Source organism: Amycolatopsis sp. NPDC039088 (assembly GCF_055598845.1).
This window is the reverse complement of sequence record NZ_JBVKAE010000011.1, coordinates 1-57,502: the sequence shown is the minus strand read 5'-3', so window position 1 is coordinate 57,502 and position 57,502 is coordinate 1. Positions and strand designations below refer to the sequence as shown.

Here is a 57,502-nt window from a genome sequence, read left to right as displayed (position 1 = left end):
TTTCCCCCGAACAGGCCGAAGGACTCGTCACCGCGCTCGCCGCTGCAGACGACATGGACCAGGAACCTGCCGATGACTTTCGAAATGTTCCACCCGAGCCCGACAAGCTGCCGGAGACTATTGAATCCGGTGAGCTTGCCGCTCGCGTTGAAGCTGACTCCAGACCCGAGCCAGCCGTCGGCCCCGAGCTTCGCCTTCTCGGCCCCGTCGGTCTGTACAATCTCGACTCGACGAAGGTCGAAGGCAAGAAGATCAACCGCTTGACTGAGCTCGCGGCTTTTCTTCTTCTCCATCCGGGCGCTACCGCGGACGAGATCTCCCGCCAGCTCGGAACTGACACTCAAGCTTGGTCCGCTTCTACTCGACAAGGATACATCTCGCGTCTGCGGACTTGGCTCGGCCGCGATCAGAATGGCGACCTCTATCTGCCGAACGTCGAAGCCAATGGTGGCGGCTACCGGCTCTCGAACTCGATGAGCAGTGACTGGCGCCGGTTTCAGCAACTCGCCGAGCTGGGGCTCAACGATGAGCCGGCTGCGCGCCGACACCACTTGGACGCGGCCCTCGATCTCGTCACAGGCATGCCCTTCAGCAACATCACTCAAGGCAGGTACGCCTGGAACTCTTGGTTCCAGCGCGAAATGATCGACTCCATCGTCGATGTAGCCCATGCACTAGTCGACACCTGCCAGAAGACAGACGACCTCTCCGGTGCGCGCCGAGCGGTGCTTCGTGGTCTGATCGCCGAACCGGTCAGCGAACTCTTGTACCGCGACCTACTGCGCGTGGAGTACCGGGCAGGCAACCTCGGTGCCGTGAAGGACACCGTGGACAAACTGGCAGAGCTCGCCACCGCGCTGGACGTCGAACTCGACGACGAAACCACCGCCCTCGTGAGTCAAGTGCTCAATCGCAAGGCCGCCCGACAGTAGGTGCGTACCTTAGGCGCGCGCTGGGGGCGAAGTAGCGCCCGGTCGCAGCGTGTATCTGGCTCTGAAGCTCCGCATCTGTCGACCTGCTTCCAGTCTTCTTACTCACGGGTTCGAATCGCTGGTCCGCTGATGCGGACAAATGACGCCTTAGCTGCCGTCTCAGGACTATCGAACGGGTTAATTGTCCCAGGTGAGGACAGGCTTACCGGTGTTCTACCTTGCCCTCACTGGAAAGCGCTGCGATAGGCATGGGTCTGTCCTCGTTCGAGGGTAAGAGCTCAAAGGAGAGAACATGTCATCCTCTGCAAAGATCCGCGCCTCACTGCTTGTGTGTGCCACGGTGTTGATGCTCGAAGTTGGTGTGAGTGGTACCAGCGTCGCTGCTGCCAGTAATAAGGAAGTGGCTGTCTCCGCCAAGTCGAGTCCTGAGCTGAGAGATCCGTGCGGCTACTTTCCCATGGGAATGTATCGCCACTGTGACGGTGGAACCGGATCGACGATCATGCTCGACGTCCAAGACTTCTGGGGAACAATCTTCCATGTCTGCGTGGGCCCAGGAGTCTCCGACCTGCAGTTCGGAATCCGCTGGCGCGTCGTCGACGCATGGTGGAACGGCGGCGTGGGCTGTATCCCAGGCTTCTACGGCGAAGCCTGAATCTGTCGCGTGGCGGGCGCTTGTCGCCCGCCACGTTTGGTAAGTATCAGCCTGCGAACCTCGATGTTATTCATTGCGGTGGGGCGAGCTCTCAACGTTGCTGGCCAACGTGGCCCCGGTTCTTCCGCGGAGGGGCGAACGAGCTGCCGCCGGACGATCGCAGCATCCCTGAGCTCCGACTCTCGGGCCTCGAATGACCGGTCCTGGAGGCCTCCAGCTCGCGCGGCAGAGGATCGAGTGTGGCTAGGCAGCTACGGTGGCGAGCTACGAGGAGGAGGTGACGTTCCCTCCGGCGTGCGGAGTGCCCACCAGTGTGAGGTCGCGGGGCCGGTAGCCGTCGAAGTAGGGCATCGGCAGGTGAGTGAGGACCAGCAGGATCGCAGCCAGCGCACCGAACCGCGGCAGGTCGAGTTCCCGCTTGTCCAAACGGAGCCACAGCACGAGTACGAAGTTGGTGATGAGCAGGAATCCCCAGCGTGCCTCGTCCCATCCGCCGAAGGCGAGCAGCATGGGTGCCACCACCGCGGTGAGTGGTACCAGAGTCGCCGCCGAAGGCCGGTGCAGCATCAGGAAACCGGCCACCACCACCAGCAGGATCGGCAGCAGGTAGAGCAGGACGTCGGTGATCGAGTAGAGCTGCCAGCTCTGCGCCTGGGTACGGTCGAACAGTTCGAGCGCGTCTTCGCGGTACGAGAAACCCGCGTTCGCCAGTACTTGCTGGAATCTCTGCACCGCACCTGCTTCGGCAGGCGGCACCGCCAGCACCACCAGTCCGGCGGCCGCGGACGGCGCGAGAACCGCGCAGGCTTTCCGGAACGGGAGCTTCCGCAGGACCATGAACCCGAAAACTGGAACCACCGTGAGCAGCGCGATTTCGTGTGTCAGCACGGAAGCCACCATCAGGGCACCGGCGAGTACCGGCCGGTTGCGGTGCAGTGCCCACAAAGCAGCGAACAGCAACAGGTACACCACCTGGTCGAGGTAGCCGACCTCGTGGAACAGGTAACCGCCGGTCGGCAGCAGCAGCCAGCCGATGACGAGAAATCGCCTGCTCACCGAAGAAGTCCGGAAGAACGCGACTACCAGTGCCGTCAGCATCATCCCCAGCACGGCGAAGGCGGCGACGGCGTACAACACGTAGTGGTACCCGAACAGCGACGCGAACGGCCGCAGCACGGTGCCGACGAGGAACCGGCGGTGAAACCCGTCGGTCAGCGAAACGGATTCGAGTGTGACAGCCCAGTCCGAAGGCAATCGGAATCCGGTGTAGCCCGCGAGCAGCAACACAACCACGAACATCATCGTGGCCACTCGTCGTGGCCAGTTTGCGAACGGGACCAGGCTGTTCCGGCGGTTTCCCGCCTGTGATCGTGGTATGTCGACTGGCTGTAATCGGGCGTGAGAGGGCGCGACAGGAATGGCGTCCATAAGAACAAAATCCTCGCGTGAGAAGGAAAAGATATCGAGAAGGCTCAGCGATTCACGACGGTCCGGCGGTAGTCACGGATTCCGGTGACGGCCAGGGCCGCTACAACCAGCCCGGCCAGGCTGACTTGGACGATCGCAAGCATGTCGAAAGTGATGATCCAGCGCTTCAGCATCAGAGTTTGGGTCACCACCAGCGCGATACACAGGGCCAGCGCCAGTGTCCACGCCGCCGTGCGCTGTTCGATGTGGCGCCGTAGAAGCAGGTATCCGGCACCAGCGATCGTGCACAGCCAGACGAGGGGGGACAGCCCGGCATGCCCGCTGAGGTCGCTCGCGAAGACGTACCCGGCTGTCACGGCGGCGACCAGACTTCCGCCGATGGCCCACCACCACGGGCGCGCCGGCGGCAGCGGGGCATCGGCATGGAACGCCAGCAGCAACAGCACCAGCGGAAGCCACTGCGGGGCGTAGTTCACGACGAGGTCCGGGCCGAGGCTGAGCGAGTACCTGGTCAGGCCCCAGAGCGCCCCGGCGGCCAGTATCGCCCCGGCGGCGATCCGCGCCGCGCGGCGCCACCCGTCCACCAGCAGTGCGAGCGGGACCAGGGCGGCCGCCAGCAGGATGAGGTCCCTGATCAGATCGGAACTCAGCGCGGCGTGCAGGACCGGGGGCAGGCCCACGCCAGGACGCGCGATCATGGGCCAGAGGTCGTTGCCGGCGTGGCCCGCGGATTTGAGCACGCCCCAGAGCAGGCCGAAGAGTACACCCGCCCGCACCAGGTCACCCACCGCGACCGTGCGGGAGGGCGCCGCCCGGCCCGCGAGCCGCGTCCGCACACCCAGTGCCAGCAGGGCCCACAGTTCGCTCCACAGTGCCGAGCGGGCCCGTTCGTCGTGCAGGTCGAGCAGGGTGCCGACCATCTCGTCGCCGCGTTCGGCGCGATACCAGACCGGGAGTACCCGCACCAGCGCGCGATACTGGGTCTCGGCGCCGATCATGCCCGCATCTCCGCCGCCTGGGGCCATTGGCCGCGGGCTCGCAACACCGTGCTGGCAGCGTCGACGTTCGCGGCCAGCCTGCGGGTCTGCTCGGCCAGTGCCGCGTTGCCTGCCCCGGTCAACCGGTAGTAGCGCCGGAGCCTGCCCTGGTGGATCTCCTCTCGGTCGTGCTCGGCCCAGCCGTCGGCGACCAGCCGGTCCAGCACGCCGTAGAGCGTGCCGACCCGCAGGCGCACCCGCCCCTCGGACAGCTCGTGCACCCGCTGGACGACTCCATAGCCATGCCGCGGCTCCTCTGCCAGCACGATCAGCATCAGGAACGTCTGCTCGGACATACCTCGCTCCGCCATGAGTCCATATATATCATGAACCGATATATAGCGGTGGGCGTTGCTTCGCTGCTCGCTGCCACTCTTGACCGAGACGCTGTACGAGCAGGTGCAACGCATCGTTCACGGTGGATCATCGAGCGAAGGACGACAGCGCGCACTCGAACGTGTGATTCGACTTGAGTGTGCCCTTGGGACACGGTGTTCACTGCATTCGGCGCGCACCATCGTCCGCTGTGGACGGTGCGATGGCGTCACCCCGAGGAGGAGCACTCAATGCGAAGTTCTGTCGTTGCCGTTCTCGCCGCCGCCCTGGTGGCGCCCCTCGCCCTGCCGGGCTTGGCTGCGGACGCGGCACCGGACCCGCCGGGCACTGTGACCTGGGGGAAGTGCCCCAGTGGCACACCTTTGGGGCCGCTGGAGTGTGGGACGCTGAAGGTTCCGCTGGATTACAACGACCGCGGTGGCAAGACGATCGACATCGCGATCTCGCGGATGGCCAGTGTCAAACCGGAGAAGCGTCGCGGTGTACTGCTGCTCAATTCCGGCGGACCGGGCGCCCCGGCGATGAACTACTCGATGATCTTGACCTATCTCGGGTTGCCGCAGAGCGTGCGGGACAGCTACGACGTGGTCGGCATGGATCCGCGTGGCGTCGGCTACAGCACCCCGGTGACCTGCGACATGCCGCCGGGGACGTCACAGACCGCCAACATCCCGGAATACGCGCTGGATTCGGCCGATGTCGCGAACCGCGCGAAGAGGATGGCCGAGACCGCCAAGAGATGCGGCTCCTCTTCGACGGCGTCGATCCTGCCGTATATGACCACCGCGAACACCGCACGTGACATCGACAAGGTCCGCGAGGCACTGGGTGAGCGGAAGCTCTCGTATCTCGGTGTCTCCTACGGCACTTACCTCGGCGCGGTTTACGCCACGATGTTCCCGAACCGCGGTGACCGGATCGTGCTCGACAGCTCGATGAGCGACGAAGGCAGCGGTCCCGAGGCCTCGCGCGGGTTCGGTCAGGGTGTCGAAGACAGGTTCCCGGATCTGGCGAAGTTCATCGCCGCTCACCCGGAGTACGGCCTTGGCGCCACGGCAGAACAGGCGAAGCTGAAGTACTACGAACTGGCCGCCCGGTTGGACGCGAAACCGATGGCGGACGGCTTCGACGGCAAGCAGTTCCGCAAGGGCACGTTCGAGCGGATGTACACCGACGCGGGCCTGCCCCAGGCGGCCGAGATGTGGCGTGCCGTCAACACCGGCAAGCCCGTGGAACCGCTGCCGGGAACGCCGCCGGCGCCGGACCAGCCTGCGGACAACGCCGCCGCCGCCCAGTTGGCGGTGCTCTGTAACGACCGGAACTGGCCGGAGTCGGTGGAGTTCTACCAACGTCAGGTCGAAACCGACCGGTTCCGGCACCCGATGTGGGGTGCGGGTGCGTCCAACATCTGGCCGTGTGCGTTCTGGCCGACCGAGCCGATCGAGCTCCCGGTGGAGATCACCGGCCGCGGGCCGTCGAACGTGCTCATCGTGCAGAACCTCCGAGACCCGTCCACCCCGTTGTCCGGTGCCGAGAAGATGCGTGCGGCCCTCGGTGACCGCGCCCGGATGATCACCGCCGACCAGGGCGGGCACGGTGCCTACCTCTACCAGAAGAACAAATGCCTCAACGACGCCACGACCGAGTACCTCGTCACCGGAAAGCGTCCGCCGAAGGATCTCGCGTGCGCGGCCGAGGGAACGTCTTGACGAAGGTGGCAGCAGGTAGTGTTCCGCTCGCCCGCTACGATGACAGCCGCAGCCGCCTCACGGTTTCCTTGCGTCACAACATGATCACCGCGGGGCGGCTGCCCTCGTCATCAGACTTCATCCGGATGAGTCAGCCGCTCCTCGGCCGCGCCCCGGGGTGCCAGAAGTTCCCGAGTGCTCCGGTAATCCGCAGTTCCTCGTTGTCGCCGAGTTCCGCGGGCCAGAGCTGAATCAATGCTTCCGCCGCCGCGCCGCGCCCGTTTATGGGCTCCGCGGCTTCCTGGGATGAGACCCGCACATGATAGCGAAGTCGATAGTCACCCGGTAGCAGATCCAGCGGGCTGGCCAGCGTCCTCGACCAGTCCAGTACCGCGGCCAGCCCGGTCGCGGACCGGTAGCCGAATTCGATGACGTCGTCGAATTCCTTGATCTTGTCATCCGGCTCGACGGGTTCGACCTCGATGGAGACCCGCGCCTGCTTCGCGGTCCACGGCACCTTCAGTTGCAGCTTTCCACCCGACGCGGTGGCCATCCCGGTCCAACTGGGGATCGCGAGGTTGATCAACGTGGTGTTCTCGCTGAGATAGAAGTACGGGTACTGCGTATCGAGAACGCAGTCGACCCGATCAGGGTCCGCTGCTGGGACATCGCTGGCTGACATGTTCCCAGATATACGGCGTGCCACTATTTCACACGGGGTACCGGAAACAATTCGGCACTTCTGTCAGCGAGTTCTGGCCGAATGCACACCTCGCTTGGCTTCCTGCCAACAACTTCAGGTTTCGGGGATGCGGATCTCGCGTTCGCGTAGGCCGCGGTCGATGCAGGCGGGATTGACCCTTTCGTCACGCGAGCCGAGGTAGGGCAGGCCCGATTCTGGACGCCGGAGAGGTTTCACTGTCCACAAGGGACACCACCGGGCGATTGGGCGTCCGGTTGATGCCGCTGTATACGTTTCTGTGCGGGGTCGTGAGTGATAATGAGGGTTATAATAGAACGACCCAAATCACTCACGACCCCCTCTCGAAACCGGGCACAGTTGACTCGAAAAGCGTCCCTTATAGACGGTCAGAAGCAGGGTGAGGCCTTTTGCGTGAGCCCGCTCCCGCCGGGGCCACCACGACACGTTCGCCCTGTCCCGCTCCAGCGGCGGAGCCGACCAGCAGTTATGCGACTTTGCCGGGACCCTGGCCGGGGAGGGAGGAATGGGTCAGTCCAGTCCGGAGATATCCGCACGCCTGGTCGAGACCTTGATGTCGTCGTACCAGGCGTAGCTGTCGTTCCGCGGGGCGAACTTCGTGGTGGCGCCGCCCGCGAAGCTGTCGAAGTACGCCTTGTCCACTTGGTCGTCGTTGGTGACGAAGCGCAGGCCGGTCACTTCCGCGGCCCGCTCGCCGTTGTAGAAGACCTCGATCTCGCCGTCGCGGTTGGCCTGGCCATCCGTGACACTGTTGACCCTGACCCGCTGTACGATGTGGACCCACTCGCCCTTCGGCCAGTGAACGATCGAGTCGTTCCTCTTCAGTGAGACGTAGTCGCCGTACTGATCCTGCTTGTCCATGTGGTAGTAGTACAACGCCGCCTCACCGCTCGCGGTCCGCCAGATGAAGCGGGAGCTGAAGCCGTTGGTGCCGTCACAGGTCTGGCCGCCGGAGCACGACGCCCCGCCCGCGAGTCCGATCCCGACCTTGCCCGCGTATTCCGTGGTCCCCCAACTGAAGCCCTTGTCGAATCTGACCCACATGGACACGTAGTACTCGCGCGACTTCTCCAGTTCGAAGGGCGCTTGCGCGCCGGATTCCTCCGGTCCGATCTTCCCCTTGGGGTACTTGACCCGCAGGGACTTTTCGCCACTGTGCGCCGGGACGGTGTCGTCGATCAGGGTCCGCTCATCCATGCCAAGAGACCAGGGTGCGGTCCAGCCGTCCTTGCTCCAGTTTCCGAGCGAGTACGGTTTACCCACCGGTGGGCGCTCGAAAGTGTTCTCCAAGTAGGCATTGGCTTTGGCCGGTTCAGGGGAGGAGCCCAGGTCGAGGTGGCCGACCACTGGGATCAGCGTGAGCGCGGCCGTGGCACTGGTGATGACCGCCATCCATTTCAACGTCGTTCCTCGCTTCGGGTCTTGTTCGATCGGATCGCTGGCCCAGGGAGGCGTGACCTCGGGCAGCGCGCGGAGCAGGCAGGTGCGGGGCCGGTGTTCCCGAACAGCTAGGAACGCTGGCTCCACCTCAGGGAAGCCGGCACTCGGAGTCGTTCGCGGCGTTCGCTACCCACCTGATATTGCGAAATGTGGCGTCGAAAGAACCGGTCGAATTCAGCAGGAACGGAACTTCGACGAGATTGGGGTTCAGGCCGTTGTTGACGAAGCAGCTCAACGGAATGACGACCGTTCGATGTTCACCCGCGCGAAGGTTCTTGAATATCGGGGTCGTGTCGACCTTGCCCTCGCACGGAAGCCCACACTGCGCACTCACAGCCGTCGAACCGTCCGGCGGTTGGTGCACCTGCATGTCGAACACCAGCGCCCCACGCTGATCAGTGTAGGACGACAGGTCCACGAATTGCTTCACCGACTGCAGGTAAACCTGCCCTGAGGAGCCGCCCTGCCACGTCACGTGCAACCCGTCCTCGATGCGCGCCTTGATCACCGGATCCGCTGCTTCACCGAGAATTTCTTTGCTGCGCCTTTTGCCCTCGTCCGAGTGGATGAATCCGCGGTAGGGCTTGACGAGTGCGTCGCTCAAGAACACCCGTGGTTCGGTGGGGGATGTGACGTTGCTCGATGAGCCGTCTGTCGCACCTGCTTGCGGAGAGCTCGTAGGCGAATCACGAAAGCCGGGGTAGTACACCGTCAGGGCGATGACGCCGACCAGGGCGAGCACCGCGCCTACCGCCGTCACGATGGTGCCCGACCTGCGTAGCTTGCGCTTTGCCGACTTCGGCTCTCGTTCGAGTGCGTTGGTTACCGATACCCGTTCGGACGTCGGTTTCTCCGCGACCGGGCTCGAGTGGAGTTGGGCGGCCGCCGCGGCTGCGCCGAGCGCCACTGTGAACTTCGGGTGTTGCGCCACTCGAACCGGCTTGCCGAAGGCCTCTGAGATCAGCTGGGCCACCAGCGGGATCCGCGATGAACCACCCGCGAGCAAGACAGCGGACAGGTCGTCGCCGCTCAAGCCCGCGGACGCAACCGTCCGCCGCAATGCGCTGACGCTCAGTTCCACCGAGGGCCGGATCACCGTGTTGAACTCCCGACGGGTGATCGTCAGCTCCCGTGGCCCCGACGGCAGAGGCACGGTCACTGTCGCGTCGGGCTCGATCGACAGCTTGATCTTGGTGCGCACGCAAAGCCCGCGAATCGCGTCCAGCGCTTGGGCGGAAGACGGGTCGGCCGGATCGAGATGAGTGATCGCGCCGTCGAGTCGCGCGTCGAAGTGGGACAGCAGGGCGTCGTCGAAGTCGATGCCACCCATGTGCTCGATGCCTTCGGGTGTGCCGAGTATCTCCATGTCGTCGGCGCGCATGCGCAGCACGGTGGTGTCGAGTGTGCCGCCGCCGAGGTCGTAGACGGCGACGACCTCGCCGTCGCCGAGGGTGCGTTCGCGGCTGTAGTGCGTGGCCGCTGCCTCGGGCTCGGTGATCAGGTGTGCGTTCTGGAGGCCGGCCAGTCTGGGTACCTCGGCGAATTGCTCGCGCCGGTAGGGCCCCCACACTGCCGGGTAGGTCAGTGCGACCGATGTGGGCGCGCTACCCATCGATCGGGTGATCTGGTCGAGCACGTCACGGAGCTGGGCGGCCATCAGTGCGGTCGGTGAGTAGGCCGAGCCGCCGAGCAGTAGCGGTGTCGGGTCGCCGATCCGCCGCTTGAAACCGCGTCCGATCCGGTCCGGGCTGATGGCGGCCTGCTCGGCGGCCGCGCCGGTCAGCAGTGTCCCGTCCAGCGCGTGGTAGACCATTGAGGGCACGACGATGGCCGGGGACAGCGGCACCATTCTCGTACCTGCGTCGTCGCTGATGGCGGCCGAGGTGAACGTGGTGCCCAGGTCTACGCCCAGCGCGTACGGCACGACACCTCCAGCGCTTGTTTCGATGCTCGCTTTGCTGGCCCAGGCCCGAGAAACGCCTGGTGCCGCGGCAATCGGAAACCGCCGTGGCCGATCGTCGATCTGGCGGGTCTCCGCGCCATGAAGTCCTCCTCGCGAAACCGGGCCGACCGAAGCCGACTGTGCCTCGACGGAACACCATGCCCCTACGGCACAGTCAACTATCGCAACCTCAAGACTGGCCTAAGTGGTCACCACCGGAAGTCCTTCGGGGTCTCGACGGCCCAGCTTCCCGCTGGACGCACGGCCGCGAGGCCCGAGTACAACCCGGTACGAGGACCTCGCGGCCGCACGCCCAGCGGAAACCTGGATCCGCCGAATACCCCCGAAGGACTTCCGATGGCAACCACTAAGCGAGCTGCGTGATAGTAAGGGAAAGTCTCGACGTTCGACGTCGGCGGAGGCATTTCATGTCTCTTGGGACAGCAGACTCTGGCCGATCGTCACCAACCGCAAGCTCCGGGAGTTCATCGGTCGGGGCCCGGCGGTGCGGTGACTTGCCGCAAGGCCGACGAAGCGCGCTCTTTGGCCGGAAACTCTTCCCGCAACAGCCAACCTGGCTACGCCGCCCGCCTTTGTCCACCCTTGATGACGGCGTCAGCGATGGAGCGCTCCTCTTTCGATCGCGGTGACGATCTGCCGGGCGAGTAACAGGAACACGCAGATCACCGGAAGTACGGCGAGGGTCGCTCCGGTCAGCATCAGGGCGTAGTCGGTGAAGTATCCGCTCGCCAGGTGTGCGAGAGCGACCTGGACGGTCGGATTCTCGTTGGGGTCCAGCACGATCAGTGGCCAGAAGAAGTCGTTCCAGGCCGTCATGAACGTGAGCATGCCGAGTACGGCGGCCTGAGGCCGGATCGCGGGTACCGCGACCTGCCAGAACATGCGCGGGAGGGAGCAGCCGTCGATCCTGGCCGCGTCGACGAGTTCGGTGGAGATGGATTCCTCGCAGGCCTGCCGCATCCAGAACACACTGAACGCGCTCACCAGACCGGGCACGATCACCGCCTCGAGCCTGCCATACCAGCCGAGCTCGCCGACCACCAGGTACAGCGGGATGACGCCGAGCTGTGCCGGCACGAGCATCGTGCCGACGACGACCGGGAACAGCGTGTTCCGCCCGGGAAACCGCAGGTGCGCGAAGGCGAACCCGGCCAGGCTGGACAGGACCACATTGGACACCATCACGGTGACCGACACGATGAGCGAGTTCTGGATGGCCAGCCAGAAGTCGACCGTGTCGAAGACCGCGCGGATGTTCTCGACCAGGTGGCCGCCGGGCACGAGCGGCGGCGAACTCTCGCCGATCGCCGCGTTTCCCCGCGAGGCCACTACGAACGACCAGTACAGCGGAAACACCGACGCGGCCAGCACCGCGACGAGCATCCCGTAACCGAGGAACCCCGGCCGCTTCTCGCGCGCTGTCATGGCTGCCCGATGAAGCGCCCGACGAGCCGGAAGTTCACCATCGCGAAGGCTCCACACAGCACGAACAACAGCCACGCGACCGCGGCGGCGTAGCCCGCGTCGAGCCTGCCGAAGCCCTGCTCGTACAGGTACATGACCAAAGTCTGGAACTGCCGGTCGTTGCCTCCAGTGCCGGACAGGCCCGACGAGTCGAACAGCTGCGGCTCCGTGAACAGCTGAAGGCCGCCGATCGTCGAGGCGATCACGGTGAACACGATCGTCGGCCGGATTCCGGGAACGGTCACCGACCAGAACGTCCGCCAGCGCGAGGCACCGTCGAGCTCGGCGGCTTCGTACAGCGCCTTCGGCACGGCACGCATCGCGGCCAGGTAGATGAGCGCGTTGTATCCGCACCAGCGCCACATGACCATGGATGCGATGGCGAGGTGGGACGACCAGGTATGCGACGACCACTGCACAGGGTCGATTCCGACCAGGCCGAGCAGCCAGTTGACGACGCCGTAGTCGTGGGCGAACAGCTGCGTGAACACGAGCGCCACGGCCACGACCGAGACGACGTGGGGCAGCAGCACACCCGCCCGCCACCCTGTGCCGGCCCGCAACGGCCGGTCCAGTAGCGCGGCGACGCCGAGTGCGCCGAACAGTTGGGGCACGGTGGCGAGCACGAAGATGCTGACGGTGTTGAACAGCGCGTTGTAGAAGTCCGGGTCACTCAGCAGCGTCGTGAAGTTGGTGATCCATACGAACCCTTCGTCGCCGTTGACGAGATGCCAATCGTGCAGCGAAATCCACGCTGTGTAGCCGATCGGGAACAGGCCGAAGACGCCGAAGATCACGAAGAAGGGTGCCACGAACAGGAGTGGCGAGCCCCTTCCGTCCCAGCGTCGCGGCCTTTTCCTGGTCATTTCGACAGTACGCCTCGCGCGCCGGCGACCGCTTGATCCCATGCCTGCGGGACGGTTTGCTTCTTGTCCTCGACCCTGCCGAGCGCCTTGCCGAACTCGGGACGTACCTCCGCGTCCCGCAGCCCGCGATAGTTGGGCCGTAGTTCGTCGGCCGCCGCCGCGAACAGCCTGCCGACCGGTGCATCGCTGAAGTACGGGTCCGTGTTGTCGAGCACCTCCGGCGCCTGGTAGGCCTGCGGCTCGCTGGGCAGGATCCCGGCCTCGAGGAACAGCCTCTTCTGCTGCTCGGGCGCGGTCAGCCACTGGGCGAGTTCATAGGCCCGCTCGGCGTGCTCGTTCTGCGCCGGCACGGTCAGGAACGAGCCGCCCTGGCTGCCCCCTTGTCCCGGCACCCTCGCGACGTCCCACTTGCCCGAGTTCTCCGGACCGCCCGCCTCCTCTATCATCGTCAGCATCCACGACGGGCAGGCGATCGTCGCGAACGAGCCCTGCTTGATCGCCACGTTCCACTCCTGCGTGTACGTGGTGACACCGGCGGTCTGGCCCTTGTCCGCGATGGCGCCGGACACGTCGAACGCCCGCTTCACGCTCGGGTTGGTGTCGGCGATGAACGAGTCGTCCTTGACGGAGAAGTAATTCTCCGTCGACTGGTTCAGCATGGCCGTGTAGACCGTGCCCGCCGAATCGGTGAACTTGACATCGGCCATCGCGGCACTGAATCGGTCGCCGGTCTTCGCGAAGTCCTCCCACGTGGGCCACAGCTTGCCGACCTCGTCACGGTTGGTCGGCAGCCCGGCCCGCTCGAAGTGGTCACGGCGGTAGCACATGGCGAGGCTGCCCATGTCCGTGCCGAGCCCGAGGACGAAGTTGCCGTTGTCCGTGACCGCCTGCTGCCACTTCCACGGGGACCACCGGCCCGCGAGGTCCTTGGCACCGTGGTCCGCGAGGTTGACGAACTTGTCCTTCGACTGCAGGAACTGGGGGATGTACTGTTCTTCGATCGCGACGATGTCCGCGGCTCCCCGGTCGGTGGCCAGCTGCGTGATCAGTCCTTTGTGGTGCGAGTCGAAGTCCGCGACCCTGCTCTCGATCCGCACGTCCGGGTGCAGCTTCTCGTACTGCTCGAACAACGGCCCGTAGCCGAACTCGCCGAAGGTCGCCACCGTCAGCGTGGTCTTGCCGTCCTCGGCGCTGCTCGCGCATCCGGTCAGCACCAGCGATGCCGCCGCCATGAGGGCCAGGGCTCGCTTCCGCCTGAGTGTGAACACGATTCCTCTTCTCCGTCGCGTACCGCTTGCCTGAAGCGGTCCCGTGTCTCCGGTGCTCGCTGGTTCACCGGCGCCGGTGACAATGCCCGAACGCACCCGGGAATCTGAACAAAAGGGCACAGATTTGTTCAGGACACTGGATGGTGCCGGTGCGCAAGGTGTAGGCGACGGTATGCGACCGGTTGCGCAGGTGCAGCCTGGTCGTCATCCCGTACCACGGCACCGGCCACCTCCGCGAGCCGATCGCCCGTCGCCGCGGCCTTCGGCACGACGGCGGCCACCCGCAGCCCACGCAGCGGCTCGAGGTGCTCCGCGCGAACCTGGTTGGTGACCAGAACCCGGTGAGACGCCTGGTGGTCTGTTCGATGGGGACTATGCGGAGCGACCGCCTGCCAGGCATGTTAGCGGCCAGGCGGTCCCTGGGCTTCCGGCGTCGCGATCGACAATGTCAAGTCAGATCCCCATGACCCTGCCCTTCCGCGCCTCGACTTGACCACCTTCGCGAGTGGCGGCACCACGATGCGAAGTCCGCGGACCACGTACCGATCGGCCATATCGCCGAAATGCGGAAGCAATTAAAGTGTGCCCGATATTCGAACCGTTCTGACCGAAAGTCTCTAGCGGGCGAAGTCGTGATCTGAGATAGTGTGAAAATCACTGACACGTACTATCAAGCCTTGCCATCGCGATGAATAAGAAAGACTGTTCGGGTATGTACATCGATCGATAGTTGATGAACTTCAATTTATTGCTACTCGCTACTCGGGGGTTCGCGAATTGAGCCGTGTCGTTCACCAATTGTCCTTGAACGAGAATCACTGGCCGATGTTGCCTGGAGTGCGGGAGGCATTGGCGAAGTCGCTGCCCTCGGTCAACCTGACCGGTGACGCCCTCGCTGCACGACTGGAGTCACGGCTGGCCGACGAACTCGGCACCGAGCCCGGCCGGGTCGTCGCCGGCGCCGGGTCCGGTGCGTTGCTGCAGCAGTTCCTCGCCGCGCACTGCGAACCCGACAGCGCGGTAGTGCACACTTGGCCGTCGTTCGAACTGTACCCGCTCTTGATCCGCAACGCGGGAGCCGAGCCCATCGCGGTACCCGGTGATGCCGACGACCGTCAGAATCTGGACGCCGTCGTCGAGGCCGTCTCCGACCGGACTCGAGTCGTTCTGCTGTGCAACCCGAACAACCCGACAGGCGAGGTGCTCGATTCCCGCCAGCTGACCACCTTGCTCGATGCCTTGCCACCGCACGTGCTCGTACTCGTCGACGAGGCTTATCGGGAATTCGCCGATCCCGGTTCCATCGCAGATGCGACAACGTTGAGCGAAGACGACCAGAGGATCGCGGTGGTGCGCACGTTCTCAAAATCACACGGTCTCATCGGATTACGTGTCGGCTACGTCGTGGGTGCCGAGGAGGTGGTGGGCCCGTTGCGCCGGACGACACCGTTTCATCGCGTGTCCACTCCCGCCCAGGCAGCCGCCTTGGCCGCGCTCGACGCGGGCGAACGCATGCGTGACCAGTGTCGTGAAGTGGCCGCCGAACGCGACCGGGTCCTTTTCGGACTGCGCGACCTCGGTTTCGACGTTCCCGCGAGCGGGGGAAACTACCTCTGGGTCCGGCTCGGTGCGCGTAACCAGGACTTCGTCGCCCACCTGGCCGCATGTGGGGTAGCGGTCCGGGAGATCGCCGGAGCAGGGGTGCGCGTGAGCACAGGCGTTCCGGAGGCCAACGACATCGTGATCGAGGCTGCTCGCCGTTTCGCCGCGGAGACGGTTCGATGACCGGCACGACACGCGAGGCGGCAGGAGAGCATTTCGCCACGATCCGCGATGCGCTCGTCCGTCGCCGCGATCGATCCGACGACCGCTTCGAGGAACTGACCTGGTATGCCATGTCGGCACCGGGGAAACTGTTGCGCCCGTTGACGCTCATAGCCGCCGCGGAAGCGGTCGGCGGCACCGCCGACGCCGTGCTTCCGGCCGCCGTGTCGCTCGAGCACCTGCACGTGGCGTCGCTGGTACACGACGACATCATCGACGGTGACGACCTGCGGCGTGGCCGCCCTTCGGTTCATGCGCGCTATGGCGTGGCCGACGCCATAGTGGCCGGTGATGCCCTGCTCTTCGACGTTTTCGCGGCTGTCACCGAATGTTCCGCGCCGTCCGGCACGGTGGCGTCCGTCGTCGCCGAATTCGCTCGCGCCGGCACTGATCTATGTCGTGGTCAGGCACTCGAGTCGGCCTTGGTCTCGCCGGCCGCCGACCTGACGGACTACCTCGAAGTCGCCGAGTTGAAGACCGGCGCGTTGTTCCGAGCCGCGGGCAGGGCGGGCGCGCTGCTCGGTGGTGGAACCGCCGAGCAGATCGACCTGCTCGGTGATTACGGCCGGGACATCGGCGTGGCCTTCCAGATGCACGACGACTGCCTGCCCTACCTGGATTCTCCCGATCGCGCGGGAAAACCCGCGGTCAGTGACGCCGCCAATCTCCGGCCGACCTGGCCGGTGCTGATCGCGTATCGCGACGGCGGTCCGGAGCACCGCCAGGCCGTCGAGACCGCGCTGTCGGGAACCCTTGCCCCCGAAGAAACGCTCAAGTTGCTGCGTACTTCCGTACTGGGAAGCGGCGCGTTGCGGACCGCGTACGAGGGCGCCCGGGAGCGGACCCGCGGCGCGGTCGCGCGGTTGAGCGAGCTGCCGCGGACAGCCGCGATGGCGCGGCTGGTCGAGATCGCCGAAATCGCCGTCGATCGTGACAGCTGAGGTGCCGGTGCCGCAGCGAGTCCGCGAACAGGTGACGGCCCATTGGCAGACCTGGCGGCCGTACACGACGCCCTACCCGGCGTTGCTCGGGCTCGCGGGCACGCTGGTCGCAGGCGGACGCGAGCCCGTCGAACTCCTGGTAGCGGTGCTCGCCCCGGTTCTGGGGTGGCTCTCCGGGCATTACCTCGGCGACCATTTCGACCGGCACCTGGACGCGATCGCGAAACCGCAGCGGCCGATCCCGTCCGGCCGGATGTCGCCCGCCGTGGCACTGGTCTGCGGGATCGGCTGCGCTGCCGCGTCACTGGCGATCGCGGTCGCGGTCAACTGGCGCATTCTGCCGGTCTTCGTACTGGCGATGGCCGGCATCATCGCCTACAGCGCGTTGTTCAAAAGAATGGGGCTCGCCGGGAATCTGAGCCGCGGGATGCTGTCAGCGCTCGCGGTGGCAATCGGTGCGATGACCGCGACGCCTTGGCCGCCGTGGGCGCTCGCCCCGGTGGCACTGGGATTTCTGTTGCACGACACCGCTTCCAACTTGATCGGCACGATCCGTGACGTCGACGGTGACCGGGCGGGCGGCTACCGGTCGGTGCCCGTCCGGCACGGCGTGGTGGTGGCGGTGCGGCTCGCGACCGGGTTATGGGTCGCGGGGATGGTCTCCGTGGGCGCGGGGGCGTTCGTCGCGGAATCGCCGAACGCGTATCTCGTATCGCTCGCTGTCGCTGCCGTGCTCGGCGTCCGCGCTTTCGTTGTCGCGAGCCCGATCGCGCTCACGCCGAGGCGGGCGCTGCGGTCACACGAGTTGCTGGTCGTCGAGCGGCTCGTGCTCGCGGGGGCGGTTATCGCCGGCGCGGCCGGTCTTTCCGCCGCCCTCCTCTCTCTGGTGCCGGCGCTCGCCTTCTCGATTATCACGCAGGCCCGGATGAGGGCCCGTCACGAGTTCCCCGCCGGGAACGGAAAGGACAAGCCGTGACCTCGGTCCACACCGGAACCGGACGGAACGAGGCGGAGCTTTCGGCCGCCATCACAGAGGGCGCGGAACAACTGTTGCGGGCGCAACGGCCGGACGGGGTCTTCGACTACGGCGCGAGCACCCTCCGGTCCACGCTCGCGACAGCGGGGGCGATTACCGCGCTGCACTTCGCGGACCCGCGCGGCAATGCCGATCTGATCGAGGCTGGTGCCGACCGGCTCCGCCGCACCCAGGGCGACGACGGTGGCTGGGCGATGGTGCCCGGCCTGGACAGCGAACCCGGCCCGACCGCGGTGTCGGCGGCCGCGCTGCATCTCGTAGACCAAGACGGCAGCGCCGAGCAGGTGGCCGCGGGACGCCGGTGGATGACCGAGTACGGGGGTTTGGAGGCGATCCCGCATCCGGAGGTCGTCTTGTGGTGCCGCCAGTTCTACGGCATGGCGGGCTGGCTGGCGCAGCGGGACATGCGGCGCTTCCCGCTGGAGCTGGCGTTATTGCCGGGGTTGTACCGGCGTCTGTTCGACCTGCGGCTGCCGATGGCGTCGGCACTCGGTCTCGCGCAGACCCGGCACCGTCCACAGTCCCGCGGGCACCGCCTGCTGACCCGGTTGGCCGAGCCGAACGCGCTCAAGGGAATTCGCCAGGCGTTCGAGCACGAAGGTTCGGCCGGATCGTGGTCGGAGGACGCCTGGGTGACCGGTCTCGTCTGTATCGGATTGGCACGGGCGGGACTGGGCCAGGACATGGTCGACGCGGCCGTCGGCTGGCTGCGGCGCACCATGCGTCCCGACGGTTCGTGGACGACGACCCCGTTGGACGCGGCTTGGACGATGTACGCCGTCCGAGGACTGGTGGAGGCTGGCTATCGCGACGATCCCCGGCTCGCGGTGTCTCGAGACCTGCTGGTGAGTCTTCAACAGGACCGGCCTTTTCAAGCGTTCGGCTGTCCTCCGGGGTTCTGGGGCTGGTCCGGTGCCCACGGCTGGCCCGCGGTGCTGGAAACCGGCGAAATCGTCTCCGCGCTGACCCGGTTGCCCGGTACCGGACAGGCCGAGGCCGTCCGTCGGGGCGTCACCTGGCTCAGCGGCCGCCAGGACAGCCGCGGTTCCTGGGGCCTCTGCGTCCGCAACACCAAAGTCGCCAACAGCGGCCCCTGCCCGATGACGACCGCACAGGCCGTAGACGCCATGCTCGACGCCGGAGTTCCCGTCGGCGACCGTCGGATCCGCCGGGCGCTGCGCTGGCTGGGCCGGGCGCAATTGCCGGACGGGAGCTACGAATCCGTCTGGTACCGCGAACACACGATGGGTACCGCCGCGGTGCTGGAGACCTTCGCCCGGTGCGGGCGGGCCGGCGGTGACCCCGCGGTGCGGGCGCGGGCGTGGCTGATCTCGGCCCGCAACGCCGACGGGTCCTGGGGCGACGGCCACGGGACTCCCGGGTCTGTCGAAGAGACGGGCTGGGCGGTGTCGTCGTTGCTGGCCGCGGGCGCGGAGCCCGCCTCGGTGGCGGACGGTGTGCGCTGGCTCCTCGACACGCGCCTGCCCGACGGCGGATGGCAGCCGCAGCCGGTGCACGAGTACGTCCGCCGGGTCAGCCGCTACGCCAACCCCGGCTTCACCCAAGGAATGGCGCTGCGTGCTTTGGGCAGGTACCGGGAGGCGGGTCGATGAGCGGATATGACGTCGTCGTCTGCGGCGCGGGAGTGGCGGGACTCGCCGCCGCGTGCGCGCTGGGCGGGCTCGGGCATCGCGTTCTCGTGCTCGAGAAACGGCTCGTGCCCCCGCCTGTCGCCAAAGGGGAGGTTCTGCAGCCGGGTTCGCTGGCGATCCTGCGGAAGTGGGGGGTGACCGATCGACTCGACCGGGCGGGCGCGTTACGGCTGTCGAAGCTGGTCGCTCGCGCGGCCGATGGACGGCCGCGAATGACTCTCGACTACAGCCGGCTTCCGGCCGGCCAGCCGTGGTTGCTGGCCCACGACTACCCGGTGATCCTCGAAGCACTGGCCGACGCGCTCCCGTCCGGTGTCGAAGTGCGCCGCGGGGTGGTGTTCGGCGAACCGCTGTGGACAGCGGGCAGGGTGACCGGAGTGCGGAGCGACGAAGGCGACGTATCCGCCCCGCTGGTTGTCGCGGCCGACGGGATCTCTTCGCGCCTGCGCACGGCGGCGGGGCTCAGCGTCGAACGCCGCGACTACCCACACCGTATGGCGGCGTTCGAACTCTACGACGTCGACACCGTGGAACGGGATTTCTCGGCCTATGTCACCGAAGGCGGGCTGCGGCTGCACTACCCGCTGCCCGGCAGGCGTGTCCGGCTCTACGTCCAGGTCGGGCCGGACGAACTGCGGGGTCTCGACAAGGACGGGTTGGGCAGGTGGGCCGAGCAGGTAGTCGGCGGCTGTCCCGGCCTGACCCCGATCGCCGCGGCATTCCGCGCCGCTCTGGCGCGGAAACAAGTACTGCCCGTGTCCCGATCGCTGGCCGAATCCTTGGTGGCGCCCGGAATCGCCTTGGTGGGCGAGAGTGGGCATTCGGTGCATCCGATGGCCGCGCAAGGGATGAACAGCGCGATCGCCGACGCTCACGAACTGGCCACGATGCTGCGCCAGGGTGGTTCGCTGACCGCCGAGGTCCTCGACCACGCACTGCGCCGCTACGACAGCGCCCGCCGGGTCGACCTCGGCCACATCGGGCGCACCAGCCATAACGCGGCCCGGATGATCACCAGCCGGAGTTGGCTCGGTCAGCGCGCGTTGACCGGGACGGGCGGCAACGATCGCATTCGCCACGAAGTGATGCACACGATGTCCGGACTCGGGGTGCGACGACTGACTCCACTCGACCGGCTGCACCAGATCGGGCTGCCCGATCCGCGTTCTGCCCGGCTGCCCACCTGGGTCCGGACTGATCCCGCCTCCTCGGAACACGACGGCGCCGAGGAGGCGGTGTGATCAGCTCAGCTCCGCGCGTACTCCAGAATCACCAGGCCGTTCGCGCCGTCCAGACGTTCGCGCCGCACCAGCCCGGCCCCGGCGGCCAGCTTGTCGAAGTCCTCCGGCCGCCGTTCCCGGCCGCCCAGCAGGGCCAGCGACTGCAGGTCGAACGAGGAGTTGTTCTTGGCGTGCTCTTCACCGGCGAGGACCTCGACCGCCAGAACCCGTCCGTCGTCACCGATCGCTTCCGCACAGCGGCCCAGTATCCGGCGGGCGTCCACATCGGACCAGTCGGTGAGCACCCGCGACACGATCACGACGTCGTAGCCGGTCGGCAGCGGGTCGAAGAAACTTCCGCCGACGAACTCGGCCCGGCCACCGAGTCCGCTGCCGTGGAGGAATTCCTCGGCCTCGGGCCGGACTTCGGGCAGATCCAGTACCGCCCCGGTCAGTCGTGGATGCGCCGTCAGTATCGCCGCCAGCAACGCCCCGGTGCCGCCGCCGACGTCGAGAACACTCGACACCGTGCTCCAGTCCCGGCTGCCGGCGACCTCCGGACCGGTCTGCCAGGCGAAGCCGGCCATAGTGGCGCCGAAGAACAACCGCAGCCGTTCGTCGGCACGGTAGTCCGACCAGAAATCCGTGCCGTGTACGGCTCCGTAAGCCGACGCCCCGGTGCGGACGGAATGCAGCATCCCGCTGTAGGCCAGATCCATTTTCTGCCCCGGGCCCTCCGCGTCGAGCCACGAGCGCAGCAGGGCGTTGCGGTCATCCAGCAGTGCCCGCGATACCGGCGTGAGCACGTGCTCGCCCGGCGAGGACTCGCTGAACACCCCAACCGCCACGAGGTGCCGGAGCAACCGGGCGAGCGCCGCCGGGTCGGCTCCGGACGCCTGTGCCAGTTCCGCCGTCGTGGTGCGCCCGTCACGGACGTGTTCGGGCAACCTCAGTGCGACCGAGGCCCGCACCGCGAACGGCGTGACCAGGTCGATGAGAGCGGCGAGAGCGGCGGTGCCGTCCGCGTGATCTGTGTGCTGAGCGGTCACGTCGGTCCTTTCAGGAATTTGGGATTTCCTTGGAGAATGCACTTGTAGAACAGAATCTGCAAGTGCTGGAAAACGCCGTTCCGTCGCGCGGAATGGTCATCGATAATGCGCTGAAGGAAGAAGAGAATGGATTCCATCGAGGTACGGCCACTGACCGGTGCACTGGGAGCGGAAGTCCGGGGCGTCACACTCGCAGACGTCGACGATATCTCTTTCGGTAGGATAAAAGGGCTGCTGCTGGAGCATCTCGTACTGTTCTTTCCTGATGCCGCCGGACTCGCACCGGCCGAACACAAGGCGTTCGGCCGCCGTTTCGGCGACCTGGAGGTCCATCAATTCCTGCCGAAGCTGCCCGAACACGACGAAATCGTCGTGCTCGATTCCGATCTGGGTGCCAAGGCCGACGTCTGGCACACCGACGTCACCTATTCGCCGTCCCCGCCCATCGCCTCGATCCTGCAGATCGTGCGGTCGCCCGAAGTCGGCGGGGACACGATGTGGAGCAATCAGTACCTGGCCTACGAGGCGCTGTCCGAGCCGATCCGGGAGCTCGCCGACGGTCTCACCGCGCTCCACGTCTTCGAACATCCCAACGGGTCCTACCGCAGCGAGGCAGAGCATCCGGTCGTCCGGGTGCACCCGGAGACCGGCAGGCGATCTCTGTACGTCAACCGGATGTTCACCCGCCGCATCCCTCAGCTGACCCCTGCGGAGAGCGCAAGTCTGCTGGCTCATCTGTTCACCGTGTCGGAAAGTCCACAGCGAACGTGCCGGTACCGATGGACCGAGGGCGCTGTGGCGGTCTGGGACAACCGGGCCACCCAGCACTACGCCGTGAACGACTACACCGAACGCCGGGTCGGCCAACGGGTCACCGTGCTCGGCGACGAGCCCAAGGGGGACGGCGCGCGCTGGCCGCATCATCGGGTCACCGGGATGAGCGCGACGGCGGTCAAGGACTGAAACCGCCGCATTCCCGGAAAGGAACGGAGAACCACATGCGCGACGAGGACTTCACGGAGTGGTACTGGCGCGACCCGCACAGCGCTCTGGCGCACGCTCGCGAACACGCCCCTGTCCGCGAGGTGACTTTCGAGACCGGAACGACCTGGCTGGTCACCCGCTACGCCGATGTCCGCGCCGGACTGACCGATCCTCGGCTGGCGAAGGACTGGCGCGCGTCGTTGCCCGCCGAAGATCGCGCGGCTGCCCCGCCGGGGCTGCCCGCGCCGCTTTCGCACATGCTCACGTCGCTCGACCCGCCCGATCACACACGGCTGCGCAAACTGGTCAACCATGCGTTCACCACGCGTCGGGTGGCCAGGCTGCGCCCGAGAATCGAGTCACTCACCAACGCCCTGCTGTCCGAGCTGCCCACGGACGAGCCGGTCGATTTCGTGGCGCGCTTCGCGATCCCGTTGCCGATGGAGATCATTTGCGAACTGCTCGGCGTACCCGAACTCGATCAGGAGGATTTCGCCCACTGGTCGATGGTGCTGATGGACGAATGCCCCGAACCGCTGCTGCTGGAGGCTTCGACCCGGCTGGCGGAGTACCTGGAGAAGCTTGTCGCGGCCCGCCGGGACGAACCCGACGACGCCCTGCTCTCCGGGCTCATCGCCGCTTCGGAAGACGGCGACCGGATGTCCGACGTCGAGATCGTGGCGATGGCGATGGCGCTCCTGATCGCCGGCCACGAGACCAGTGCGGTGTTCATCACGAACAGCGTGCGCGCCCTGCTCGCCGACCCGGCGGCGCGGTCACGGCTGGCTTCGCCCGCGACCGCCGTACCCTTGATCGAGGAACTGCTGCGGTGGGTTTCGCCCGCCATCAACACCTCCCTGCGATTCGCCACCGAAGATCTCGACATCGGCGGCATCTCGATCCCGCGCGGCGCTTCCGTCACACTCTCGGTCGGCGCCGGGAACCGGGATCCGGACCGCTTTCCCGAACCGGAGCGACTCCGGCCGGACCGCGACACCACCGGGCATCTCGCCTTTGGGCACGGCATCCATCGGTGCCTCGGTTCGGCGCTCGTACGGCTTCAGGCCGAAGTCGTGCTGGCGGCGTTGTTCACCCGTTTTCCGCACGTCCGCGCCGCAACCGGCGAAGATGAGCTGACCTTTCGGCGAAGTGTGCATGTCCACGCGCCACTGACGTTCCCGGTGGTACTCGGGCCGCAGGATGGCGCAGGCCGACGATGAAGGAATTGGGACGTTGACTGTCCCGATTCCTTCACGGACGCGGGGGCACACCCTCCCCGCTCGACCCTCGCGGGCACGGCCGACCAGTGTCCCGCACCTTGAGACGAGAGCCGGCCACAGTGGGGTTAACCCTACGAGGAACGCGGGCTAGCACACCGACCGAGAGGGACAGACCCAGCGACTTCCCCGTCGCGCGGCGAGAAGCTTTGTCCACAAAGGGCAACGCGAGACGGGCGAGGTCAGCAAATGGTCACCATCGAGGACATCGTGCACACGCACGGCGCCGCTCTGCACTCCTACGCCACCCGCCTCACCGGTGGCGACCGGCACGCGGCAGAGGATGTCGTCCAAGAAACCTGGGTGCGGGCGTGGCGCAAGCTCGACCGCCTCACCGAGGACCGCGGCTCGGTACGCGGCTGGCTGATGCGGGTCGCGCACAACGTGGCCATGGACCAGCACCGCGCTCGTCGCGCCCGGCCCCGCGAGGTCAGCCTGCCGGAAGGGGGACTTGAGTCCACCGCCGTTCTGCGGTCGACCGACGAGGTCGAGGTGCGCATGATCGTCGGCAACATGCTCGACGAGCTGCTGCCACCGACGCACCGGGACACGCTCGTCGAAGTCTACTACGCCGATCAGACCGCCAAGTCCGCCGCCAAGGTGCTGGGGATTCCAGCCGGGACAGTGAAAAGCAGGCTGCACACCGCGCTGCGCACACTGCGGTCAACCGTTCCCGGCCAGTTGGAAGCGGCTTGAACCGTTCGGTCGAAAGGCGCCGGCTCGTGGAGGGGAACACCATGCGGGGGATATCCCTAAGCGCGGCGAGGGTCACCCCCCTTGTCCAGGACCAGCCGCAGGACAACGCTGGCATGATGCGCCGCCTCGCCCTCTGGTTGCACCGCCGACACGGCAGCTCGTTGCCCGGGGCGGTCCGGCCTCCCGACCACGCCACCGCGGTGCTGCGCTACGGCCTCGAGCAGGTTCTGCATGACGGCGCGGTCGTCGAGATCTCCACGCTCGCGCTGGATCTCGGGATGATCTCGGCCGCCGCGAGCGGCACCGGCCTGGAGCCGCGGCTCGCCGCCGCGCAGCGCCGGATCACGGACATCCTGGAGGCGCTGCGAGAGGTCGGGTCGGCGATCTACCCGCCGGTGCTGGCCAGCTCCGGTCTCGGCCCAGGACTGCACGCGGTCGCCGAGGCGAAAGGGCTGCGGCTGCGGCTCGACCTGCCGAGGTCCGAACTCGGTGCCGAGGCGAGGGCGAGGGCCGGCCTGCTCGTCGCCGACCACATCCACACGCTGCGACCCGGTAGCATCCTGCGTGTGCGTGTGCGAGGACGACGGCTCGTCCGGGTGACGATCATCGACCAGCCGCCAGGCGGCACGAAGTGGCACGGGCGCCGAGCGGTGCTGCGATGCGCGTAGCGGTCGGCGAGGACGGCGCGTTGTTCCGGGAAGGCCTTGTACTGCTGTTGCAGGCCGCGGGCCATGAGGTCACCGGCTTTTTCGACAACGGAGACGCGCTGGTCGCCGCGGTCGCCACCGACCCCGTCGACATCGTGATCTTGGACATCCGCATGCCACCCGGGCCCGACGGCGGACTGACCACCGCGGAGCGGGTGCGGACCCTGCACCCGGACACGGGCATCCTGATGCTGTCGCACTACGCGGAGACCCACTACCTCATGCGGGTACTTGAAATCGGATACGAGCGGATCGGTTATCGGCTCAAGGATCGCGTCGCGGGCGTGCAGGTGCTCGGTGACACGCTGGACAGGATCGCGGCCGGCGAGATCGTCATCGAGCCGGTACTCGCGCGGCGGCTGGTTCGCGGCGGCGCGAGCCAGGACGGCAGCCCGCTCGCCGCACTCTCCGAGCGCGAGGGTGAGGTGCTGCGGTTGATGGCGGAGGGCCGCGCGAACAACTCCATCGCCGGCGAGCTGTTCATCTCGGCCAAGGCCGTGGAAAAGAACGTCGCCGCGATCTTCACCAAGCTCGGCCTGCCCGGCGACGCGACCATGCACCACCGCCGCGTGCTCGCCGTACTGGCCTACCTGCAGGCTAGGCGGATCGACGGTTCGGGTAGCTGAGGGATGCGCGCGTTTCGCAGGCGGGCATCGAGGAGCAAACCGCCTTATCAGGTAGCCGCCGAGCATCCCCCGGCGCGATTGGCAGGTGCGCTGATCCGCAACCTCGCCGAGTATGTCGGCGGTCAAGTCGCCTATGTGGGACCCGGCGACCGCACCTTCGCGGTGATCGAGTCGTGGCCGCCGGGAGTCACCGTTGTCGCGGGCGCGATCGGTGTCGCGCAGGTACGCGCCGGCGGATCTGTCCATGTCATCTCGCCGGACCGCTGGGACGACGAGGCCCGTCGCCGGCATCGCGACACGGCGGCCTGGCTGAGCATGACCGTGCGAATGGCCCGCCTCCAGACCGAGCACGAGGTGGCGGATCTGCGGGCGCGCAGGCTGGGCAAGGAGCTCGACACCGCCCGCGACCGGCTGGCCGCGGTGCGAGACCTGGAACGCCATCGGCTGGCCAGCGCGGTCACCATGTCGACCTTGCGGGACCTCGGCGAGGTGCGGGGGTTGCTCCAGGTGGCCGCCGAGACGGGTGGCGGGCTGGCGAAGGCCGAGGACGCGCTCAACGAGCTGATCGACGACTTCCGCGTGGTCGTCCGGGGGGTGTTTCCCGCGATGCTGCCCGATTCGGGCCCGAGAGCCGCGTTGGAGGAGCTGGCCGCGACGTTACCGCGCGCGGTGTCCTTCACCGGTGAGCTGGGCATGCGAACCGGATGGCAGCTGGAGTCCGGCTTCTATCACGCCGTCGCCGCCACCCTGAGTCTCCTGGCGGGTGTGGACTCCGCTCGGCCGGTGACCGTGGCCTTCGGCCGAGACGAGGCGCTGCGGGCCAACCTCACCGCGCCCGGCGCACCGGACGTGAGCACCCTGCGGGCGGCGCTGGGCCAGGATATCGAACGCATCGCGGTGCTGGGCGGTGAGCTGACCTGCACGGTCGTGGACGGTGTCGCGCAGGTGACCGTGCGGCTGCCGGAGCGCAGCGAGCCGCTGATGTCGTTGCAGGCCGACCCGGTGGAACTGGAACGCTGTGCGACCTACCGGCAGGTGCGCGAGCTGGTCCGGCTGGGGCAGGAGGCCACCGAGGGCACAGCGGCCCGCGCGGCGTGGGACGCGGTGGCCGAGCGGTTGACCTTGGCGCCCAGGCTCGCCGTGGTCGGGCAGGTCCCTGACGTGGGAGAGGTAGCCGGTGCCGCCGTGCTGGTCGTCGACGCGCAACCAGACCGTGCGCTCGCGGAGGAGCTCGTAGCCGATGACCGGCTCGGGGGTGGCGTCGACGGCGTGCTGTGCGCCGTCGCGCCGACACCGGAGTTCCGCGCGGTGCTGCGGAACGCGAAGAACCGGGTGGTGCTGGCGGAGGTGGGGCCGTCGACGGTCACGTCGATGGCCGCGGTGCTCTCCGCCCGCGGTCCGGTGATCGCGGCGAGACGGGCGGTGGTGGCGATCTCCGAGCTGGTGGGGAGCCTGCCTGCCGGCCACCGGCTGCGGTGGGCGGTGGACCGGATGGCCGTCGACACGCACGAGTTCGCCGAGCTGGATCTGCTCGACGCCGTTCAGGGTGGTGGGCTGCTCCGCTGGGCGGCGGCCGAGGCCGCCCGCCTGCTGGGCGCGGACGGCGTCGGCGCCCGGAGCAGGCTGGGTATGCCCGCCGACGCCACGGACGCGACAGTCGCGGAGGCGGCCAGAGCCGCGGTCGGCCGCTGGCGAGCACACGCGGAACACCCGGCGGTCGGTGCCCGCGACCGGGCGGCCTGTGAACTCCTGATCCGGACGGCCGAACGCCTGATCACGTGAGCCGGTGTCCCCAGTGGCATTGGGGACGCTCAACGTGACCACTTAGTGTCCTGAGTTGGAAGTTTCGCGCTTCCACAGAGAACGGCCGGTGCTGCTGTGGTGCGTGCGACTGGAGACCAGGCTGAGGCTGGCTCACCGAAGTCGCCTACGTGGCCTAAGTGTCCATAAAGGACTCAGAACTTGGCCACATGTCCGCTTGTTCCGCGAGCGTCCGGTTTTGTAACGCTGTGAAGGCCTCCTTCCCTACCCTCAAGGTAGGGTCCCGGCAAAGTCGCAGAGTTGCTGGTCGGCGCTGTTCTTGGTGGTCCGGATGTGGCATCGCTGATGCCTGTGGGGTGCGAGTGTGGAGGGTTTGGGACGGTGAACGTCCCAAATCCTCCACACTCGAGGTACATCAGGTTCAGGGGCATGCCCCTGAAGTTCTGTTGATCAAGCTTCGCAACCGGGTGCGACCCTGTGTCTATGAAGGAATTGGGACATTCAACGTCCTAATTCCTTCATAGACGTCGGCCTGCGCCATGACGAAGAGGTCCCCGACCTGCACGATCCCGACTTTGCCGGGGCCCTGCCCTCAAGGTCAGGGTCCCGGCAAAGTCGCATAACTGCTGTTCGGCTCCATTGCTAGCGCGGGTCAAGGCGAACGTGTCGTGGCGTACCCGGCGGGAGCGGGTTCACGCAAAAGGGGCCTCACCTGGCTCCCGACTGTCCATGAGGGACACTTCTCGGGACCAATGTGCCCGATTTGGGCGAGTTGCGGGGTTTCGTGAGCGGGTCGTGAGTGATTTGGGTCGTTCTAATACTGCAACGGCAGTTTGGTGAGTGGGTAGCCGCGTCGTTTGTAGTGGCTGAGGCGGGCTTGGTGTTGTCGTCGGCGGCGGAAGTGTGACCAGTGCCAGATGTGTTCGGCGGTGTCGGTGACACGCAGGATGAGTTTGGCGAGCAGGCGTCGGATCTCCGGTAGCGTGAATCCGATCATGCCTGGTTCGCCGACACCGATTCCCCTTTTATGGCAAGGGATCGGGAGACGGCGAGCCAGGCGTGGGCGAGCATCGAGAGTGTGATGTGGGCATACCACGCGCGCCAGGTCCGGACCTGGTAGTGATCCAGCCCGGCCTCGTTTTTGGCTTGCTGGAAGCATTCCTCGATCCGCCACCGGGTGCCGGCGATCCAGGCCAGGTCCAGCAGGCCCGAGCGGCGGGGCCCGTAGCAGACGTAGTAGGCGATCTCGGTCGGGTCGCTGATCGAGCGCCGCGCGAGCAGCCAGTGCCCGCGACCTGCCCGCCAGCCGACCCGGATCGGGATCCGCGCCCAGTCGTACTCGCGTGGGCCGTGCGCGCCGGCCCCGACCGACAAACGTCGCCACGACCGGGCGGGCAGGTCCGCGATCAGCTCGTCCGCCCGGGCCTCGGCGCCGTCGGTGGTGCTCAGCAGGTCGTTGACCTTGGTGGCCAGCACATGCGCGGCGTCGTGTTCTTCCAGCCACGCCCGCAGGTACTTGACCTGCCCGTAGGCCTCGTCAGCGGTGATCCACGCGAACGGCACCTTCGCTTCGAACGCCCGTGTCAGCATCCCCATCGCCTGCCGCGGTTTCGTCTCGAACTCGGTTCCGTCCGGGATTCCGGCCCGCCGGGCGCGGTCCCGGTCGGCGATCCACGGCTCGGGCAGATACAGCGCCCGGTCGATCAACGCATGCCCACGATCGGAGGCATACGCCAGGAACGTGCCGATCTGACAGTTCTCGATCCGGCCCGCCGTCCCGGAGTACTGCCGCTGCACCCCCGCCGACCGGACACCTTTCTTCAGGAACCCGGTGTCGTCCACGATCAGCACACCATCCGGCTCGCCGAGATGCTCGATCACGTAATCGCGCACGTCGTCGCGGACTCCGTCGATGTCCCAGTCCGCCCAGCGCAAGAGCCGTTGCATGCCGTCCGGGGACATTTCGCCGGCTTGCTCGGCCAGCGTCCAGCCGTTCTTCCGCTCCAAGCCCGCGACCAGGCCCGACACATACTCCCGCGCCCTCGCCCGCGGCTCCGACCGCGTGAACCGACCCGCGATCCGATCATGCACCCGACCCAGCTGATCCATCACCACATCGACCACCACCACGATGATCTACCACACACCACCCAAGTGCCGTTGCAGTACTAACCCTCGTTAACACTCACGACCCCGCGCGGAAACGTATTTAGCGGCATCACTCGGACAGTCGATCGGCTGGCGGTGTCCCTTGTGGACACTGAAGCCCGACTGGCATCCAGAATCAGGCCTGCCCTACCCCGGCTCGACCTTGATCAACGGAAGATCGGGGACCTTGAGTGTCCCTGATCTTCCGTTGATCAAGCTCCGCCACTGGTGCGCGGCCCGTGACAGTGCAGGAATAGTCGCCTGACCTGCAAGATCGCGACTTTGCCGGGACCCTGCCCTCAAGGTAGGGCCCCGGCAAAGTCGCATAACTGCTGGTCCGTATCGCTCTTGGCGATCCGAAGGTCGTGCGTGGGCTGGCCGGCCGCACCCTGAGCGTCCACAAGGGACACCACTGCCGGACGCGATACCCGATGTGCGCACTTCGCGTGGGGGTCGTGTGTGTTTTGTGTCGTTAGAACGACACAAAACACTCACGACCCCGATCGACGAGTGCCGGAATCACCACCTTCAACCCACCTGACCAGCGATTACGCGACTTTGCCGGGCCCCTGCCCTCACAGTAAGGAAGGAGTCCTTCACGGACTTGACGACCACTCGGGAGGGACGCCCCTGACCTGTCCAAGAACTTAAGGCGCGAATTTCCAGTCCAGGACATTAGAGCGGCACGATTCCGTCGACCGTCGTTCCCGCGCCCGGGGTCGAGCGGACCTCGACCGTTCCGCCGACCGACGCCGCCCGAGCGGTCAGGCTCGGCAGGCCTGCCTTCGGGGTCGTCACCACGAAGCCGGGGCCGTTATCGGCGACCGTGAACTCCAGGCCCTGGTAGCTGTCCCGCACCGCCACCATCACCCTGGCGCCGGGCGCGTGCTTGCGAGCGTTGTTCACCGCTTCCAGTACGACGAAGTACACCGCGGACTCGACAGGTGCCGGGTAACGGCGGATCGAGCTCGCGCAGTCGAGCGTGACATTGTCGTACCGCGCCAACTGGGTGCGCAACGCCACTACCAGCCCGTCGGTCACCAGTGCGCCGGGCAGGATTCCGGCGGCGGTCTCCATCAGCACCCGTTCCGCGTTCTCCAGCTGCGCCACCAGCTCCCCGATCCGTGCCCGGCCCTGCCCCTCGCCGATCGCGTGCTCCGCCACCGCCAGCGACATGCGAAGCGCCACCAGATGGTGTTGCGCACCGTCGTGCAGATCGCGCTCCAGGCTCCGCCGTTCCTGCTCCATCTCAGCCGCCGCGCGCCAGCGCTCGTCCACGAGTTCACGGGCCGCCGCGTCCCCCTCTCGACGTAGCCGGTCGGTCTCCTCCCGCAGGTGCAACGCCGCCACCAGGGCTCCCAACATGGCCGACACCGCCGTCAGCGGGCCCGCTGACGGCGGTGTCAGCGCGAGAACGCCGCGTAGCTGTCCGTCGTAGGAAACCTCGTGTTCCAGCCAAGGACCGTCACCTCCACCCCACTGGAAGCGACGTTCCCCCATGACCAGCGCGCACCCCGTCGCACCCGCTGTTTCACCGATCACCCGGACCAGCTCGAAGGGGTCCGGTTCCTGTCCGTCTCGAGCGAGGAGACCGGTGATCGCCTCGGCGACGAGCTGCTCTCGAGTGCGCACGCCGGGACGTTAACCCGACCGCTGCCGGTTCCTCCAGCTGGGGCGCGGCACTGCCCGCCGGTGCCGGCTAGATCAGTCCGGCCCGGAGTGCGTGTGCGACCGCGTGCTGACGGCTGCGGAAGTTCGCTCGGGTGGTCAGCTGGTGAATGACGTTCTTGACCGTGCGTTCGGAGTAGCTGAGCGTGGTGGCGATGTCGGCGGTGAGCAGGCCGTCGGCCATCAGCTGCAACACGCGGATCTCTCTGGGGGTGAACTCCTGGGCCGCGCTCCGGGGGCTTGCCGGTTTCGGGCACACCCGGTCGGCCGGAATGCTGAACTCCGGCCGACCGGCTGCGCCGTCTGCCGCAGCCAGGATCGCCGAGACCAGCCGGGCCGTGCTCACCTCGGCCCGGGTCAGCAGCGCCGCGACCCCGGCCAGCTCACGAAGGTTCGTGCCGCTCACCGAGTCGGTCACCAAGATCTTGGGTATCCGCGGATTCACCGCACGCTTACGGCGGTGTCGCCCGTCGGCGGGACAGCACCGGTCGATCGCGACGACGAGGACCCCCTGGTCGTCCAGTTCGTCCGTCGAGACGAGGTGTATGTCGCTTCTGGACTCCAGTCTGCTGGTGAGTCCTGCTTCGGTGAACGCGTCCGTCGCGTCGATCGCGACCGAGACCGGTGTCATGGTGCTCCTGTTCAGATGGCGCCGGTTCGCATGGCGAAGGCCACGGCGTGTGCCCGGGTGGTGAGGCTGTGTCGTTTCATCACGGCGTAGAGCACGCTTTTGACGGTGCTGGCCGAATAGGCGAGTCGCTGGCCGATCTCGTCGGTGTTGTATCCCTCGGCCAGGAGCCGGAGCACGTCTCGTTCCTTGGCCGACAGGCCGGACAGGGTGAACCCATGGGGCTCGAGCACGTTCCGGGAGATCTGGTCCAGATGGGCCAGTAGCCTGCCCTGGATCCGGGGTGGCAGGTACGCCGCGCCCTCGTTCACCGCCAGCACCGTGCGCATCACGTCCTCACCATCGACACTGCCTCGCGGCAACATCGCGGCCATCCCGCTCTCGATCGCCGAGATCAGCAGCCCCGACCCCAACTGGTCGGTGACCAGCACACACCGCGGCGGCGACTCCGCCCCCGACCCGGCCCGCAGCTGCCGCACCAATCCCAGGACCTTTTCGTCGACACGCTCCTCCACCACCACGATCACCTCGGCCTGATCGGCCTCCTCCTCGTCCAGCAGGCGCACCCGCCCATCGCCAGCCAGCATGCTCGACGCCCCGCATGCCACCAGCGGATCCGACGCACACACCACCACCCGCACCGGCCCACCACGATCCTCGGCCCCAGCCACCGACATGTTCATCCCTCGCTCACGACGTCCAACACGACCCGAGTCCACGGTGATGCCTTGGTGGGCCCGCCGACGGGTGGCTGTCGTGGGCGGCACCGGCACAACCGGGGGATTCCGGAGCCGCCCGCTCGAGTTGCCGGGACTCCGGGGCGTTGCCATAACGCTCATAGCCTCCATGACCTTGCCACGGTTGGTCAGCCGTATCGGGTTCACTGGGCGCCGTAACGCGATCGGCGGGGGCGGGTCGTTGCCGAGGTGGCCGACCGTTGGAGCGCGGCGCTGACGATCTGGTGGATGTCCGTCAACTGCTGCGTGTCGCGCTCCAGGGAACGCAGCGTCTGTGTGACCACCCCGATCGCCAACCCGGAATGGGCCGCCCACAAAGGGGAATGTCGCTGGTTGAGGAACTCTTGTTTTGCCGGTGGTGCGCCCGGTTCACCGGACCGGGCGCACCCGCGTTGTGCTCTTTAACGCATAGTGGGCGCGTTCGAGTGCGTGCTATCGGTTGACTCACCGGTGGGCCATTCTGCCGGGCAGTGTGTGCCGGGGGCCGGTGTTCGGACGGTGAGCAGGTAGGCATCGATCGCTGCCCGGGCGCAGGTACTCAACAGGTAGGTGCCGTGTCCGGTGCCGTCGTAGGTGAGCAGGGTGGCGGTGGGCAGTTGGCTGGCGACATTCTGCGCCCACTGGTAGGGCGTGGCGACGTCACGCAGGCTGTTGGCCATCAGGATCGGCGGGGCGTGCGGCACGCGCAGCGGACGTTGCGGATTGTTCACCGCGCCGGACCAGCCGAGGCAGGCGAGGATATCACCATAGAATGGGGTCAACCGGGTGTGTGGTGCGACGGCTTCGGCTTGTGCCCGGTAAGTGCTCAGTGCCGCGTAGCTGTCGGCCTCGCTCCATTGCCAGTCACTGCACCAGATCGGCTGCGTGGTTTTGGCCAGGTCATCGTCCGGATTCGCCGACTGGGCCGACAGCGTCGTCGGGGTGCCCTCCGCGGCCGACTTGAGGAACTCTGCCAGGCCGGGCCACCTGACTGGGGTGTACATCGCCCATGAGGCCTCCTCGCGGAGGTGGCTGGGCGTGATCCAGCCCAGTTTGCCCGCGGTGGCCTTGGCATAGAGGTCGTCCCAGAAGACCAGCACGTCCCGGTCGTGCAAGACGCAGGACGTGGTGCGCTGACACCAGGCCGCGAAATCGGTGAAGGACTGCTCCAAGGCGAGGTTCTCCGGCACGAGGGTGTCCGCGACTCCCGCGCTGTGGTCCATAGTGGAGTCGAGGACCAGGGCACGCAGATGCGGACCGAACAATTCGGCGTACTGCTGGCCGACCTGGGTCCCGTAGGACTTGCCGTAGTAACTGATCGTATTCTCGCCGAGCAACTCGCGCAGCGCGTCCATGTCCCGCACCACACTGGTGGTGTCGACATGGTTGGCCAGTGCACCGTTGTGCTGTATACAACTCTGGGCGACCCTGTCATTGTGCGCGAGCACCTCACCGAAGTCCTTTTCGGACTGCGGTTGCCATGGCCACGTCTCGTTGAGCACACCGTCGTCGCATTTGAGCTGTGCACTGCGGGAAACGCCGCGCGGGTCGAAACCGATGATGTCGAAGTTGTCCGACAACGTCTGGGACAGCTCATGCCTTTCCGCGATGGCGAACGCGTAATCGACCCCGGACCCCCCTGGCCCGCCGGGATTGACCATGAGCACGCCCTTGCGCTGCTCGGGTTTCGCCGCCTTCGCACGAGCGACCGCGATCGGTACGGTCTGCCCGGCCGGATTCGCCCAGTCGATCGGCATGTGCACGGTCGCGCAGTCCAGGGCCGGGTGCTCGCCGCAGGGTCGCCAGTCGATTGACGATACCGGGCGGGCCACGCTCGACAACCCCGCGCCAGTGGCGCCCGCGCTACTGGTCCCGGCGAGAACAACCGTCAGCGCGCAGACCAGCGCTGTTGTGCCACGTAACAGCCTCATTGAATCATCTCCATCTGTCGGTGCCCGGTCTATCGGTACATCAATTCCTCGTGCCCGCGGATGGACCCGCCCCGCCCATCGAGGCTTGTTACGGTTATGAGAGCCGTTTTCGCGCGAGCTCGGCCGAGAAACATACAGAAATCAGTTTCCTGGTGGGACGGTCCCGATCTGGTCGGCGATAGCGGTGTGAACAGAGCTGGAGGAGGTCACGGTGCCGGGCTTGAGGCCCGCCCTGGTGAAATCCGCGCCGTCCGGTTTGAGCTGAGTCTGGCGTTCCCCGATGAATTCGCCGGTGGCGGGGTCGACGATGATTTCCATGCGGAAGGTGCCGTCAACGGGATCCACGCCCAGGGCGACGCCCGCGCGGCCGTCGAGGTTGGCCACCTGCTCGGTCACCTTGAGGCCGGGGATCTTGGCCACCGCGCGATAGATCGACTCCTTGAGATCGGCGGGCACGGTACCGGTCTTGAGCAGCTGTGACGCGAGGCCCAATACCCCGCCGAGCTTGGGTTTGTTCACCACCGAGAGATCGGCCGCCATGAGGTCGTACAGCTTCTGCGGGTCACGCGGTAACTCGGCCAGCTGCTGCTTGGTGGGTGCACCCCATTCGTCGTCGTACCGGGCGACGATGGCCATGGCCTTGCCGGGAAACTTTCCGCTCTTGGCGCGCCACTCACCGCTCGGCCAGAATGCGTTCAGATCAACACTTTGACCTCCGAGGAGCTGCTCGGTGCCGGTCTTGAGCGTTTGCTCGCTACCGACGAGCCATTTCTTGTTGCCCGTCGGCGCGGTTCTGAGCAACCATTGCCCACCGAAGTCGTTGGGTTGCCAGGTCTGGGTCAGCCTTTCCCCGTAGTAGGTGACCGGGATCCTGCTGTCGTTCCACAGCAGCCAGCTGCGGGTCGCGATATAGCGGAACTTGCCTGCGGGAATGGGAGTCTCGCCGGTGACATGGATCTTGTCGGCGGCGATGTTCAGAGCCTGCTGCACCGACACGAACTTCACCTCCGGCACGGACGCGGACGACTGGGCCGAGGGGTCACCGTGATCGGCTCCGGTGATCGCCACGGTCGCGCCGGCGGCGACGACCACTGCCGCGGTGGCCGCCACAAGCCATGTCCTGTGCTTGGCTCGCGGCGGATCGATCGCGACGGCAGGCTCGGTGCGCCACATGGTCGGTCCAGTCGAACCGGTGCCGCCTGTCCTGCCCATGGCTGCCAACAACCGCGTCCGGTTCACGTGGAAAGACTCCTCCGTCATCGGAGGCACCTCGGGCATGACGTGCCGGTCGATCGCCTCGTCCTCTACGGGCCGGGGCCCGCCCTGCTTACGCATCGTTGTTCTCCTCACGGTTGGGTCGCTGGCAGGGGTCAGTCATGCGTTCGCGGACTTTCGCCCTGGCCCTGTGCAACCGGGAACGCACCGTGGCTGCGGGAATACCCAGCACTTCAGCGATTTCGGTGGGGTGCAGGTCGGCCCACGCGACGAGGAGCAGGACATCCCGCTCCTCGTCGCGCAGCCCTGCGACAGTGGTGGCCAACTCCTTGGCCACCACCTGCGCGTCGACCATGACCGCGGTGCGGTCACCGATGTCCTCTGTCAAGGACCGTTGCCCGTGATCGCGTGCCCAGGCCCCTAACCGGCGGACCTCGTTCCGGGCGTGCCTGCGCAGCAGGTTCGTGGCGATGCCATACAGCCAGGCCTTGGCAACCGCCCGCTCCGGATCGAAGGACGCCCTCTGTTCCCACAGGACCAGAAACGCCTCACCGACCAAGTCGTCGGCCGTCTGTGGACCCGCCCTGCGGGCCAGATACCGATGCAGGTCGCGGGCATGGGAGTCATACAGCTCTATCAGAGCATCCTCGCCGAGCAGGCTGCTCACCTCCGGCGCAGTATCGGTTTGCACGGCGCTACTTGCCCGCAACCGTCTTCAGCGTTCCGCCGTGAAGGTCGACACGTAGGCGTCAGTGTCGAACGTCACTGGCCGGCAGTACCTCGGTCGATATATCAGCCACCGCTGCCGGTGTCTGGTGGACGGCCGCACTGTTTGCTGGGGTCGCATCTCTGGGTGGTCCTGGCTGGGAAGCGGCATGATTCGCTCGCGTTGAGCGGCGTGGGATCCGCGCGACCATTCCGGAACCTGCTGACCAGATCCGTCATCGGCAGGCGCGCGGGAAGGCGGGTGGGTGTCCACCCGCCTTCGATCGTGAACGGGACAAGCAGCGCAATGTCGTGGAGCGCTGCGACAACAAGCTCAAGAGTTCCGCGCGGTCGCCACCCGCTACGACAAACGCGAGTACATGTTCCAGGCCACCGTCGATGTCGCCTCGATCCGCATCTGGCTCAAAGACCCAAACCAAGATTCACCAGACACGCCCTGGTCGTTTCAGAACTTGACCCACAGTTGGGTCGTATTGCCCGCGACCCGGCAATCGACGGGTTTGCCGGGGTAGCTTTGCCGGCCTTCCGATTCGCAGACGAGCCTGACGTACCTGTTGGTTCCCTGGTACCACTTGATGTAGACCCAAGTTGCCTGGGTGGACACTTCGTGTGTGCCGGTGTCGGCCGATGCGGTCAGCCCGGGTGCCAGAGCTACTGCTCCGGACAGCGCGATGGCAATACCGAAGCTGGTCACAAGTTTGCGAAGCATTTCGGGTTCCTCGATTCTTGAGCGTGCGCGAAATTCGTGCTGCGCGCGCACGCTAACAAGCTGAGCCGTGGAGCAGGGCGATCCAGGTCCGATCGGTCGACAATCTCGGCCGTCAAGGCAAGAGTCGTCAGCGATGGAATGCTCCTCTTTCGATCGCGGTGACGATCTGCCGGAACATGCGCGGGAGGAGCAGCCGTCGATCCTGGCCACGTCGACGAGTTCGGTGAGTTGCCGCGGCGAGTGGCCGATCGTCGCCCTGAGGTGGCCGATCGACCGGTTGGCCCGGACTCGGCGGTCTGCCACCATGAGCCGCATGTCGATCAAGAAACTCGCCGGGCCGGTACTTGTCGGCCTGCTGCTCGTACCGCTATTGCCGGGAACAGCAACGGCTGCGGACGGCCTGTCTTGGCAGCCATGCCGAACCATCGCGGACGGTTGGCCCGCGGAGGACCAGCGCACCGAATGCGCCATGATCACGGTGCCGGTCGACTACGCGAAACCGGACGGGCGCACATTCGAGCTGGCGGTGAGCCGGATCAAGGCCACCGGCAGCCGGGACGGGGTCATCCTGGTCAACCCGGGCGGCCCCGGCGTGTACGGCATGAGCATGCCGCGGGAACTGCTGGCCACGAAGGCCGCGGGTCTCGGCGCGCACCACGACATCATCGGCTTCGCCCCGCGCGGAGTCGGCTACAGCGCCGGGCTGTCCTGCCCGCAGGACAGCACGCCGCCGGATCCTTCCTTGTCCGACAAGGAAAAAGCCCGCTTCGAGTCCGAACGCGACGCCCGGCACTACCAGGATTGCGTGGCGCGGGACCCGGAGTTCATGGCGAATCTGACCACCGCGAACGTCGCCCGCGACATGGACCGGATCCGGCAGGCGCTCGGCGAGGACAAGATCGGCTACTACGGGGTTTCCTGGGGCTCCGCGCTGGGCGCCCAATACCGCACGCTATTCGACGACCGCGTCGCCGCGATGCTGCTCGACTCCGTCGTGCCGTCCACCTTCGACCTCACCGCGGTCGACCACGACCAGATGACGGCGCAGGAGAACTCGTTCCATGACTTCGCCGGCTGGCTGGCAGCCAACGACCGCGTCTACCACTTCGGCGCCACGAAGGAGGCGGTCATCAAGGCCCTGCTGGACCTGCGGGCGCAGGCCCCCGACCGGAACACGGTCGACAGCCTGCTCCTCGGAGCCCGCCGCAAATGGCCGAACTCGGCCCAGCAACTGGTGAAACTCCGCTCCGGCGGCAACGTGCCCAGTGCGGCTGGGCCCGCCCGCACCGGCTTCGACTGGCACGATCCGAACCCGACGTTCAACGTGGACCAGCAGAATGCGTTGATCTGCAACGAATCGAGCGGCACCCGCGACTTCGAAACGCGCTGGCGCAACCACCTCGCGTTGTCCGCCGAACTCCCGGTCGCGGGAAGCCACGGCTCCTACGACGGCCACTGCGCCGGCTGGCCGTTCCCCGCCACCACGTGGCAATTCAAGCCGGGTAAGAGCCCACTGCAGCTCGTGGGTCACGCCTACGAGTCGGTCACGCCGCTGTCGTGGGCCCACGACATGCGTGCCCGCATCGGCGGCTCGCTCCTCACCGTCGAGGACGACATGCACGGCTCACTGTCAATCCTGCCGTGCGCCTCGAAAGCAGTCGAGTTCTTCGACACGGGCAAGACCTCCGACGCCATCTGCCCAGGTGTTCCGATCCCCCCGGCGTCCTAGCTAGCCCGTCAGGGGAAGATGCGAGCTATGTCGAGCCATTTCCGCGCGTCCTCGCCGACACGATCGACACCATGCTCGACCGCCTGCGCACGAGTTTCCAAGCGCAGCAACGCTTCGCCGCCAACGCGTCGCACGAGTTGCGCACCCCGCTGACGACCATGCGCACCATGCTGCAGGTTGTTCAGGCAGCTCGATTCGCAGATCTGGTGGTGAATCGCGACCTGGATCCGCGGCAAGCACAATCGCATCAGCTGGAAGGACCTTCGGCGCCGGTTTTGGGATCGGGGGTTGGAGATTCGCCTGCAACGGGGTTGTGTTCACTGGCGCTGCCAGTGTTTCGGTGACCCGTTATCGCTGTCGCAGTCACGCTATCCGGACCCATTGGACCCCGACGCTGGCAACTCAGGTGAGCTGACCAGCGGGAAACAGCACGTGGAGAGCCCGTTGCGGGGCCAACTCGCACGGCGGCTTATTTTGAGAGGTAAGTCAAACGTGGCGTGATCGGCTCGCTGCCCGTGAAGGCCTCTTCCCTACCTCAAGGTCAGGGCCCCGGCAAAGTCGGGGAGCTGCTGTTCAGTGCTGCTCTTGACGTGTCGGTGCGGCTCTGTCGCGGGTCCGGTGTCTCCACTGTGGCATCGGAGACGTTGAGTGATGCTGTTGGTTTATTCGGGTTCGGGCGGTTTCGCGTGATCAGACGGAGGACACGCGTGATCAGACGGAGGACACGCGTGTCTGGACGGACGGCACGCGTGCAGCCGGGTTCCGCCGCGTGTCGTCTGTCTGGACACAGGTGTCCTCCGTCTGATCACGCGTGTCGTCCCTTCAAGCACACGAGATCGCCATCCGATCACGCAGGTCCTCCCTCAGAGCACGCGACGACCAGGGGATCCTGCGCTCAACACGAATAAACCAACAGCATCACTGCCCCCACACCCTTTGAACCTCAGTGCCGTCGTGGTATCGATTTCGGAATTACTCGTCTAGGCCTGTCCGCGCAGGACCTCGGCGAGGTCGGTGCGGGCATATGCGTCGAGCTTGCCGAGCACGCGGGTGACATGGGCCTGCACGGTGCGCCGTGGCAGGGACAGCTCGGCCGCGATGTCCGGGTTGGACCGTCCCTGCGCGACGAGCATCGTGACCCGCCGCTCCACGGCGGACAGCGAGTCCCAGCCCGCGCCAGGGCGGGAGGCGACCTGGGCGGCCGTCACACCGAGCGGCCGGAGCCGCTCGGTGGCGCGGTGGATGTCCCAGTGTGCGACCAGCTCGGTGAAGATACCGATCGCCTCGCCCAGCGCCGCCTCGGCCTCGCCGGCGCGGCCCGCGCGGGCGAGCAGTACCGCGGCGTCCTCGAGCGCCTCGGCGCGTTCGACGACGCGGCCGACGTCGGCGTAGTGCCCCGCGGCCTCGATCGCGGGGCCGGGCTCACCGGTCAGCAGCGCCTGGCAGCGCAGCAGTGCGGCGTAGGCCCTCGCGGGTACGGTCTCCTTGGCCGCCTCCTCTTTGCACACGGCGAGTGCCTGGCCGGCCCTGTCCTGGTCTCCCACATCGAGTGCGAGGCGGGTGAACCCCGGCAGCCACTGGTGTCGCAGCATCATCGCGGCGTAGGTGGGGTTGAGGATGGGCGCGAACAGCTCCAGCGCCTGCTCGGGTTCGCCGCGCTGCTCGGCGGCGAGCGCCTGAGCGGCGAGCAGGAAGTCGACGCTCTCCCGTTCCGCTCCCGTCACGGGCGCGTGCGCCTCCGCGGCGTCGAGGTGGCCCGCCGCCTCGCCGCGGTCGTTCCTGCGCCCCGCGATCAGCGCCGCGACGCCGTGCATCAGCAGCGTCCCCGGCCCGATCTCGCGCAGGCCGAAGAACGTGATGGCGGGACCGTCCTCGGTCACCGTGTCCAGTTCGGCGAGCGACTCGTCCCAGCCGCCGTCCCAGTAGTGGTGCACGGCGGTCGGCACCTGGAGTCCGCCGGGTAGGGAGAACCGCGCCGCGACGTCGTGTGCCTCGTGCAGGGTCTTCTCCGCGTCGCGGAGCCGGTCGAGGTTTTGCAGCGTGAACATCCGGTTGTCGAGCAGGTCGACGCGCAGGTCCGCGAACGCGGCGTGGTCACCGATGACGGCGATCGCCTCGTCGATGTGCTCCAGCGCCGAGTCGTGCCGCCGCCGGATGGAGTCCAGCAGCCACCGGGTTTGCAGGGCGTGCGCCACCGAATACGGCTCTCCGTCGGCGAGCTCGCGCGCCCGCCGCGCCGCCGCCTCCGCGGTGTCGAGGTCGGACAGGTCCCCCCGGCGGAAGTTCGCGAGCAGATGCTTGTGACGGACCCGCCAGATCTCGGGGACGTCGGGGTCGTCGTCGGCGGTGGCGATCGTCGCGATCCCCTGATCGTTCCGGCCGAGCCGGTACTGCATGGCGGCGAGCAACTGGCGCATCTCGGACCGGCGATAGCCGTCGCCGATTGTCTCGAGTGCCTGCTTGGCCAGCTCCTCAGGCATGCGGTCCAAGCGGAACTGGATCTTGACCAGCGCCCACAGGAGCACGTCGTAGTGCTCCTCGCCGGGTGCGCAGCCCGCGACCGCGCGCTCCAGCAGGTCGGCGGCGATGAGCGGGGCGCGGTTGGACACCACCTGCGTATGCCCGGCAAGCCAGCGCCGCACCCACCCGTCGATGGGTACTGGCGCGGCGACGAGCTGTTCGGCGACCCGCCACGGCGGCGCACCCGCGGAGGCGATCGCCTCCGCGGTCACGCGGTGCAGCCCGGTCCGCTCCGGTCCGGGGATGCCCTCGTAGACGGCCTGGCGCAGCAAGGGATGCCGGAACGCGAACCGGGAGCCCGCGTCGACGACGACCTTGGCGGTGACCGCGTCCTCGAACGCGCTCACCAGCGCGGGCATGCGCTTGCCGGTGATGGCGGCGATGTCGGCGACGGAGAACTCCGTGCCGAGCACCGCGGCGTGGCGCACCACGTCCCGTGCCCCCGCCACCAGCCCGTCGAGACGCCGCGCGATGGCGGAGATGAGCGAGCTGGGCGCGTCGGCGGTGTCCTCGGCGGCGATGTCGGCGACTCCCATGCTGGTCCGGACCGCTCCGGAGCGCACGAGCGCGTCGACGATTTCGATGAGGTACAGGGGGTTTCCCGCCGCCCGCACGGCGAGCTCCCGTAGCGAGTCGCCTGCTCGCGCGCCCACGAGCGCGGTGACGAGCTGTTCGGCGTCGGCGCTCGTGATCGGGGCGAGTACGAGCACCTCGCCGCCGCGGTTCGCCACGCCGCGCCGTAGCTGGTCCAACTCGGCGCGGCCGGAAGCGGGGCGGGCCGCCGCGACGAGCAGCAGCGGCAGCTGCCGGGCCGCCGCGCACAGCCGGTGCCACACGAGGACGCTGGCCTCGTCCGCCCACTGGATGTCGTCGAGTACGAGTGTCAGGGGTGCCCGTGCGCACAGTTCGTCGACGTGGGTCAGTAGCCGGTCGACGCCGAGCGCCACGATGTCGTGCCAGCGGCTGGACGGCTCGGAGCCCTGGTCGTGGTCGATGCCGAGACAATCCTGGATGACCCGCAGCGGCACGCGCGGCGCCAACTCGTCGGCGGCGGCCCAGCCGAGCTGGCAGCCCTGCGCCTGGGCGTCGGCCAGTGCCTCCTTCATCAGCTCCGACTTCCCGATGCCCGCCTCGCCCTCGATCCACACGACGCGCCCGCGCCCGGTCAGGACATCCGACACCGCGTCCCGCAGCAGGGTCCGCTCGCGTTCGCGGCCGACGAACGAGCCGTGCGCGCCATCGTGCGGCGTGCTCACTACTCCAGCGGGAAGCACGGACAGCAGTGGTTTCTCCGCAGGCGCGTCGGAATCGCCGGGTCCGGCGGCGAGGATCTGCTCGTGCCGTCGCCGCAGCGCCTCGCCTGGCTCCACGCCGAGCTCTTCGACGAGCGCGCGTCGCGCGTCGCGGAAGGCCTCCAGCGCTTCGGCGTGCCTGCCACTGCGGTACAGCGCGATCATGAGGTACTCGCGCAGCGACTCCCGCAGAGGGTGCTTCCGCACCAGCACGGTCAGCTCGGCCGCGAGCTCGATATGCCCGCCCGTGGCGAGGACCGCCGCGGCACGCCGTTCGAGTGTCTCCAGCTTTGCCCGGTTCAGCCGATCGCGTTCGGCTTCGGCGAGCGGTCCCGGCACCCCCGACAGCGGTTCGCCGTGCCATCGGGCGAGCGCGGCGTCGAGCGAGGCCAGCACCTCACGCTCGGCCGGGCTCGCCAGGGGCGCGTCGAGACCGGCCACCCCCGCCGCCGTGGAGGACGGCGTGGGCACGGCGCGGAGACGGTCGAACTCGGCCACGTCGAGCGCGCCGCGCGGCAGCCGCAGCGAGTACCCGTGGCCCTCGGAGACCAGAAGTCGCCGCTGGCGACCGAGGCGGCGGCGCAACCCGGAGATATAGGTGTACACGCTGCCCTCGGCCGACTGCGGGGGCGCGTCACCCCAGACTGCCGCGATGAGTTCGCGCCGCGACACCACCGCGTTCGCGCGCAGGGCGAGCGCGGCGAAGACGGCGCGCTGCCGCGCGGGTCCGAGGTCGAGCTCCTCGGTGCCGTGCCACGCGCGAGGCGGGCCGAGCAGTTCGACGCGCAGACCGGTGTCGCTCGGTACGGTGTCGTCCGGCAAGGCGCGTACCCCCGATGACATGGCACTCGGTGTACGGGAAGCCTACGATCAGCCGGTGTCGGAGTGGAACCAGGGTGGGTGGGTCTCTCCCGTGGCACGCAGAAGCCGCAGGCGCGTGAGCACTTCGGCGAGTGTGGTGCGGGTCTGGGTGTCGAGGCCGGGCTGGGCGAGCGCGTAGGTGAACAGGCCGGTCGCGAGCCGAGGTGACGTCGTGCCCAGCTCGTCGGCGTTGGCGGTGAGCCAGCCCGCCACCCAGCCGTCCGTCGGCACCGGCGCCGCGAGTTGCTCCGCGACGCGCGAGGCGGGCGCACCCGAACGGGCCAGCGATTCGGCGAGCTGCCGGTGCACGGCGACCCGGATCGCACCCGGAGTCGCGTCGTAGAGCACCCGGTGGACCAGGGGATGCCGGAACGAGAACGCCTCGCCGGACTCGGCTAGTACGAGGGCCGCCCGCGCCTCTGCCAGCGATCCGGCGACCTGCGTCGCAGGCTGGTCGAGCGCGGTCACGGCCTCGTCCAGGGTGAACGCGCTGCCGAGCAGCGCGGCCCAGCGCAGGAACTTCCTGGTCTCCGCGGACAGGAAACCCAGGTCACGGGTGACCGCCGCGACGAGTGCAGGGGGCAGGGCGCTCCGGAACTCGCTGTCCTCGGCCAGCTCGGCCGTACCGTTCGCACACACCACGCCGCCCTCGGTGATCAGCGTGTCCAGCGTCTTGTGCAGGTAGCGTGGGTTGCCTGCGGCCTGTGCCGTGACCATCCGCAGCGCACTGCCCGGTACGCCGCCGGCGCGCTCGCCGACCAGCGCGCGCACCGCGGGATCCGCCAGGGGACCGAGTGCCAGCACACCTGTTTCCGCGCGTGGGTGCCGCAGTTCCGCCCTGTCCGGCACCGGACGGAACGCGCCGATGAGCAGCAGGGGCAGATCGGTAGTCGCGTGCAGCAGGCGTGGCAGCACGCGGAGGCTCGTCTCGTCGGCCCAGTGCAGGTCGTCGAGCACGATCGCCAGCGGGGCACGCGCACACCGCTCCGTCACCCACGCCACGATCCGGTCCTCGTCCGTGGCGGCGTCGTCGACGCCGAGGTGGTCGGCGAGCAGCCGTCGCGGGTAGCGGCGGTCCAGTTCGTCGCCGGAGCCCCAGCACAACGAGATCCCGGACGGGACGTCGGCGCAGACGCGGGCCAGCAGCGCGGACTTGCCGATGCCGGGCTCGCCCTCGATGAGCACGGCTCCGCCGCGGCCGCCGGCGAGTTCGGCGAGCCTGCCGCGCAGCAACGCGATCTCGTCATCCCGGCCGGCGAGAGTCGCGGGCGGCGCGGGTACGGGGGGCGCGGACCGGGCGCTGGTCCGGCTCGTGATGCGGTTGTGGACGGCCCGCAGCGCGGCGCCCGGCTCGGTGCCGGAGTGCTCGATCAGCGTTGTGCGTGCGTCCTGGTACACCTCGAGCGCCTCGGCTTGCCGCCCATCCCTGGCCAGCGCCGTCATCAGCAGTGCGCGCGGTGTCTCCCGCAACGGGTGCTCGCGGACGAGTTGCCGGAGCTCCGCGAGCGATTCGTGGAGCGCTCCAGCGGCGAGCGCGATCTCGGCCCGCCGTTCGACGGTGGCGATGCGCAGCTCGGCCAGCCGCGCCCGGTGCCGCTCGGCGAACGGTCCCGGCAGCCCCGAGAACGGCTCACCGCGCCAGAGCCGCAGCGCCGCGTCCAGCTCGTCGAGCGCTCCTGCGAGGTCGCCGGAGTCGTGCCGGGCCTGCGCGCGTTCGCGGTACAGGTCGAAAGCGTGCGCGTCGACGGCATCGGACGGCAGCAGCAGCGCGTAGCCGGAGCCCCGGGAGGAAAGCACACCGGGCCGGCCGGGGGCCAGCGCCCGGCGCAGACTCGACACGTAGGTGTAGATGCTGCCGCTGGCACTGGCGGGAGGGTGCTCGCCCCAGAGCGCGTCGATCAGTTCGGTGCGGGAAACGACATGACCTGCCGACACCGACAGCACCGACAGCACCGCACGCCGGTGGGCCGAGCCAAGGTCGAGCTCCGCGTCGTCACGTAGGGCCCTGACCGGGCCCAGCAGCTCGACTCGCATGCCATCGAAGGCCTCTGACACACCGCGAAGCCTACGCGGCGGCGGTGCCGACCGTCGGCGACCAGCCCCCAGGGCTCAGATGATGCCGGCGCTGATGGCGTACGCGACGGCGTGCGCGCGGTTGCGCAGGTTCAGCCGGGTGGTGAGGCGGTGGATGACGTTCTTGACCGTGCGTTCCGAGTAGTTGAGCTTGGCCGCGATCTCCACGGTCTCGGCACCGTCGGCGATGAGGCGGAGCACGTCGACCTCGCGTGCGGACAGGCCGTCGTGCCTGTGGCCGCGCGGGGACGGTACCTCCTGCCGTAGCTCTCGCACGTGTCCGCGGAGGATGCCGAGCACCTGCGATCGGGACATGACGCCGCCCGCCGCCGCGGCTCGCACGGTCCGCACCAGCCGGTCGCCGGTGGCCGCGTTCCGGGGGAGTACGGCCACCACCCGGCATTCCATGGCGACCATGATGTCGGCGTCGCGCATCTCGTTGACGACGAGGACGGTCGGCACGCCGAGCTCGTCGGCCGTGTAGCGGAGCAGGGTGATCGCGGCGCCATTGAGCTGTTCCGCGGCCACGACCGCGACATCGCAGCGGCCGCTACGGTCGCTGGCCACCGGCTCCAACCCGTGCCTCGTGCGCAGTGCGCCGGCGAGGCCCGCGTGGCTGACCGGGTCGGTGGCTCGTACGGTGAGCCTGATCGGTTCGGGATGCGACTGCTGCTGTGTTGGCCGGGACTGGGCGCCGGCTGTCTCCTGCGTGATCGACACCACTACAGCGTGGAACAGCGACCTTCACACATTCTCTATGGCCCTCCAGGCCGGGCAACGCGACGGCGTCACGGATAGCTGACGACGCGGGACGGGGTGGTGCCAGGCGGTGTCGCGTCGCCGGTGTCGTTGACGACGTGGGTGATGCCGCCGCGTTCGTTGAGCGACACGGTGCCGAGACAGCGCAACCGTACGTCTTCGGTATCGGGGACCTGGAAGGCGTGGTGGCTGGTCACGGTGGGGTTGTCGTCGAAGAAGCAGTAGCTGGTCATGCCCAAGCCCTGGTGTGTGGTGACGTCGGCGCCGACCTGGTACGCGGGGTAGCCCGCACGGTCCGGCGAGGAGCGCCACGAGGCGTTGCCGGGAACGTCGTAGGGCATCTCGTTCTGGAAGAAGATCGTGTGCCCTGCCTCGCCGTTCCAGACCACCTGGGTCTTCTGGTAGTGCTCGACGAACAGGCCGGTAGCCAGCACACCGTAGCCGGTGACTTCGACGCCGGTGTCCGCGGTGTTGACGTTCCACCCGACGGTTCCTTCGTTGCCGTGGTCCGCGCGCCACGCCCAGACGTGGTCGAGGATCGTGTGGTCGCTGTGGACGATCAAGCTGGTCGTCGCCGTGCCCGCGATATCGCCGCCGATGCGGAAGAACACGTCGTGCAGTGATGTCGGGTTGTCGCCTCGGTCTCCGCCGCCGTCCGGTGTGCCGACGGTCAGCAGCGACGGCGAGCGGATGGTGCCCGCGTCGAACAGCACTCCCTTGATGCGTACTCCGCCGACGTCCGCCACCCGCATCGCGGTCACCCCGCCCTCGGGCACCAGCGTGGGATAGCCGATGCCGAGGACGACCGTGTCCGGGTTCGGCACCTCGATCGTCTCGTCGAGGTGGTAGACGCCCGGTGTCAGGAGCAGATGGCGGCCGCCTGCCAGCGCGGCGTTGATCGTCGCCGCGCCGTCAGCGGGATCGGCTACGTGAAATCGGCTCAGTGGCAGCGATTCGCCCGGCGTACTGCCGTCCGCCCAGCTGGGTCCCGCCGCTTCGGTGCGCAGGGATGGCAGGAAGACACGGTAGCCGCCGTCCTCGTCGACGTAGAGGTACGGCACGTCGCGCGACAGAGGGGTCGTCACGAGCGAGGTCACGGGTGGGATGGGGAAGGTCGTCGGCGGAGCGCCCTTCGTGCCCGAGAAAACCATGTTCCACACCGCGCCCTCCCAGCCACCGTCCAATGTGGAGTCGCGGGTGTACCACTGTTGCTGCGAGGCCGACACGACCCGGCCGTAGACACGGGTGTCGGCGAGGTAGCCGCCACTGGCGTAGCCGTTGTCCGCCGGGTGGAGGGCGAGTTCGCCGCGGACGTCCATGCGGCGGAACGGTGCGCCCTGCGAGACTGCCCACCGGGTGAGGCCATCCGGTGGCGCCACTGTCATGTTCTCGGCGGACCGCCAGAAGTTCTGCAGCGCGGAGCCGTTGTCGGAATCGTTGAAGGCGTCGACGGTGATGCCGCCGTCGATGAGTACGTCGCCGGGGTTCTTGCCGAGCCCGGCGATCGACGTGTAGTAGCCGACGTTGGCGTGCACGCGGTACGTGCCCGGCGTGAACAGATGCGCGATCCGGGTACGGTTGAACTGCGCCGTCCGCGTGCACCGCTGTGCGGCGAAGTCCGCGTCCAGCTGTGCCTGGATTTCCTCAGCGGGCATGCCGGGATCGAAGACGCGCACATTCGGCCCCAGATCCGCGTTTTCGGTTTGCTGTGCTTTCCGCACGGCGTGACCCCTCCAGTTTGCCTTGTGCCGCACGGTAACGAGCGCATGCGCGGGGTGCAACGAATAGTGACTTTCGGGCAAACCGCGACGCAGGCACTCGGATTGCCCGAATCGCCACGTCGTGCGGAACGGACGGGCAAGCGAGCCGGGACGCGGGCACGCGGAGTTTTTGTGGATCCGGCGGTGAACGTCCAGCTCGAAGGCATCACCCTGGGCAGCGAGCCGCCCGAGCACCTGCCGAACACGCATCCCCGGTGGACTTTGCACCGCGCGGAGCTGAGAGCCGGTGGATCCACCGCGCCGGGCCGTCCGCGAACTCCACGTCGCCTGCCACCAGGAAAAGCCACCGTCATCGCCACCTCCAACGTCGTGGTCACCCCTGTGCGCCTGACACGGCTGGGAGGTCGTGCTCGGGTCACCGCGCACGGTGGAGCGGCGGCGAATGGCCTCCGGCGATGACCGATCGCACCGCGCCGGTGTCCGTTCGTACTTGCTTCAGGTTCTTGCTCCGCCGGGTTTGGCAGTCTGGGAACAGGGAGTGAAAGCTCACCAGTGACAGCGGAGATGGAGTTGTACCCCATGGCCTTCATCAGCGAGGACCTAGACCAGCTGCTCCAGTCGGCTGCGGCTGACGACACGGGGCTCGTCATCGACCGGCGCGACGGAGTTCTGAGCATCGGCCTGCTCGACGATCCCGAAGAGTGAGCAGGAATGGGATGATCAGGTCGCGGATCTGACGTGGGACGTGGTGGCGACGGAACCGGCGCTGATCATGGCCTATCCGGATTCCGCCGGATTGTTCGACGTCGTTTGGCTGGTTGGGTTGCCACGCAACGGGAATGGCAAGATCCTGCGCCTCAGCCACCAAGGTCCGTGATGCCGTCGCGCCGACCCGAAGCTGCTTCCGCAGCATTTCTGCTGAGATGGGATGTCGGTAACGTCGCCAAGGTGACGGGCTCCCGCCGTTGTGGAGAAAAGAAGTTTGGCCTCATGAGAGCCGTGGAGTCGTTCAGCACGGCTCCGCCGCCACGGTTAGCCGGAACGCCCGCGGGCTGGTACCCCGCACCCGTTTGAACGCGGCACTGAACCCGAATGCGTCCGCGTAGCCCACGGCTTGGGCGACCTGGGCGACGCTCATCGATGGCTCGTCTACGAGCAGGTCAGCGGCCATTGCCATCCGCCAGCGGGTGAGGTAGGCCGCAGGTGATTCGTCCATCAGCTCGGTGAAGCGTTTGGCCAACGTCGCCCGGGACACCCCGGCCCGCTCGGCCAGCGACGACACCGTCCAGCCCGCGGCCGGGTCGCTGTGCAGCAGGCGTAGGGCACAGCCCACCACCGGGTCACGCTGGGCGGCCCACCAGGCGGGCGGTGTCCCGCCCTCCCGGTCGAACCAGGTTCGCAGGGTGCACACCAGCACCCAGTCCAGCAGCCGGTCGAGCACCACTTGCTGGCCTGGTGCGTCCACGGCGATCTCGGCGGCGAGGTGGTCGACCACGGCGTCCCCGGTGCCGCCGGCACCGACCCACAGCACGGTGGGCAGAGCGTCGGTCAATCTGCGGCTGATCTCCCCGCGTACCGGGTACGCCCCGGTGATCAGTGTGGTGGCCCCGTCGACGCGCGGATCGTGCCAGCCCAGCCGGTGGCGGGTGCCGCCCAGCTCGGGGACGGCGCAGTCCTGCCCGCAGATGATGGGCTCGATCCGCGTGTCCGGGGCGTCGACGACGGTGAACTTGCCCGGACCCCGCACGATGATCGTCTCGTAGGGGTGCAGCCGGATGGGCTCGGCGTGCTCGGGCACGACCCAGCCCGATCCACCCAAGATGGTGCACAGCGTGAGCGGGGCACCGTCGACGAAATGTAGTGCCCAGGGCGGTTTCAGCGTCGTGCTGCCGAACAACGACCCCTGGGCCCGGACTCCGCGGAACAGATCACCGAACGCATCCACCCTGCCAGGTTAGACGAAGACACAGGTAATCCGGTCGTTCACCCATGGCATCGTCCAAGTCGTCGCGGTTCACTCAGGTGCATGGATTCCGACACAGTTCTCATCCTCGGCGCTTCCGGGAAGACCGGGCGCCGCGTCGCCGCCCGGCTGCGGCTGCGCGGCGTGCCGGTCCGGGCGGCGTCACGGTCCAGTTCCACCCGATTCGACTGGGACGATCCCTCGGGCTGGGACGCGGCCCTGAAGGGCGTGGCCGCTGTCTATGTCGTGGCTCCGACCACGCCCGGTCCGGTGAGCGCGTTCGTGGCCCGCGCCGAGGCCGCCGGGGTGTCACGTCTGGTCCTGCTGTCCGGACGGGGCGCCGACAACTGGGGTGATTCCCGGTTCGGGCGGGATATGCTCGACGCCGAGGCCGCCGTCCGCGACTCCACTCTGGAGTGGACCGTGTTGCGCCCGACGAACTTCTTCCAGAACTTCACCGACCCGCAGGCCCACCGCGACACCATCGCCGCGGGTGAGCTGGCGCTGCCCGCCGGCCCTCTCACCGAGGCGATGATCGACGTGGACGACGTCGCGGACGTCGCAGCGACGGTCCTGACCGAACCCGGCCGCCACGCCGGCCAGGTCTACGAGCTGAGCGGACCCCGCGCCCTGACCTACCACGAGGCGGTCCAACTGATCTCGCGCGCGACCGATCGGCCGATCAGCTACACCGAGATCGACCTCGACGACTACGCGGCGACCCTGATCAGGCAAGGACTGGACGAGCACTACGCCTACGACGTCTCCGACATGTACGCGATCATCGCGCGCGGCACGCTGGCCACACCGACCGATGGCGTGCGGACCCTGCTCGGCCGGGAACCGCGTGCCTTCGAGGATTTCGTCCTGCGAGCCGCCGCGGACGGGAACTGGCTCACTGAGCCTTTTCCATCCTGAGGTTCCGAGGGTGTGGGGTCGTGAGTGGTGACGGTTCTCGCGGACCGGTACTTGCTGGCCTGCTGGAACCTGAGTTCATCTCGACTGTGCCAGCCGCAGGACCCGAGTGGCACAACCTTGCTCAACGGAAGATCGGGGGCACTCAACGTCGCCGATCTTCCGTTGATCACCCTTCGGGGCCGGGGTGACCTCGTGACGATGCGGGAATCGGGCCCCCTTTGAGGCGTTGAACCTCGCCGAGTGCGGGGCGGGCCTGCTGAACGCGATCATGCCGTTGACGATCGCGCCTTCGCCATGCTCCTGCATACCGCTCAAGGCCGCGCGGGTGAGCACCTGCGAGCCGTACCAGGTCATCGTCAGCACTACCGCTGACAGCAGCGTGACCAGCGTTCTCCCGCTCCAGAGCGCGAACGCCGGGAGCGCGCCACCTGCCCGCGCCAAGGGGGTCAGGTCGCAGACGGCGGCGCGTTCCCGAGCACTCGGCCGGAAAATCCCGGTGACAGAACGGATGCACCTACTGCACGTGTCGCTTGGCGAGGAAGGTTCATCCGCAGCCGGTGCGCGTCGGCGACGCGCTCGAAGCTTTGGCGGCGAGCCTCGAATCCTCCTCGGCTACCGCCGTGTAATCGATCACCTCGTCAGCGCCGAATCCCTCGACGAGTTCCCGCTTGCTCCCTCGGCGGTCGTGATCACGTGCGCTCCCAGCGCTTTCGTGGTCTGGATCGCGACATGGCCGACCCCGCCACCACCGCCGTGGATCAGGACGCGGTCTCCCGCGGCGCTCCGGCGGCGCACGGACTCGCCCGCCGCCACGCCTACGCCGAGGTCCCGCCACGCGTCGAGTACGAGCTAACGACTCTCGGAGCGACACTGATCGGTTGAGCCTTACTCGCGGCCGTGATCACTTAGGTAGTTCTTCCGCAACCGCACGAGGCGACAACACCCACTGCGACAACACTTGACCGATCGACCGCTGACCGCGCTCTGACCGGTGGAGTCTTCCGGACAGGCTTCTCTACGCCGACGGGCAGTTTTCGGGGCTTCCTGTGTACAGCCACGCTTTTGGTGAGAACGCTTGCCGCGTCCGATCGATCAACTTCTCCGAGCAGAGGACTATGATCACTCATGTCGTTTACCAAGCGTATTAAGGCTGTTGCGGGCGCGGCCGCCGTCGGTGCCGCGATCAGTGCGGTCTCGATGGTGGGATTCGCGGGCACCGCGAACGCGGCCAGCTACAACTTCACGTTGTGCAACAAGGGAACCACGTACACCGTGAAAGCCAAGTTCGAAGGCGGTCGGTCGTCGTACGTGGCGTCCCCCGGTCGGTGTGTGAAGACCCGCCTTTCCCAGGACACCGACTTCCAGCTGGACTTCGACCTGGGCGGCGGCCGGCACAAGACATCGAAAATCCTGAACACCTTCAGCGACGGACCCACCCACGTCGAAACCGACAATTCCTTCCGTGTGAAGATGACCAAGCGCTGAGCACAGCCGGCCGGGCAGTCCGGGCAGTTCGGTGCGGATATGCGCCACCCCCTTGCTGTGGAGCTGTCGTTCCGCAGCAAGGGGTTGTCGTCCCGGGGCGGTCAGGGTCGATTACTGGGCGGATCGGCCAACGGCTGTTTGCCGGGTGCGGCGGCACAGGGCTGGAATCGTGTCCGATCGTGCTGTCCAGTCCCTCTCGTCAGCGAAAATGTGAGGACAACGATGTTCGCGACGATCCCGACCGGGATATTCCGGCGCAAACCGATCGATTCCATTTCGGAGACCGTGCTTTCGTTCCTGATCGCGGGCATCACCGGTATCGGCGTCACGGTGCCCGGAAGTTCTCAGTCGACTCGACTTAGGGGCAGTTTCGGTCTGATGGGCGCGTTCCGGCGTGATACTGGCGATCGACCGTTTGCTCAGACTTCAGGAGCGTCATGACCGCGCAGACCGGCAGCGAACCGGAGCAGGACAGGGGCCGCTGGTACCTGCTGATGGACCCGCACTGGACCCCGGAGGACGAGGACGACGCTCCGCCGATCGAGGCGGTCGCCGGGGCGTGGCCGGTCGAGGAGGACGACGAGGTCGGGTTTTTCCAGCCCAATCCCGAGTACCGGCCGGTCGACGGGACCTTGCCGACCGACCCGGTCGACGTGCTGCTGCGCGAGCTGGCCGAGGGGAACGGTGAACCGGAACATGTGCGGGCGCTGCTGCGGCAAAGCCTGGTCTTCCAGGCGATGAACGGGGACGGGCGGCCTTTGGTGTTGCCTGCTCCCGACCACGCGCCGTGCGTGGTGCTGACCACGGCGGCGCCGCACGCGGCGCGGGTCCCCGCGCCAGTGTGGCGCCGCGTCGACTATGCCGGGTTCGTCGAAGAGCTGGAGGACGGCATCGACGTGCTGGTCAACCCAGAGGGTCCCGCGGCGGCGCGCCTGACCGGGAATTTCGTTCGCGAGGGCGCGGAGGCCGATGAGGAGTTCCTCGCCGGGCACACACGCGCCGACGATGACAGCGGGCTTTACGTGCTGCCCTGGACCGCCGGACCAGCCGAGCCGGACACGGATCCGGGGCGATCGTGAGCGGCGAAGAGCGGCGCGTCCGCGAATGGCTGTATCGCACCTACGGGGATCGTGTCGTGCTGGGTGACGCCGAACCGGTCTTCTCCGGCGAGCGGTCGGTGTTCTTCTCCTGCCGTTACCACGACAGCGCGGAGTCGATGCTCGCCGCAACGATCTGCGTGCCGCGTGATGGCTCGGATCCGTTTCCCACGGCCAACGGCGACCCGCTCGACGAAGAGTTCAACCTCGAAGGCGGGAAGGACGCCGCGCGATGGCGGCTCAACGCCCGCAACTGCGTGGTGGCGGCCGACGCGGTGCTGAGCGGTCACGCGGCCACCGCGTTGCCGTGGCACCCGGACGACGAAGCGCCGGGCTGGTGGGACCGGCTGCTGGCGACGCATTTCCCCGGCGCCGAAACCACCACGTGCCTTGACTGGGAGCAGGCGGCGAAGAAGATCGGTGAGAGCGGTCCTGGTACCCGCGGCGTCGTGTGGCTGCGCCGACGGCTCGATGGTCACGTGCTGACCGGGCATCTGCTCTTCGCTGAGTACGGGGAGGAGGGCGTGGTCTTCCTCGACGCGCAGCGCGGTGTGTACGCCGACGTCGATGACGACACGACCGACGAACTCCTCGTCGCCTGTTTCGCCGCGGCGAAACGACCGGCGATTTCCCTACCCGCGGTCCCCTGGGAGGTGGCCGCCGACGAACTCTCCACCGCGATAACGAAGGCCGAGCAGTGGCTTAACGGCACCTACACCGACGCCGTCCATCTGGTCGATCCGGTGCCCGAGGACGAACTCGACCGCGGCTGGTTGTTCGCGATCACCACCCGGCGGTTCACCGAAACCGGTGACTGGCGGGACCAGATGCTGGACGCGGCGCTGGTCGTGCCGAAGGCGGCGGGCGAGCCGCCGTTCGGGTTGCCGAACCGCGATCCGTGGCGCTGGCTGGACGACTGGGACGCCGGGCTAGCCGAGCTGCCGACCATACCCCTTCCCGCCGAAGCCGCGTGGTTCGCGCCCGCCATGGCGCAGCTGGGCGAGGCGGAGGAGACCCAGGCCCACTCGAACTGGGTGGACGCGCTCGAGTGGGTCTCCGGCCTCCCGTCCGCGACGCGGGTCCTGGTCTGGGTGCGCCGCAAGGACGAGCGGGGCCGGGAAACCGTCGGACACCTCCTCTGGGCCATCCCCGGCGAAGGGGGAGTCCGGCTGGTCGACCCGATGGCCGAGGACGGCGAACCGCTCATCGACCCCGACCCGTTCGAGCTCCGAACCATCCGGATCGCCGCACCCGCGACAGCCAAGACCGACCCGCGGCCCGGAACGGCCGGAGCCGCTCCACCGGGCAGGTTCTGGGAGGACGACACCCTCTAGTGCGAGCGCGACCCGAAAGGAATCCGATGCCCTTGCTTACCCGGCTCCGCTGGTTCTCTCATGCCGGGAAGGACGCCGCCGCGAACGGAATCGGCGACGCCGTAGTAGTGCACCCTGGCGACGGCGGCACGGACGAGGCACGCATGCTGGCCGCGTCACTACCCGCCGATCCCGAACACCAGATGGTGGTGGCGGACCTGCCACCTGGAGCCCCGATCGGGGCGTGGGAGTCCTTCGCGGCCGCGTTGCCGAAGGACCGGCGGCCCGTTCGCCTGGTGCCCGGGCGGCGGCCCCACGAGATCGCCCCGTCGAGCGTGTCCTGGCTCGTGGAGCGGATCGGCCGTCCGGTGCTGGCGCCGTACGGCAGGGTGCAGCAGGCCGCCGCGGGCGGGTTGTTCGTCCACTCAGGACCGAGTACCGGCTGGGGCTGGTTCCGGCCGGGGCAGCCCGCGGTGTGGACGGCGAAGCGCTTCCCCCTGCCTGCCTGGGAGTCCCCCGCGTTGGCGGAGGTCGTCGCGGCGGGCACGGGCGCGACGGCCGAGCCGTTGCCGGCCGGGATGTGGATTCACCCGGTGGGCGCGGACGAGAAGGTCGCCTGCGAACGCCTCCGGCTGGTCGGTTCCTTGCCCTGCCAGCCGGGCATTCCGGTGATCGTGCTGGGCAGCACCGAGGTCCCCGGGTTGAATTTGGGTGACGTCGCGGCGTTCTGGCGGACCCTTCCCTCGGAAGTACGCGACCGGGCCTGGTTCGTGCTGCTCGGCGGGATCGTGGTGCCCGAGGGTGGCGCGGCCGGCCCCGCGCTGGCAGCCGCGATCGGTGCGGAAGTGTTGTGCTACAACGGGATCCCGGTCGGATCACCGGACGCGCCGCAGGTGGTCGTGCGGCGGCCGGATGGCGGGCCGGGATGGCAGACCTTCGCGAGGGGGTTCGCGTACCGGCCGGGGGACGCCCGGCCCCGGTTGCGGGGGCATCGCTTACCGGTCAGGGATCTGCCCGAGATCGTGCCGGGTGTCTACCGGTACGCGCCGGACGTGGTGGTCGAGATCGTCCAGGCCGGACTGTGGGTCCGGTCACTGAACGGCGCCGATGGAAGTACTGCCGGCGTGGCGCGCTCGGTTCCGGCGGACCCGGCGCGCGCGCTGGTGCTGTACGAATCCGCCGACCCGGCGAGGGCCGGACGGTTGCGGTCCGCTGCGGAAGACCTCGTCAAGAGACTCGAGCCGGCGGTGCGGCCGACGGTGCGAGCGCTCCTCGTCGGTACAAGGCGTGTGGACACACAGGAGGGGCGGACGGTTCGGCTGACAACGTCGCCGCGACGCAAGGCGGAAGAGGGTGCGGAAGCGGAGGCCGGATCCGCCGAGACCGCGTTGCACTTCTTGTCCCGGATGATGGAAACGGTGGTCATACCGGCCCCGGCTTCCGCGCCGCGCCCCGCCCTGTCCCATCTGTCGGCCCGGCTGGAAGGACACGTCGATGAGTGAAGTCACCGACCAGGTACAGGTCGAGGTACTCGTCGATCCCGGGTGGCCTGCGACCGAAGAGATGCCCGAGCCGCCGATCGAGGCGCTGATCGGGGCGTGGCCCTTGTCGCCGGACGGCGATCGTGGCCTCTTCATGCCGAATCCGGCCTACCGTCCGTCCACACCGGACTCACCGCTCGACCCGGTCGACGCGCTGCTCGGGCGGATATCCCGCGGCGAAGCCGATGCCGGGCAATTGCCTGCCTTGCTGCGAATGGTTCTGTTCGGCATCGCGGTGGACGACCAGGGCGTCGCGATCGTACGTCCCGCGCCCGATGGCGTGCCCTCGGCACTGCTGACGACCTCCTACGGCCACCGCGAGCGGGTGCCCGCCGCGGACTGGCTGACGGTGACGCTGCCACAACTGGCCGAAGTACTCCCGGAGAACGGGGTCGACGTCCTGCTCAACCCTGGCGCGCCGACCTCCCTGCGGCTGCTCGCCGGCTCGGTCCGGATGGTCGCCGTCGGCGAAGACTGATTCCGGCGGTGAACGGGGGTGCTCACCAGGGATGTCACGGCAGCACCACCAGCCACCTCGACTGCGCGTGAAGGACCCCAGTGAGCGGAGATAGGTTTCGGGACCTGCCACCTTTGCTGGCTTGAGGCTTGCGATGAGGCGTCGGTGCAGGTAGTCGTGAGTGGCGGGTTGACGGACATCATCAGCGCCGCGCTCCCATGTCGGCCGCCTCGGCACGACCATCATCACTGTCGTGAGGGGTAATGACGGTTCTCTTGAGGGGTAAGGCAAAGGAGGTGTGGGGGGGGGAGGGGGGGGGGGGGGGGGGGGGGGGGGGGAGGGGGGGGGGGGGGGAGGGGTGGGGGGGGGGGGGGGGGGGGGGGGGGGAGGGGGGGGGTGGGGGGAGGAGGGGGGGGGGGGGGGGGGGCCGCCACCGGTCTGGCGGCCGAACCGGATCCGGT

The 57,502-nt window shown here is 67.7% G+C and carries 47 protein-coding genes and 3 pseudogenes (1 of these 50 cut by a window edge); 26 read left to right on the top strand and 24 right to left on the bottom strand.

Annotated features, from left to right (window positions below; all coding sequences use genetic code 11):
• Together ACZ7KI_RS16255 and ACZ7KI_RS16250 are read left to right on the top strand one after the other, a co-directional pair.
• Positions 1-932 carry the 3' end of a LysM peptidoglycan-binding domain-containing protein gene (locus tag ACZ7KI_RS16255; RefSeq protein ID WP_470273921.1) on the top strand. The gene continues 1,891 nt to the left of window position 1, outside the view, so the window shows 932 of its 2,823 coding nt (coding positions 1,892-2,823); its start codon lies off the left edge, out of view; the stop codon is at positions 930-932.
• A 292-nt stretch (positions 933-1,224) separates the two neighbouring features.
• Positions 1,225-1,587 (top strand): DUF6355 family natural product biosynthesis protein, encoded by a 363-nt coding sequence (locus tag ACZ7KI_RS16250; RefSeq protein WP_470273920.1) that lies wholly within the window; start codon positions 1,225-1,227, stop codon positions 1,585-1,587.
• A 264-nt stretch (positions 1,588-1,851) separates the two neighbouring features.
• Here ACZ7KI_RS16250 and ACZ7KI_RS16245 read toward each other — a convergent pair whose 3' ends face one another.
• The 3 genes from ACZ7KI_RS16245 to ACZ7KI_RS16235 all read right to left on the bottom strand — a co-directional run bounded on the left by ACZ7KI_RS16245 (position 1,852) and on the right by ACZ7KI_RS16235 (position 4,348).
• Positions 1,852-2,889, bottom strand: coding sequence for a hypothetical protein (locus tag ACZ7KI_RS16245; protein ID WP_470273919.1), 1,038 nt, complete (start codon positions 2,887-2,889; stop codon positions 1,852-1,854).
• Positions 2,890-3,059: 170 nt separating this feature from the next.
• The gene (locus tag ACZ7KI_RS16240; RefSeq protein WP_470273918.1) at positions 3,060-4,013 is read right to left on the bottom strand and encodes a hypothetical protein; all 954 of its coding nucleotides are present in this window, start codon (positions 4,011-4,013) and stop codon (positions 3,060-3,062) included.
• Positions 4,010-4,348, bottom strand: a complete 339-nt coding sequence (locus ACZ7KI_RS16235) for a PadR family transcriptional regulator (RefSeq protein WP_470273917.1) — start codon at positions 4,346-4,348, stop codon at positions 4,010-4,012. Before ACZ7KI_RS16235 ends, ACZ7KI_RS16240 begins: the two co-directional genes overlap by 4 nt.
• 270 nt (positions 4,349-4,618) lie before the next feature.
• On the opposite strand from ACZ7KI_RS16235, the gene ACZ7KI_RS16230 reads away from it, so the two are divergent.
• Positions 4,619-6,097, top strand: coding sequence for an alpha/beta hydrolase (locus tag ACZ7KI_RS16230; RefSeq protein WP_470273916.1), 1,479 nt, complete (start codon positions 4,619-4,621; stop codon positions 6,095-6,097).
• A gap of 130 nt (positions 6,098-6,227) precedes the next feature.
• On the opposite strand, the gene ACZ7KI_RS16225 is transcribed toward ACZ7KI_RS16230, so the two are convergent.
• The 6 genes from ACZ7KI_RS16225 to ACZ7KI_RS16200 all read right to left on the bottom strand — a co-directional run bounded on the left by ACZ7KI_RS16225 (position 6,228) and on the right by ACZ7KI_RS16200 (position 13,762).
• Positions 6,228-6,758 carry a hypothetical protein gene (locus ACZ7KI_RS16225; RefSeq protein WP_470273915.1) on the bottom strand — a complete coding sequence of 177 codons (531 nt, stop codon included), beginning with the start codon at positions 6,756-6,758 and terminating at the stop codon, positions 6,228-6,230.
• 549 nt (positions 6,759-7,307) lie between these two features.
• Positions 7,308-8,189: a polysaccharide lyase gene (locus ACZ7KI_RS16220; RefSeq protein WP_470273914.1), complete on the bottom strand. Its 882-nt coding sequence runs from the start codon at positions 8,187-8,189 to the stop codon at positions 7,308-7,310.
• A 136-nt stretch (positions 8,190-8,325) separates the two neighbouring features.
• On the bottom strand, positions 8,326-10,161 hold the full coding sequence (locus tag ACZ7KI_RS16215; RefSeq protein ID WP_470273913.1) for an Hsp70 family protein: 1,836 nt from the start codon (positions 10,159-10,161) through the stop codon (positions 8,326-8,328).
• A 633-nt stretch (positions 10,162-10,794) separates the two neighbouring features.
• Positions 10,795-11,625 carry a carbohydrate ABC transporter permease gene (locus tag ACZ7KI_RS16210; protein ID WP_470273912.1) on the bottom strand — a complete coding sequence of 277 codons (831 nt, stop codon included), beginning with the start codon at positions 11,623-11,625 and terminating at the stop codon, positions 10,795-10,797.
• Entirely contained in the window at positions 11,622-12,530 is a 909-nt protein-coding gene (locus ACZ7KI_RS16205) for a carbohydrate ABC transporter permease (protein WP_470273911.1), read from the bottom strand. Before ACZ7KI_RS16205 ends, ACZ7KI_RS16210 begins: the two co-directional genes overlap by 4 nt.
• Positions 12,527-13,762: an ABC transporter substrate-binding protein gene (locus ACZ7KI_RS16200; protein ID WP_470274079.1), complete on the bottom strand. Its 1,236-nt coding sequence runs from the start codon at positions 13,760-13,762 to the stop codon at positions 12,527-12,529. Before ACZ7KI_RS16200 ends, ACZ7KI_RS16205 begins: the two co-directional genes overlap by 4 nt.
• A gap of 840 nt (positions 13,763-14,602) precedes the next feature.
• Here ACZ7KI_RS16200 and ACZ7KI_RS16195 point away from each other — a divergent pair.
• Genes ACZ7KI_RS16195 through ACZ7KI_RS16175 form a run of 5 tightly spaced genes read left to right on the top strand, consistent with a single transcriptional unit; the run spans position 14,603 to position 20,492 of the window.
• Positions 14,603-15,583, top strand: a complete 981-nt coding sequence (locus ACZ7KI_RS16195) for an aminotransferase class I/II-fold pyridoxal phosphate-dependent enzyme (protein WP_470273910.1) — start codon at positions 14,603-14,605, stop codon at positions 15,581-15,583.
• A complete protein-coding gene (locus ACZ7KI_RS16190) occupies positions 15,580-16,563 on the top strand; it encodes a polyprenyl synthetase family protein (RefSeq protein ID WP_470273909.1) in 984 nt (327 codons plus the stop codon). Before ACZ7KI_RS16195 ends, ACZ7KI_RS16190 begins: the two co-directional genes overlap by 4 nt.
• A 7-nt stretch (positions 16,564-16,570) precedes the next feature.
• Positions 16,571-17,539, top strand: coding sequence for a UbiA family prenyltransferase (locus ACZ7KI_RS16185; RefSeq protein WP_470273908.1), 969 nt, complete (start codon positions 16,571-16,573; stop codon positions 17,537-17,539).
• Complete coding sequence (locus ACZ7KI_RS16180; RefSeq protein WP_470273907.1) at positions 17,536-19,212, top strand: prenyltransferase/squalene oxidase repeat-containing protein; 1,677 nt, start codon at positions 17,536-17,538, stop codon at positions 19,210-19,212. Before ACZ7KI_RS16185 ends, ACZ7KI_RS16180 begins: the two co-directional genes overlap by 4 nt.
• Positions 19,209-20,492: an FAD-dependent oxidoreductase gene (locus ACZ7KI_RS16175; RefSeq protein WP_470273906.1), complete on the top strand. Its 1,284-nt coding sequence runs from the start codon at positions 19,209-19,211 to the stop codon at positions 20,490-20,492. The genes ACZ7KI_RS16180 and ACZ7KI_RS16175 overlap by 4 nt, the downstream gene beginning before the upstream one ends.
• Positions 20,493-20,497: 5 nt before the next feature.
• Here ACZ7KI_RS16175 and ACZ7KI_RS16170 read toward each other — a convergent pair whose 3' ends face one another.
• Positions 20,498-21,520, bottom strand: a complete 1,023-nt coding sequence (locus ACZ7KI_RS16170; protein WP_470273905.1) for a methyltransferase — start codon at positions 21,518-21,520, stop codon at positions 20,498-20,500.
• A gap of 126 nt (positions 21,521-21,646) precedes the next feature.
• On the opposite strand from ACZ7KI_RS16170, the gene ACZ7KI_RS16165 reads away from it, so the two are divergent.
• From ACZ7KI_RS16165 to ACZ7KI_RS16140, 6 genes are all read left to right on the top strand, one after another.
• Positions 21,647-22,483 (top strand): TauD/TfdA dioxygenase family protein, encoded by an 837-nt coding sequence (locus ACZ7KI_RS16165; RefSeq protein ID WP_470273904.1) that lies wholly within the window; start codon positions 21,647-21,649, stop codon positions 22,481-22,483.
• Between the two features lie 35 nt (positions 22,484-22,518).
• A complete protein-coding gene (locus ACZ7KI_RS16160; RefSeq protein ID WP_470273903.1) occupies positions 22,519-23,724 on the top strand; it encodes a cytochrome P450 family protein in 1,206 nt (401 codons plus the stop codon).
• Positions 23,725-23,970: 246 nt separating this feature from the next.
• On the top strand, positions 23,971-24,477 hold the full coding sequence (locus ACZ7KI_RS16155; RefSeq protein WP_470273902.1) for a sigma-70 family RNA polymerase sigma factor: 507 nt from the start codon (positions 23,971-23,973) through the stop codon (positions 24,475-24,477).
• Positions 24,478-24,590: 113 nt separating this feature from the next.
• On the top strand, positions 24,591-25,145 hold the full coding sequence (locus tag ACZ7KI_RS16150) for a hypothetical protein (RefSeq protein WP_470273901.1): 555 nt from the start codon (positions 24,591-24,593) through the stop codon (positions 25,143-25,145).
• Positions 25,136-25,810 (top strand): response regulator, encoded by a 675-nt coding sequence (locus ACZ7KI_RS16145; protein WP_470273900.1) that lies wholly within the window; start codon positions 25,136-25,138, stop codon positions 25,808-25,810. The genes ACZ7KI_RS16150 and ACZ7KI_RS16145 overlap by 10 nt, the downstream gene beginning before the upstream one ends.
• 78 nt (positions 25,811-25,888) lie before the next feature.
• The gene (locus ACZ7KI_RS16140; RefSeq protein WP_470273899.1) at positions 25,889-27,592 is read left to right on the top strand and encodes a hypothetical protein; all 1,704 of its coding nucleotides are present in this window, start codon (positions 25,889-25,891) and stop codon (positions 27,590-27,592) included.
• Positions 27,593-28,564: 972 nt separating this feature from the next.
• Here ACZ7KI_RS16140 and ACZ7KI_RS16135 read toward each other — a convergent pair.
• The 8 genes from ACZ7KI_RS16135 to ACZ7KI_RS16100 form a co-directional block, all read right to left on the bottom strand.
• Complete coding sequence (locus ACZ7KI_RS16135; protein WP_470274078.1) at positions 28,565-29,698, bottom strand: IS701 family transposase; 1,134 nt, start codon at positions 29,696-29,698, stop codon at positions 28,565-28,567.
• Between the two features lie 696 nt (positions 29,699-30,394).
• The gene (locus tag ACZ7KI_RS16130) at positions 30,395-31,351 is read right to left on the bottom strand and encodes a sensor histidine kinase (protein WP_470273898.1); all 957 of its coding nucleotides are present in this window, start codon (positions 31,349-31,351) and stop codon (positions 30,395-30,397) included.
• 67 nt (positions 31,352-31,418) lie between these two features.
• On the bottom strand, positions 31,419-32,018 hold the full coding sequence (locus tag ACZ7KI_RS16125) for a helix-turn-helix transcriptional regulator (protein ID WP_470273897.1): 600 nt from the start codon (positions 32,016-32,018) through the stop codon (positions 31,419-31,421).
• An 11-nt stretch (positions 32,019-32,029) separates the two neighbouring features.
• A complete protein-coding gene (locus tag ACZ7KI_RS16120; protein WP_470273896.1) occupies positions 32,030-32,692 on the bottom strand; it encodes a helix-turn-helix transcriptional regulator in 663 nt (220 codons plus the stop codon).
• Positions 32,693-33,153: 461 nt separating this feature from the next.
• On the bottom strand, positions 33,154-34,662 hold the full coding sequence (locus ACZ7KI_RS16115) for an alpha/beta hydrolase (protein WP_470273895.1): 1,509 nt from the start codon (positions 34,660-34,662) through the stop codon (positions 33,154-33,156).
• Between the two features lie 141 nt (positions 34,663-34,803).
• A complete protein-coding gene (locus tag ACZ7KI_RS16110; RefSeq protein ID WP_470273894.1) occupies positions 34,804-35,997 on the bottom strand; it encodes a CU044_5270 family protein in 1,194 nt (397 codons plus the stop codon).
• A complete protein-coding gene (locus ACZ7KI_RS16105) occupies positions 35,990-36,544 on the bottom strand; it encodes an RNA polymerase sigma factor (RefSeq protein WP_470273893.1) in 555 nt (184 codons plus the stop codon). The genes ACZ7KI_RS16110 and ACZ7KI_RS16105 overlap by 8 nt, the downstream gene beginning before the upstream one ends.
• 504 nt (positions 36,545-37,048) lie before the next feature.
• On the bottom strand, positions 37,049-37,363 hold the full coding sequence (locus tag ACZ7KI_RS16100) for a hypothetical protein (RefSeq protein ID WP_470273892.1): 315 nt from the start codon (positions 37,361-37,363) through the stop codon (positions 37,049-37,051).
• Between the two features lie 262 nt (positions 37,364-37,625).
• On the opposite strand from ACZ7KI_RS16100, the gene ACZ7KI_RS16095 reads away from it, so the two are divergent.
• Together ACZ7KI_RS16095 and ACZ7KI_RS16090 are read left to right on the top strand one after the other, a co-directional pair.
• Positions 37,626-39,041, top strand: coding sequence for an alpha/beta fold hydrolase (locus ACZ7KI_RS16095; protein ID WP_470273891.1), 1,416 nt, complete (start codon positions 37,626-37,628; stop codon positions 39,039-39,041).
• A 50-nt stretch (positions 39,042-39,091) separates the two neighbouring features.
• A pseudogene (locus tag ACZ7KI_RS16090) lies at positions 39,092-39,385 on the top strand (histidine kinase dimerization/phospho-acceptor domain-containing protein); the annotation flags it as partial.
• A gap of 636 nt (positions 39,386-40,021) precedes the next feature.
• Here the strand turns inward: ACZ7KI_RS16090 and ACZ7KI_RS16085 are convergent.
• The 4 genes from ACZ7KI_RS16085 to ACZ7KI_RS16070 form a co-directional block, all read right to left on the bottom strand.
• Positions 40,022-43,696 carry a BREX system ATP-binding domain-containing protein gene (locus ACZ7KI_RS16085; protein ID WP_470273890.1) on the bottom strand — a complete coding sequence of 1,225 codons (3,675 nt, stop codon included), beginning with the start codon at positions 43,694-43,696 and terminating at the stop codon, positions 40,022-40,024.
• 27 nt (positions 43,697-43,723) lie between these two features.
• On the bottom strand, positions 43,724-45,769 hold the full coding sequence (locus ACZ7KI_RS16080) for a BTAD domain-containing putative transcriptional regulator (protein WP_470273889.1): 2,046 nt from the start codon (positions 45,767-45,769) through the stop codon (positions 43,724-43,726).
• Between the two features lie 54 nt (positions 45,770-45,823).
• Complete coding sequence (locus ACZ7KI_RS16075; protein WP_470273888.1) at positions 45,824-46,507, bottom strand: helix-turn-helix transcriptional regulator; 684 nt, start codon at positions 46,505-46,507, stop codon at positions 45,824-45,826.
• A 68-nt stretch (positions 46,508-46,575) separates the two neighbouring features.
• Positions 46,576-48,201, bottom strand: a complete 1,626-nt coding sequence (locus tag ACZ7KI_RS16070; protein WP_470273887.1) for a hypothetical protein — start codon at positions 48,199-48,201, stop codon at positions 46,576-46,578.
• 645 nt (positions 48,202-48,846) lie between these two features.
• Between ACZ7KI_RS16070 and ACZ7KI_RS16065 the strand changes: the two genes are divergently transcribed.
• Both ACZ7KI_RS16065 and ACZ7KI_RS16060 read left to right on the top strand, forming a co-directional pair.
• Positions 48,847-48,972, top strand: a complete 126-nt coding sequence (locus tag ACZ7KI_RS16065) for a hypothetical protein (protein WP_470273886.1) — start codon at positions 48,847-48,849, stop codon at positions 48,970-48,972.
• A gap of 43 nt (positions 48,973-49,015) precedes the next feature.
• Positions 49,016-49,144, top strand: a complete 129-nt coding sequence (locus ACZ7KI_RS16060; protein ID WP_470273885.1) for a hypothetical protein — start codon at positions 49,016-49,018, stop codon at positions 49,142-49,144.
• Between the two features lie 132 nt (positions 49,145-49,276).
• On the opposite strand, the gene ACZ7KI_RS16055 is transcribed toward ACZ7KI_RS16060, so the two are convergent.
• Positions 49,277-50,212, bottom strand: a complete 936-nt coding sequence (locus ACZ7KI_RS16055; RefSeq protein WP_470273884.1) for an AraC family transcriptional regulator — start codon at positions 50,210-50,212, stop codon at positions 49,277-49,279.
• A gap of 81 nt (positions 50,213-50,293) precedes the next feature.
• Between ACZ7KI_RS16055 and ACZ7KI_RS16050 the strand changes: the two genes are divergently transcribed.
• On the top strand, positions 50,294-51,148 hold the full coding sequence (locus tag ACZ7KI_RS16050; protein WP_470273883.1) for an NAD(P)H-binding protein: 855 nt from the start codon (positions 50,294-50,296) through the stop codon (positions 51,146-51,148).
• 613 nt (positions 51,149-51,761) lie between these two features.
• Here the strand turns inward: ACZ7KI_RS16050 and ACZ7KI_RS16045 are convergent.
• A pseudogene (locus ACZ7KI_RS16045) lies at positions 51,762-51,922 on the bottom strand (zinc-binding dehydrogenase); the annotation flags it as partial.
• Positions 51,923-51,937: 15 nt separating this feature from the next.
• On the opposite strand from ACZ7KI_RS16045, the pseudogene ACZ7KI_RS16040 reads away from it, so the two are divergent.
• The 7 genes and pseudogenes from ACZ7KI_RS16040 to ACZ7KI_RS16010 form a co-directional block, all read left to right on the top strand.
• Positions 51,938-52,024, top strand: a pseudogene (locus tag ACZ7KI_RS16040) (winged helix-turn-helix transcriptional regulator); the annotation flags it as partial.
• 249 nt (positions 52,025-52,273) lie between these two features.
• Positions 52,274-52,633 (top strand): hypothetical protein, encoded by a 360-nt coding sequence (locus ACZ7KI_RS16035; RefSeq protein WP_470273882.1) that lies wholly within the window; start codon positions 52,274-52,276, stop codon positions 52,631-52,633.
• 222 nt (positions 52,634-52,855) lie between these two features.
• Positions 52,856-53,074: a hypothetical protein gene (locus tag ACZ7KI_RS16030; protein WP_470273881.1), complete on the top strand. Its 219-nt coding sequence runs from the start codon at positions 52,856-52,858 to the stop codon at positions 53,072-53,074.
• Complete coding sequence (locus tag ACZ7KI_RS16025; RefSeq protein WP_470273880.1) at positions 53,071-53,712, top strand: type VII secretion system-associated protein; 642 nt, start codon at positions 53,071-53,073, stop codon at positions 53,710-53,712. Before ACZ7KI_RS16030 ends, ACZ7KI_RS16025 begins: the two co-directional genes overlap by 4 nt.
• Positions 53,709-55,064, top strand: a complete 1,356-nt coding sequence (locus tag ACZ7KI_RS16020) for a YrhB domain-containing protein (protein WP_470273879.1) — start codon at positions 53,709-53,711, stop codon at positions 55,062-55,064. Before ACZ7KI_RS16025 ends, ACZ7KI_RS16020 begins: the two co-directional genes overlap by 4 nt.
• Positions 55,065-55,090: 26 nt before the next feature.
• On the top strand, positions 55,091-56,545 hold the full coding sequence (locus ACZ7KI_RS16015) for a hypothetical protein (protein ID WP_470273878.1): 1,455 nt from the start codon (positions 55,091-55,093) through the stop codon (positions 56,543-56,545).
• The gene (locus ACZ7KI_RS16010; RefSeq protein WP_470273877.1) at positions 56,538-57,062 is read left to right on the top strand and encodes a type VII secretion system-associated protein; all 525 of its coding nucleotides are present in this window, start codon (positions 56,538-56,540) and stop codon (positions 57,060-57,062) included. Before ACZ7KI_RS16015 ends, ACZ7KI_RS16010 begins: the two co-directional genes overlap by 8 nt.
• Positions 57,063-57,502: the final 440 nt, after the last annotated feature.

Coding starts and splice junctions, on each gene's coding strand:
- ACZ7KI_RS16205 (WP_470273911.1), bottom strand. CDS start 12,530: ATGACCAGGAAAAGGCCGCGACGCTGGGACGGAAGGGGCTCGCCACTC.
- ACZ7KI_RS16230 (WP_470273916.1), top strand. CDS start 4,619: ATGCGAAGTTCTGTCGTTGCCGTTCTCGCCGCCGCCCTGGTGGCGCCC.
- ACZ7KI_RS16030 (WP_470273881.1), top strand. CDS start 52,856: ATGTTCGCGACGATCCCGACCGGGATATTCCGGCGCAAACCGATCGAT.
- ACZ7KI_RS16095 (WP_470273891.1), top strand. CDS start 37,626: ATGTCGATCAAGAAACTCGCCGGGCCGGTACTTGTCGGCCTGCTGCTC.
- ACZ7KI_RS16065 (WP_470273886.1), top strand. CDS start 48,847: ATGGCCTTCATCAGCGAGGACCTAGACCAGCTGCTCCAGTCGGCTGCG.
- ACZ7KI_RS16050 (WP_470273883.1), top strand. CDS start 50,294: ATGGATTCCGACACAGTTCTCATCCTCGGCGCTTCCGGGAAGACCGGG.
- ACZ7KI_RS16155 (WP_470273902.1), top strand. CDS start 23,971: ATGGTCACCATCGAGGACATCGTGCACACGCACGGCGCCGCTCTGCAC.
- ACZ7KI_RS16200 (WP_470274079.1), bottom strand. CDS start 13,762: ATGGCGGCGGCATCGCTGGTGCTGACCGGATGCGCGAGCAGCGCCGAG.
- ACZ7KI_RS16235 (WP_470273917.1), bottom strand. CDS start 4,348: ATGTCCGAGCAGACGTTCCTGATGCTGATCGTGCTGGCAGAGGAGCCG.
- ACZ7KI_RS16035 (WP_470273882.1), top strand. CDS start 52,274: ATGTCGTTTACCAAGCGTATTAAGGCTGTTGCGGGCGCGGCCGCCGTC.
- ACZ7KI_RS16160 (WP_470273903.1), top strand. CDS start 22,519: ATGCGCGACGAGGACTTCACGGAGTGGTACTGGCGCGACCCGCACAGC.
- ACZ7KI_RS16165 (WP_470273904.1), top strand. CDS start 21,647: ATGGATTCCATCGAGGTACGGCCACTGACCGGTGCACTGGGAGCGGAA.
- ACZ7KI_RS16175 (WP_470273906.1), top strand. CDS start 19,209: ATGAGCGGATATGACGTCGTCGTCTGCGGCGCGGGAGTGGCGGGACTC.
- ACZ7KI_RS16145 (WP_470273900.1), top strand. CDS start 25,136: ATGCGCGTAGCGGTCGGCGAGGACGGCGCGTTGTTCCGGGAAGGCCTT.
- ACZ7KI_RS16125 (WP_470273897.1), bottom strand. CDS start 32,018: ATGACACCGGTCTCGGTCGCGATCGACGCGACGGACGCGTTCACCGAA.
- ACZ7KI_RS16120 (WP_470273896.1), bottom strand. CDS start 32,692: ATGTCGGTGGCTGGGGCCGAGGATCGTGGTGGGCCGGTGCGGGTGGTG.
- ACZ7KI_RS16110 (WP_470273894.1), bottom strand. CDS start 35,997: ATGCGTAAGCAGGGCGGGCCCCGGCCCGTAGAGGACGAGGCGATCGAC.
- ACZ7KI_RS16240 (WP_470273918.1), bottom strand. CDS start 4,013: ATGATCGGCGCCGAGACCCAGTATCGCGCGCTGGTGCGGGTACTCCCG.
- ACZ7KI_RS16250 (WP_470273920.1), top strand. CDS start 1,225: ATGTCATCCTCTGCAAAGATCCGCGCCTCACTGCTTGTGTGTGCCACG.
- ACZ7KI_RS16245 (WP_470273919.1), bottom strand. CDS start 2,889: ATGATGTTCGTGGTTGTGTTGCTGCTCGCGGGCTACACCGGATTCCGA.
- ACZ7KI_RS16190 (WP_470273909.1), top strand. CDS start 15,580: ATGACCGGCACGACACGCGAGGCGGCAGGAGAGCATTTCGCCACGATC.
- ACZ7KI_RS16085 (WP_470273890.1), bottom strand. CDS start 43,696: ATGTCATCGGGGGTACGCGCCTTGCCGGACGACACCGTACCGAGCGAC.
- ACZ7KI_RS16070 (WP_470273887.1), bottom strand. CDS start 48,201: ATGCCCGCTGAGGAAATCCAGGCACAGCTGGACGCGGACTTCGCCGCA.
- ACZ7KI_RS16150 (WP_470273901.1), top strand. CDS start 24,591: ATGATGCGCCGCCTCGCCCTCTGGTTGCACCGCCGACACGGCAGCTCG.
- ACZ7KI_RS16210 (WP_470273912.1), bottom strand. CDS start 11,625: ATGACAGCGCGCGAGAAGCGGCCGGGGTTCCTCGGTTACGGGATGCTC.
- ACZ7KI_RS16115 (WP_470273895.1), bottom strand. CDS start 34,662: ATGAGGCTGTTACGTGGCACAACAGCGCTGGTCTGCGCGCTGACGGTT.
- ACZ7KI_RS16225 (WP_470273915.1), bottom strand. CDS start 6,758: ATGTCAGCCAGCGATGTCCCAGCAGCGGACCCTGATCGGGTCGACTGC.
- ACZ7KI_RS16015 (WP_470273878.1), top strand. CDS start 55,091: ATGCCCTTGCTTACCCGGCTCCGCTGGTTCTCTCATGCCGGGAAGGAC.
- ACZ7KI_RS16010 (WP_470273877.1), top strand. CDS start 56,538: ATGAGTGAAGTCACCGACCAGGTACAGGTCGAGGTACTCGTCGATCCC.
- ACZ7KI_RS16025 (WP_470273880.1), top strand. CDS start 53,071: ATGACCGCGCAGACCGGCAGCGAACCGGAGCAGGACAGGGGCCGCTGG.
- ACZ7KI_RS16220 (WP_470273914.1), bottom strand. CDS start 8,189: ATGGCGGTCATCACCAGTGCCACGGCCGCGCTCACGCTGATCCCAGTG.